A 57,671-nucleotide genomic window follows, 5' to 3' on the forward strand; every position below is an offset into this window, starting at 1 on the left:
CCCGGTAGGTGCCGAGCACGTTGACCTCGAAGATCTTTCGCATCTCGTCCTCGTCCACTTCCACCAGCGGACCGACGAACATCATCCCCGCGAAGGTCACCACCGCGTCGAGCCCGTCGGGCGCGTGCGCCTCGACGGTGGACAGCGCTTCGGTGACCGAGGCGGAGTCGGTGACGTCGAGCACGAGCGGAAGGATATTCGGCGCCACCTCGGGTGGGCGCAGGTCGGCGGCGAACACCAGCCAGCCGCGCCGGGCGAACAGCGTGGTGGTCGCGGCGCCGAGTCCGCCGCCCGCGCCGGTGATCAGCACTGTCTTCGTGGTCATCGTTCAACGGCCGGTTCGTCGGGGCGGGCAAGCACACAGCTGGTGCGACTGAAAATCGTCGGCATGCACCTGTTGCAGTGTGTACACAGCGATGGCGTGTCCTCGTTGTCCTGAATACGCCGCAGTAGATCCGGTTGGCGCAGCAGCGCTCTGGCCATCGCGACGAACTCGAATCCCTCGTCCATCGCCAATCGCATCGTTTCGGCGGTCGTGATGCCGCCGAGCAGGATCAGCGGCATCTTCAGTTCGTACCGGAACTGTCGTGCGAGGTCCAACATGTACGCCTCGCGATAGGGGTACTCGTGCAGGAAGAAGCGCCCACCGGCCCGCATCCCCCAGCGCAGCGCACCGCCGAAGGCCTCGGCGAAATCCTTGCGCGGTGCGTCACCGTGGAACAGGTACATCGGGTTGAGCAGGGAACTGCCGATGGTCAGCTCCAGTGCGTCGAGGGTGCCGTCCCGCTCGAGCCAGCGCCCGATCTGGAGGCTCTCCGCCAGCCGCAGCCCGCCGACCACGCCGTCGTCCATGCTGAGCTTCGCCAGCACCGCGATCCGGTCGCCCACTTCCTCGCGCACCGCCTGTGCCACCTCGCGCGCCAAACGGGCCCGGTGGGCCAAGCTGCCGCCGTAGGCGTCGTGGCGGCGGTTCAGCAATGGGCTGAAGAACGAACTGATCAGGTAGTTGTGGCCGAAGTGCAACTCGACGGCATCGAACCCCGACGCCTCCGCGATCGCGGCAGCGTCGGCGAAAGCCTTGATTACCCTGCGCAATTCGGCAACGTCGGGCCGGACGGTCCGCGCCATTCCCAGCGGGCTGAACAGCCGACCCGGTGCCAGGGCCTGCTGCCGGTTGGACGCGGCGTTGGCGACCGGCCCCGCATGCCCGAGCTGTGCGCTGGCCGCGGCACCCTCGGCATGGATGGCATCGGTGAGTCGGCGCAGGCCGGGTATCGCCTCGGGGCGCATCCAGATCTGGTGGCGATCGGTGCGCCCCTCCGGGGAGACCGCGCAGTAGGCGACCGTGCTCATCCCGACACCACCTGCGGCGGGCGCGCGGTGGTACTCGATCAAGTCGTCGGTGACGAGCGCGTCGGGGGTGCGTCCTTCGAAGGTCGCGGCCTTGATCACGCGGTTGCGCAGCGTGATCGGTCCGAGCCGGGCGGGGGAGAAGACCTTACTCATCGTGGCTCCATGGTGTGTGCGCCCGGGGTCACGAACTCCCACGGTCGCGTGGTTCGAAGGCGGGGCGTGGCGCTCGGGGAGCGTGAGTTCGGCCGACGATTCGATGACCGTCGGCGGCTGTATCCGGGAGTCGGGTTGCCATCGCCCATCTCCGAATTAGAACACGTTTCAATCAGTGATTCAATCGCCGTTCGAACCAACGGCGCGCTGCGCCGGTTCGCCGGTGTTTCTCGCCGATTCGGGCGTATGAGCACAGAAGTCTCGATATCGGCCTGTGCCGGCTGCCATTCGATGTGCCTGACCGCGAGCCGGAACCGGTCGGTGGCCGCGAGCACTACCTTCTGCCCGGCGATCTCCACGCGAATTCCGGTGAGCATCGGCAACGTATCGACTGAAATCTGTCGCCGTCGGGCGGTGCCGTGGCAGCCGGAACGCAGCGTGTGGTGGACGCCCGGCATCGCGGTGATCTCGATTCGCGGACGCGAGTCGGGAAGTCGATGAGGTGTTGGTCATCGAAATCAGCTGGGAATCAGGTGTTTACGGCCGAGCTTTGCGTGGGGCCAGTACGGTCGTCATGCCGTCGAGAAGGCGTTCCAGGCCGAAGGCGAACAGGGAATCAAGGGTCACCTCGGCAGCCGATCCGGTGATCTGGCTGACCAGCGGGCCATCGAGAGCGCGCTTGGCGGCACCCCACTGGCTGCTCGTCATTCCCGTGTCCAATTCGGCGCCGGTTTCGCTCTCGATATTGATCCCCGTCCCCCGCACGTAGTTCATCAGGGTGGCGTACACGTGCAGTCGCACCGACGGATCCAAGGCCATGCCGTCGAAGGCGCGCAACGTCCAGAGTCCATAGGCCATCATCCCCGGCGGCGTCGTCGGGCGAGTGATCGAAATGAGTCGAGGCAACCAAGGGTGGCGCTGGTAGAGGCCCCACTGCAACTGTGCGGCCGTGCGCAGATGCGCGCGCCATCCCTTGGGTGGTTCGGGGTACTCGATTTCGGTGAACACGAAATCCGCGATCAACTGGGGTAGTTCGGTTCTCGTCTCGAGATGTCGATGCAGCGATATCGTGGCGACACCGAGGTCCGCGGCCACCGCCCGCAGCGACAGGGCCGCGAGACCACCCGTATCGGCGATCCGAATCGCCACCCGCAGAATCCTGTCGCGCTCGAACCCGTCGACGGTTCGGGCGGGTAGGCGTCGGGTGGCGACCACGGCGCCGACCCGAGGTCTGGACTCGATCGAACCCGACTGTTTCAGTGCCGCAAGGGCTTTGGTTGCCGTCGCCATGGCAACACCCCACTCGTGCACGATCGCCCGAGTCGTGGGAACCGAGTCGCCCGGCCGCAATTCCCCCGTCTCGATCCGCCGCTCGATCTCGGCGACGATCCTGAGGTAAGGCGGTCGGGACTCGGTCACATCCTCATGCTGCCACGGGCGGATGCTCCGGTATCCAGTTGCCGTGCAGGCCGAGCGGCACACGAGCCGGGAGGTGGACGCGTGCGACCGGCTCGCCGGTGAAGTCCTGAGCGGCCAGCACGACCAGGTCGGCGGCGCCGCGTTCCGGATTGTGCACATAGGCGAGTAGATATCCCTCGTCCTCACCGGGGCCGACCGCCGCGAACGCCGCCTCGCCGACCGCTTCGTCGGGCCCGAACGCGTGGACTTCGCTGGTCGCGCGCCATATATCGTGCTTGACCAACGCGTTGGTGAATACGCCGTCCGAGGGGGTGCCCTCCGGCGCGAAGGGAATCCCGTACAGCGCCGTCGCCGAGGAGTAGCCGTAGCGGTGCGGATGCGCGGCGAAGGCATCGTTGACGCGCGGGAAGTCCTGCGGCCTGTCGTCGATGCGCTGCTGGTGCAGCTTGTCCCCGGTGACGGTCCACCGGTCCAGCGTCGGGTGGATCGCCCCGGGGTCGGCGGCATCGAAGGGGCCCTGCGCGGTCACCAGATCCACGACCACCGCATCACCGTCGTCATAGGCGTTGAGCGTGTGACTGACATGGACGGGATCGATCGCGTGCCACCGCACCGCACCGCCCGCCCGCGACATGACACCCACGCGCGTGGGGAGTTCCGGCTGCCAGCGCACGTCCATCCCGTCGAATCCCAACGGGGTATCCCAGAGCACCACCCGGGTGGCCGTGAGCGCGAAGTCGTGCAGGAACGGTGTCCTCGACATCGGAATCGTCACGGCGCTCGCGGTGGCACCCTGGGCGTCGGTCACGATGTATTGCACGAAATCGCGGCCGGGAACGTACGCCAGCGAGTGCAGCTCCCCGGTACGCGGATCGTGTTTGGCATGCGCGCCCGCGGTGAAACCCTCGGCGGTCGCGCCGAGTTCGGCGGGGCCCACCGTGTTCAGCTCGTGATCCAGCAGAGCGGGCGCCACCCCGCCCTCCGCCATGGCGAAGGTCTGTCGCCCGTGTTCGATGACGTGCACCATGGGCGCGAACCCTGGGCCGTGCACGAACCGATTGCGATACCACTCGGCCTTGCCGTCACGCAGCCGCACCCCGTGCACCATCCCGTTGCCCACGCCCCAGATGTGTGTCGCCGGGTCGGCCGGTTTCAGCGGGTTGGGTCCGTTACGCACGTATCGGCCGTCGAGCTCGGCGGGGATGCTGCCGGTGACCGGCAGGTCGTAAGCGGTGATTTCCGTGTCGACGGGAGCGAAAGGACCTTCCAAGTACTTCATCCGATCACCGTATGAACAGTGGAGCGGAAACTGTTCTCCGACAACAAGATTACTTCGCCGTGTACTAGTGCAGTCGAATCGAACCCATCGGGCGTGTTTCGTCGGCGATCCGATCCCGTGACGACTTCCGGCGGTCCCCACGTTCGGCCTCCACACCGACCCGGTGGTGCTCCGGCAACGTCGGTTCGTCGTGCGGGCCGCGGACGTCGGTTCGCCGGCGGCCCCGCCCGCCCCGACGCGACCGAGCGAGCAGTCAGTCCGGTTGAACGTGGACCACCGGTTCTTCGGTGATCGGGAAGTTCACCGAGCGGGCGATGAAGCACAGCGCGGCCACGTCGCCGTGCAGTGCGCGCGCTTTCTCCACCATCGAGGCGTCGGTGACCGTCACCTCCGGGCGCAGGACGACGGAGGTGATCTGGCCGCCGCCACCGCTGGCGTCCATGGTCATGACCGCCGTGGCGTTGTCCTGGTACTCGGTGACGACGACCCCGCCCTCCGCGCACAGGTGCAAGTACCAGAGCAGATGGCATTGCGACACCGAGGCGACGAGCAACTCCTCGGGATTCCAGCGGGTGGCGTCACCACGGAACGCGGGGTCCGAGGAGGCGGCGATGCCGGGCTTGCCCTCGGCGAGCACCTCGTGGTCGCGCGCGAACGAACGGTAGTTTTCGGTGCCCGAGCCGAGGTTGCCTGTCCACTCGACCGTGACGTCGTAAGAGTGCGTTGTCGTCATAGGGTCGAGCTTAAGGCGCGCTCAGAGCGCGTCGAAATATTCGATCTTCGGTGCGCCCGCCAGCAATGGCGCCATCAGCCGACCCGCCGCCCGGAAGTGTTCGGACTTGCCGTGGGCCTCGAGGGCGTCCTTGTCGACATACAGCTCGAAGAACCGGTAGTGCGTGGGGTCGTCCTGCGCGCGCACCAGCTGATAGGTCACATTGCCCGGCTCATTGGCCTTGACCTGCGCGATGAGGTCACCGACCACGGATTCGAACTCCGCGCTACGCCCCTCGGCCACGGTGATCTCGGCGATGACGGCAATCATTCGGTTCTCCTTCGTTATTCGTCGCCCCACCGTAGCGTGCAACTGTGCAAGGGGTGATGGCGCGAGGAAGGTCTCGTGCCGCTCGCCGCGTGACCTGGAATGAATCGGCCGACCACACAGCCCCGTGGGTCGCCAGACGTCGACGATTTCGGAGGAACACATGCGAGTCGCGCTGTTCGCCACCTGTATCGCGGACACGATGTTCCCCGACGCGGTCAAGGCGACCGCACTGCTGCTGACTCGGCTCGGACACGAGGTGGTGTTCCCGCCGGGCCAGACCTGCTGCGGTCAGATGCACGTCAACACCGGATATCAGCCCGACGCACTGCCGCTGGTGCGCAACTACGTCGACACCTTCGGTGACGGCGACATCGACGCGGTTGTCGTGCCGTCCGGGTCGTGCGTCGGGTCGGTGCGCCACCAACACGAGATCGTCGCCGAGCGTTACGGCACCGCCAGCTTGTCTCGGCAGGTGGCGGTCGTCAAGGCCAAAACCTATGAGCTGTCGGAGTTGTTGATCGACGTACTCGGCGTCACCGATGTCGGCGCGTATTACCCGCATCGCGTCACCTACCACCCGACGTGCCATTCGCTGCGCATGCTGCGGGTGGGCGACAAGCCGCTGCGGTTGCTGCGCGCGGTACACGAGATCGACCTCGTCGAACTGCCCGCCGCCGAGGTGTGCTGCGGGTTCGGCGGCACCTTCGCGATCAAGAACGCCGAAACCTCCACCGCCATGTTGGCCGACAAGATCCGCAATGTCGCCGACACCAACGCCGAATTCTGTTGCGCGAGTGATTCTTCGTGCCTCATGCATATCGGTGGCGGCATGACGCGCTTGCAGATGGGCACGCGGACAATACATCTCGCCGAGATACTGGCTTCGGTCCAGCAGCGCGTCGAGGTGACCGCATGAGCCTCGTAGCGCTGGGACTGCCAGCCCTACCTCCTCGCGCCCCGCACGGTGCGGGGCACCTGCGTGGCAGCGAGAAATTTCCCGCCGCCGCCCAGCACGAGCTCGCGGACGCGCAGCTGCGCCGCAACCTCGCCAAGGCCACCACCACCATTCGCGAGAAGCGGCTCGACGTCACCGCGGAACTGCCCGATTGGGAACGATTGCGCGACGCGGGCGCGGCGATCAAGACCGATGTGATGAACCGACTGCCCGAGCTGCTCGAACAATTCGAGGCTGCCGTCACCGCACGCGGTGGCATCGTGCATTGGGCGGCGGATGCGAACGAGGCCAACGACATCGTGACCAGGCTCGTCCGGGAAACCGGGTCGAAGGAGGTCATCAAGGTCAAGTCCATGGCGACGCAGGAAATCGGGCTCAACGAACATTTGGCGTCGGCGGGCATCCAGGCCTACGAGACCGATCTCGCCGAACTCATCGTACAACTCGGCGACGACACGCCCTCGCACATTCTCGTTCCCGCGATTCACCGCAATCGGGCCGAGATCAGGCAGATCTTCCTTCGCGAAATGGACGGCGTACGAGCGGATCTCGACGACGACCCGGCGCACCTCGCGGCGGAGGCGCGCAAGTTCTTGCGGCACAAATTCATGACAACGCCGGTGGCGATCTCCGGCGCCAACTTCGGCATCGCCGAGACCGGGACCCTCGGTGTCGTCGAGTCCGAGGGCAATGGGCGCATGTGCCTGACGTTGCCGCAAACCCTGATCACGGTGATGGGTATCGAGAAACTGATCCCCGAATACGCCGACCTCGAGGTTTTCCTCCAGTTGCTGCCCCGATCCTCGACCGGGGAACGGATGAATCCCTACACCTCGATGTGGACCGGCGTGACCCCCGACGACGGTCCCCGAAAATTTCATCTGGTTCTGCTCGACAACGGTCGCACCGCCGCGCTCGCCGACAAGATCGGCCGCGAGGCACTCAACTGCATCCGCTGCTCGGCGTGCCTCAATGTGTGCCCGGTGTACGAGCGCACCGGCGGCCACGCCTACGGCTCCACCTATCCCGGCCCGATCGGTGCGGTACTCACCCCGCAGCTGGCGGGCATGGACGGCAAGGACGATCCGAATTCGACGCTGCCGTTCGCGTCCAGTCTGTGCGGTGCGTGCTTCGACGCATGCCCGGTGAAGATCGACATTCCTGCGCTGTTGGTGGAGCTGCGCCACCAGAAGGTGCGGGAATCCAGCTTCGGTGTGGAGGCTGCCGCGATGCGGGCGGCGTCGGTCGCGATGGCGTCGTCGGGGCGATTCACCTTCGCGCAGAAGGCCGCGGGGTTGGGGCGTCTGATGGCGGGTAAGAAGGGCAAGATCTCGACCTTGCCGCCGCCGTTGCGCGGCTGGACCGCGGCTCGCGACATTCCGGCACCGCCGAAGCAGACCTTCCGGCAGTGGTGGAATTCCGCGGCGGGTCAGGCCGAGATCGCGCAGGCGCGTCGCGAGGGGCGGTCATGAGTTCTCGCGATGTGATCCTGGGCCGGATTCGCGACGCGCAGGCTTTGGCTCCCGCTGTGCGGCAGGAAATTCCGCGCGAATACCGGCGGGACAGAACCATGGACGACGGTGCGCGGCTCGCCCTGCTGATCGACCGGCTGCACGACTACAAGGCCAAGACCTACCCGTGCGGGTCCGCCGAGCTCGCGGCGACACTCGCGCGGGTGCTTCGCGATTCCGGCGCGCGGCGCGTGGGTGTCCCACCGGGGCTGGATGATTCGTGGCTGGCCGATTTCGACGGTGAGGTGGTCATCGATTCCGCCGACGTGCCCGCACCGCTGCTGCACGAACTCGACGGTGTGGTCACCGCGTCCAGGGTGACCTGTGCCGAGACCGGCACCATCTTCCTCGACGGCGGTCCCGACCAGGGCCGCCGGGCCCTCACCCTGGTACCCGACCTGCACGTGTGTGTCGTGCCGTTGTCGACGGTGGAAGTCGGTGTGCCGGAGGCGATGTCGAAGCTGATTCCGGAACGACCGACCACCATGATCAGCGGACCGTCGGCGACCTCGGACATCGAACTCGAACGCGTCGAAGGCGTGCACGGACCCCGAAACCTGCACGTCGTCATCGTGCGCTGAGCGCCGTCCAGGCGGTGGTGCAGTCGTGAAATGCGGTGGTAGGCGCACCGACCGCGATAGGCATGGGTGTCAGCGCGGGGTGCGAACCGGATCGACGGTCACTGCTTCGCGGGAGAGTCGGCCGCAGCTGGGGCGGCCCGCCACCGAGCCAGAAACATTGCGGTCGAGGATAATAGCGTCGTTCATCAGTCGACTACCTCGCTGCCGAGCCCCCGGACCACATCGGCGTCGACATAGCTCGGCCGCGCGGAGCGAATGGTCTCGCGTCCCGCGGTCCCCCGAGGTAGCTGGAGCGGTTGTACCGCATCGTCACTCGACTCGAACATACCGAAAGCTCATGTCGCGGTTGATGTTCGCCGGTCGACGGAGGGCGAAGGCCGGGGCGTGTGAAATGGATCGCGAAGTTCACGAGTGCGTCGAGAATATCGACGCGATGCTCGCTGCTCCGGTTCGCGACAGTCGCCTGACCAGCGCTGCGCGGTGTGTTCATGGTCGTATCGAGACCGTACCGCGGCCTACGTCGCCGGTTCGGCGAATACCCGCACATCCGCACAGATCAGCCGTAGCGTCGAGGCATGAGCATTCCCACCTTCACCTTGAACAACGGCATTGAGGTTCCGGTCGTGGGATTCGGCGTCTACCAGACGCCCGCGGACCAGACGATCGAGGCAGTCCGGAGCGCGCTGGAGACGGGCTATCGGCATATCGACACCGCCGCGGCATACGGCAACGAGCGGCAGGTCGGGGAGGCCATCGCGCGCTCGGGCTTGGACCGTGACGAGGTCTTCATCGAAACGAAGGTCTGGGTCAGCGACTACGGCTACGACGCCACGCTGCACGCCTTCGAGAAGGCGACGGCAAAGCTCGGAGTCGAACGGATCGACCTGCTGATCCTGCACCAGGCGCTGCCCGGCGAATTCGATCTCACCATCGCCGCGTACGAGGCATTGGAGCGGCTCTACGCCGACGGAAAGGTCCGTGCGATCGGCGTCTCGAATTTCATGCCGCAGCATCTCGAGCGCCTGCTCGCCGTGACCGGCGTGGTGCCCGCCGTGAATCAGATCGAGGTGCACCCCTACTTCCGGCAATCGGAGCTGCTGGCCGAAGACACCGAGCGCGGCATCCTCAATCAGGCGTGGTCGCCGATCGGCGGCGTCACGTTCTATCGCGACGGATCGCACGGCTCCACGCTCGAGGACCCGACGATCGGTGCGATCGCCACCGCGCACGGCAAGACACCCGCCCAGGTGATGCTGCGCTGGCATCTTCAGCAGGGCAGACAGGTGATCCCCAAGTCGGTGACGCCAGCGCGGATCGCGGAGAACTTCGACGTGTTCGGCTTCGAACTCACCGACGAGCAACTGGCCTCCATCGACGCGTTGGACACCGGCGTGCGCGGGGGACCGGAGCCCGATGACGTGACCCTGGAGAAGTTCGGTATCGAAATCCCGGAAGCCTGAGCGAGAACGAGCGCTCGCAGACGGCCTCGGTGACCGGCGTGCTGATCGGCTGAACCGGTGCGCGGTCCCCGAACGGGTGCGTTCAGTGGGCCCATTCGCGCAAGAGATCGAGGGCGGGGCCCGCCCCGTCGGCCGGTGCGATCTTGCGCGCGATGATCTTCCAGTCGTCGGCGATGCGCGACAGCGTCCACCGGTTCACGAGGACGCGGTGGATGCGGTAACCGGTGGACATTCCGTGGTTCGGCAGCTCCCGCTCCTCGCCGTCGCGGTCAGGCGTGACGAGCATCGAATAGGAGACGGCGCTGGCTTTGTCGCCGTCGAGTTCGATCAGCGGCGGGCTACCGAAGTGCGCGAGGCCGCCCGCGATCGCCTGCCGGTGCGGTTCGCACCACATCATGTCGATGATCGCGTTGCGGTCGGTGGCACCGGAAAGGCCGGGGCCACGGTCGAATACGGCGTCTTCAGCGTAGATTCGCTCGAGCAACGGCGGCGCACCGGTGTCGGCGCTCAGCGGATGTGTCGCGATCAGAGATTGGATGGCGAGGCGGTCCTCGATCGCCTGGATTCGTTCCAGCATCGAGGCGAATGTCGCTGTCATATCGTCCACTGGTTCGAGAGTCCTTGTCGGTGCGGTGCGGTGCGGTGCGGTGCGGTGCGGTGCGGTGCGGTGCGGGGAGATGTGGCCGAGGAGCGGGCCTATTCGCTCCTCGGCCGCGGGCTCAGCGGGTCGTTCAGGCGACGGTGGCGTCCACGGTGACGGGGATATTGCCCCTGGTCGCGTTGGAATACGGGCACACCGCGTGTGCCGCTTCGACCAGGGAATCGGCGTCGGCTTGCTCGATGCCGCCGAATTCCACGTGCAGCGCGGCCGAGAGGCTGAATCCGCCCTCGTCGGTGGGGTGCACGCTGACCTCCGCGACCACGGCGGAGTCGGTGAAGCTCACCTTCTTGCCCGCCGCGACGGCTTTCACCGCGGAGTGGAAGCAGGAGGCCCAGCCCGCGGCGAACAGCTGCTCGGGGTTCGTCGCGCCGCCAGGACCACCCATTTCGCGCGGGATGGCGAGGGTGAGGTCGATCAGACCGTCGTTGCTGGCGGCGCGGCCTCCCGCGCGGCCGTCTCCGGTGGAGGTGGCGACGGCGGTGTAGAGGGAATCGGACATGGTGATGTGCTCCTTGCTGGGTGGCCGGCCGACGGGCTCGGGTGCTGGTCAGTGCGCCGATGGGCTCGTCGGTGCACCGAAGGGGTCGGCGCGGAATGGTTCGGGGATCGGCTCGGTGCTGTGCGGTTTGCCGGTCGGTTCGGCACGGCCATCTCGCGGGCGTTCTTCACCGCGCACGCCACCCGACGCTGTTGCTGTGGCGTGAGTCCGGTGACCCCGCGGCCGCGAATCTTGCCCCGGTGGGAGATGAACGTGCGCAGCGGGTTGGCGTCTGGTTGGTTCGCCGGTCGGCTCAGTGGTCGCGGCCGTCGGCTTCGAGCAGGCGCAGCCAGATCTCGCTGATGGTCGGGTAGGCGGGGACCGCGTGCCAGAGGCGATCCAGCGGGACCTCGCCGACGACGGCGATCGTTGCCGCGTGCAGCAATTCGGCGACATCGGGTCCGACGGCGGTGAAGCCGACCAGGACATTGCGTTCCGCGTCGACGACCATCCGTGCGTGTCCTCGGTAGTTGTCGGCATGCAGTGCCGCACCCGCGACCGCACCGAGATCCTGGTCGACGACCCTGGTCTCGATCCCCGCGGCCGTGGCGGCCTCGGCGGTCAACCCGACGGCGGCGACTTCGGGGTCGGTGAAGATCACCTGCGTGACGGCGCGGTCGTCGGCGGTGGCCGCGTGCCGTCCCCACACCCCGAGGTCGAGTTTCGCGCCACCCGCGCGGGCGGCGATCGCGTCACCGAGGGCGCGGGCCTGGTATTTGCCGTGGTGGGTCAGCAGGGCGCGCTTGTTCACATCACCCGCGGCGAACAACCAGCCGCCGTCGACGGGTGTGCCGTCCGCGACGACGGTCAAAGCGTCGTCGACGGGCAGCCACTCGCCAGGAGTCAGGCCGACATGTTCGAGCCCGAGATCCTTGGTATTCGGCGTGCGGCCGGTGGCGACGAGAACTTCGTCGGCGGCGACGACCTGCCCGTCGGAAAGGGTGAGGTGCACGGTCCCCGCGCTGTCGCGCTCGGCCGCGGTGACGCCGGTGTCCAGGTAAACGGTGGCACCGGCCGCACGAAGCGCCTCGGTCAGGTGCTCACTGGCGAACGGCTCAACACTGGGCAGCAGCCGGGACCGGGAGATCAGCGTGACCTGTGCGCCGAAAGAGCTGTACGCGGTGGCCATTTCGGACCCGACGACGCCGCCGCCGATGATCGCCAAGCGGTCGGGGACCGATTGCGCGGAGGCGGCGTCTCGGCTCGTCCACGGGGTTACCTCGGCAAGGCCGGGGATAGGTGGCAGCTTGGCGCTGCTACCGGTGGCGATCACCACCGCGTGACGTGCGTGCAGCACGGTGGTCGCGCCGTCGTTGTCGGTGACAGTGACGGTTTTGGTCTCGGTGAGGCGGCCCTGTCCGCGAACCAGCGTCACTCCCGCGCCGTCGAGCCATTCGACCTGCCCGGCGTCGTCCCAGCCGGAGGTGAATCGGTCGCGGCGGGCGAGCACTGCCGCGACATCCAGGTCGCCGGTGAGCGCCCCTGCCGCGCCCGGCAGTGCGCGGGCGGCCCGCAGGGCGGTGGGGTCACGAAGGAGGGCCTTGGTCGGCATGCAGGCCCAGTAGGAGCATTCGCCACCGACGAGTTCGCGTTCGACGATGGTCGCGCTGAGCCCGCCCTGGACTACCCGGTCCGCCACATTCTCACCGACGGGACCCGCGCCGATGATTACCACGTCGACGGTGAAATCTTTGTTCGCGCTTGTCATTTCACTGCTCCTTACTCGAAAGGCGGTGCAGACGGATGGCCGAGATCAGGAAGAAGATGCCACCGAGGGTGGCGTATCCGGCGATGGTGGTGAGCGAGGCGTTCTCGCCACCTGATTGCAGGATGAAATTCGATCCTGCCAGGGTGGAGATCCCACCGCTGAGGATCATCGCCCATTGACCGCCGAGTCGGTAGCGCAGGATCGCGACGACCAACTGGACAATGCCGGCGGTGATCGCCCACGCGCCCCACAACTGGAGCACGCTGGGAATGCCCGCGCTGACGGCGAAGCCCAAACCGATGGCGGTGAGCAGGCTCAACGCTATGTTGATGTACAGCGGAACCTTCGGGCTGGCGGGACCGGAGGTGCGGAAGTCGACCACGGCCGCGGCGACGTCGAACAGCGGGTAGATCACCAGCAGGGCGATGCTGACCGGGGTGAGTGACGCCGCGGTGAGCATCACCAACACCGCCCAGATGATGGCGAAGCCGAAACGCGCGTAGTACAGGTTCCGCAGGCCGGTGGTGTTGCTGGCGGTGACGGTCACGGGGCCGGTGACACCGGCATCGATGGAACTGGACATCGAAACTCCTTCGAGGAGCGAGGCTGGAGGATCAGCCCCGGGGGAGGTAGAACGATCGGTATAGGGGAAAGTTTGATGTGCGCGCGGGCAATTGTCAAGACCGAACGTTCTACCTCTTTTGGTGTGGTGGTGATGGGGTTTGCCGGTGCTTGCGAATTCGGGGACTTGCGGGTGCGTCGAGGCTTGCCGGTTCGACGGCTGCTGGCTCGGTACTCGCCGCCCCGCAATGAGCGGCGCAAGTGGTGGGCGCGCGTCGACGATCCGAGCGTTCCGCGAGTAGTCGGATCGCTGCGGCGGTGGAGGTGCGTATGCGTGGTGGTGTCAGCACTTGCCGTGTCCCGTGATCAGGCGACCTGGTCCGCAGCGGAGCCGACGTCGCTCGGTCGGTTGCATTGGGGGACGGGCGGTTTCATCACGTCATGCGCTCGGAATCCGCTGTCCTGGCGGGCTCTGGCGGGCTCTGGCGGGCTCTGGCGGGCTCTGGCGGGCTCTGGCGGGCTCTGGCGGGCTCTGGCGGGCTCTGGCGGGCTCTGGCGGGCTCTGGCGGGGCATGAGCGGGTGTCGCGAGGGTGGCCGGAGGTGTCGGGTCGGTCGATTACGTGGATCTCGAACGGCTTTCGGGCGGCCAACGCGTCCGTCACCGCGACGGCGCACCCTCATATCGCTGGAGCTGTTGGTATCAACCGGTTTTGACCGCGGCCTGTTCGACGATGGAGGCATCGCGGTAGCGGAGAATTCCCTCGATCCCGAGCAGGAGTGTTTCGCAGATCGGCTCCGGGTCGGTGAGGCAACCGGCGGCCATCGCGCCATCGCGCAACATGACGAAATGCCTGGCAGCGGGCTCGGGTGCCGTCTCGCCGGTCTTCGCGAGCAGTTCGGTGACGGTGTCGAGAAACCATTGCCGGTGGTTCACCACGGTCTGGTGCACCGGGTGTGTGGGGGCGGGGTATTCGGCCGCGGCGTTGAGGAACGCGCACCCGCGAAATCCCTCGGAGCGGATGCTGTCGGCGATCGATTTGCCGACGGCTCGGACGATGTCGGGCGCGGATCTTCCCGAGTTACGCGCCTGCTCGACTTGGCCGCGTATCGCCTCGTCCGCCCCGCTCAGGTACGCGACGACGAGATCGTCCTTGCTCGGAAAATGCCGGTAGAGCGTGGCACGCGTGACCTTGGCCTCGGCGACGATCCGATCGATGCCCACCGAGTGCAGCCCCTCCGAATAGAACAGTCGGGTGGCCGTGCTGAGTAGCCGCGATCGTGCCTCGGACACTTGAATTACCTGCCTCCTGGTTGGGTCGCCCAGTGTACAGGTAGAACGTTCGGTCTTGAAGGAATGCTGTCGGCCGTGGCCTCCGTGCTGCCCACGAGCGGCTGGGGCACTGACGGCAAAGAGCCGACCCACCGTCGTGGGTCGGCTCCGTCGTGGGGGTTACTTCTCGTGCACGATGACGCCGCGAATATTCTTGCCGTCGCGCAGATCCTGGTACCCGTCGTTGACCTGATCGAGGGTGTAGTTCTTCGTGATCAACTCGTCGAGCTTCAGCTGACCGGTGTTGTAGAGCCGCAGCAGCCGCACAATGTCGTACTGCGGGTTCATCGAACCGAACAGTGTTCCCTTGATCGTCTTCTGGTTCAACGTCAGGTCGGTGCCCGAGACGTGCACGGTGAGCTTGGTCGGGTCGGCCAGGCCGGTGATGACGACCGTGCCGCCCTTGCCGATCGCCGCTGTCGCCGCGCTCACGACCTCCTCGTCGACGGTGCCGACCAGGATCAACGCCGCGTCCGCGCCCTGACCCCAGGTCAGCTCGTTCACCTTCTCGGCTGCCTCCTCGGCGTCGGCGAAGGCATGCGTCGCACCGAATTTCAGCGCGGTTTCGCGCTTCAACGCCACCGGATCGACCACAACGACGTATCGGCAACCGGCCGCGACCGCGCCCTGCACGGCATTGATGCCGAGCCCGCCGATGCCGTAGATGATCGCGGTGTCACCGGCGCGCAGGTTACCGGCGTTCACGGCGGTGCCCCATCCCGACGGCACACCGCAACCGACGAGGACAGCGGTTTCCAGCGGCAACCAGTCGTCGACCTTCACCACGGAGTGCTGCGAGATCGTCGCGCGCTCGGCGAAGGTGCCGAGCATGCACATGCCACCGAAGTCGAGGCCATTGCCGTGGAATCGGAACGATCCGTCGGGCATCGAGCCTTCGAGAATGGTGGCTCCCAGGTCGCACAGGTTCTGGCGACCGGTCGAACAGTAGCGGCAGGTGCCGCAGTTCGGGATGAAGCTGCACACGACGTGGTCACCCGGCTTCACCTTGGTGACGCCGGGCCCGACCTCCTCGATGATCCCGGAGCCTTCGTGGCCACCGACGATGGGATAGCGCGGCGGCAGATCGCCGTCGGTGAGGTGTAGGTCGGAGTGGCACAGTCCGGCAGCGGTGTACTTGATCAATACCTCGCCGGGGCCGGGGCGGTCGAGGTCGAGTTCCATGATCTGGAAGGGAGTGCCCGGTTCCAGCAGAACGGCGGCTTTGGTCTTCATCTTGGTACTCCTGGATTGAAAGAGGTTGTCAGAGCGCGACGTTGACGGCTTTGGTCTGGGTGTAGAGGTCGATCGCCGAAGCGCCGAGCTCCCGCCCCCACCCCGACTGCTTGTAGCCACCGAACGGCATCGCGGTATCGAAGCCGTTGTATTGGTTGACCCACACCGAGCCCGCCTTGAGTCGTTTCGCGGTGCGGTGGGCCTTCGAGATATCGCGCGTCCAGACACCGGCGGCGAGGCCGTAGATCGAGTCGTTGGCGGCGGCGATCGGGCCCTCCTCGGCGGAGAACGGCAGTGCCGCGACGACCGGGCCGAAGATCTCCTCCTGGACGATCGAGAAGCGCGGATCGGCGTCGACGAACACTGTCGGCTCGACGAAATATCCCTTGTCGCCGAAGCGTTTTCCGCCCGTGAGCGCGCGAGCACCGTCGGCGATGCCCGCGGCGAGGTAGCCGGTGACCTTGTCGAACTGCTCCTGGGAGATGAGCGGTCCCAGTTGGGTGGTTGGATCGAGGCCGGGCCCGATCTTGACCTGTGCCGCAGCGGCCGCGACGGCCTGGGTGAATTCCTCGAAAATCGAATCCTCTACGTACAGGCGGGTTCCCGCGACACAGCACTGTCCGTGGTTGAACAGCCACGCGTTCAGCGACCCTTCGACCGCCGCGTCGAAGTCGGCGTCGGCGAAAACGATGTTGGGGCTTTTGCCCCCCAGTTCGAGCGTCACCTTTTTCAGATTCCCCTTGGCCGCGTCGACGATCTTCTTGCCGACCTCGGTGGACCCGGTGAAGGCCACCTTGTCGACGTGGTCGTGTCCGGACAGTGCCGCACCCGCGTCGCCGAACCCCGGCACGACATTGACGACGCCGGGTGGGAACCCCGCCTCCTCGAAGACCTCGGCGAGCAACAACGCGGTCAACGGCGTCTGCTCGGCCGGTTTCAGGATCACGGTGTTACCGGCGGCCAGTGCGGGACCCAGTTTCCACGAGGCCATGAGGATCGGGAAGTTCCACGGAATGATCAACCCGCACACGCCGATCGCCTCGCGGAGCGTGTACGCGTGGAACTCGCCATCGGGTACGAACGGCATCGACACATTGACCGAGCTGCCTTCGATTTTGGTGACCCAGCCCGCGTAGTAGCGGAACACGTCCGCCGCCCACGCCACGTCGACGGCGGCGGCGATGGCGGCGGATTTGCCGTTGTCCAGTGCCTCCAGCTGCCCGAACTCTTCGGCCCGCGCGGTGAGAATGTCACCGACGCGCCAGATCAGGCGCTCGCGTTCGTTGGCCTTCATCCGTGACCACGGGCCGTCGTCGAACGCCCGGCGCGCGGCCGCGACCGCACGGTCGATGTCTTCGGCTTCGCCGTGCGCGACGTCGGTCAGCTTCTGGCCGTCGGCGGGGTTGTAGGTCGCGAAGGTTTTTCCGGACGCGGCGTCGACGAATTGTCCGTCGATGTACAGCTTCTTGGGGCCGGCAAGAAACTCGCGAACCTCGCTGTTCACGGTGTACTCGGCTACTGTCGTCATCGACTGCTCCTCGAGATGCTCGTCTGCGAATGTGATGCACGCCATATTCGCGCCGAAGAGGGTGTCGTAACTGTCCGAAGTTCGGACAGTCGAGTCAGCGAGTGATGTCGAGGGCGCGCATCCGCGTGTACAGGGTGCTGCGGCTGATGCCCAGCTGATGCGCGGCGTGGACCTTGTTGCCCGCACAGTCGGCCAATGCGGTGATGATGGCCTGGCGTTCGGCCTTCGCCATTCCCGTCAGCCGCGAAACCTTGCCCGTGGTGCGGTAATCCGGCGGCAGTGCCCCGATGTCGATCCGATTGGAATCGCGCCGATCCGCCGCGCCGACGAGCACCATCCGCAGCTCGACCAGGTTGCCCGGCCACTGCGCCGCCTCGAGCGCCTCGAGTGCGCTCACCGTCAACTGCACTCCGGGAGCGTGGTCTTCGAGAATGGCGCGAGCCAGTTCGGGGAGTTCGGCGATGCGCTCCCGCAGCGACGGGATCGAGATCCTCGCGGGACAACGGGAGAGCACTGCGGCGACCGCTGGTGGCAGGTCGTGCATCGGGCTCGATGTCAGGATCAGGCGCGGACCGGTCGCGCTGTGCTCGATGAGGTTCGCGACGACGGGCAGCGTTCGGTCCGACAACAATTGTGCGTGCTCGATCACTATCACCTCGGCGCGTTGCCGCACCGCCCGCGCGAGCTCGTCGAGCCAATGGGTGTGGCCGTCGAAAGGCATCCGGGTGGCGTCGAACCACTGTGTGGCGCAACTATGTACCACGTCCGCCGCCGCCGAGGTGCGCCCGCTGCCCGCCTCACCGGTGAGCAGGAGGGCGTCGTCGGACTCGCGAGCGAGGATCAGTTGCGCGCGCAACCGGTTCTCCGGCGGTTGCGTCGCCGATCGCGAGCGGGGGATCCGAGACTTGCTCTGGTGCAAGGGTTCTACGAGAAATACCGCACCGCCGTCCGCGCCTGCCACCCGGGACGCGTCGACGCGCGCCATCGCTCCCGAGGCCAGCTCCACGGTGATTCGCCGCCGCTGGTTCGGGCCGAGATCGCCGACGAGCGAGCGCAACGACGCGTGATCGGCGGTATCGAGGAGATCGAGCGCGGCGCGATTGCTGAGCAGGATATCGGCGCCGATGGCGGCCACCGCGAGGTGTCGTTGATGGGAGACACGGTGGAACGCGTCGACCAAACGTTGTTCGGAGGCGCGCGAACCCTCGAGCAGGCGCTGCTCGATATCGGCGACCGCGCGGGCGAGGAATGGAGCGAACAGCGGATTCGCGCTGCCCGCGGGGCCGGTGATGTCGAGAACGCCTTCGACTCGCCTGGTCACCGGGTGCACGATCGGGTGGCCGTAGCAGCTCAGCCCCTTGAGTACCTCGAGGTAATGCTCGTCCCCGTGCACGATGACGCTGCGACCCAACTCGATCGGCGTACCGAGGGCATTGGTGCCCGCGTCTTCCTCACCGAACCTCGACCCCACCACGATGTCGAGTCTTTCGAGCGCGCGGCGCATGGTCCGATCGGAGAAGACCGAGGCCAGCACCCGGCAGTCCCGATCGGCGAGAAAGACACAGACGCCGGTATCGACGATCTCCTTGGTGATCCCATCGAGGACCGGACCCGCCGCACGCAGCAAATGTCCGCCGACATCGGTGTCGGAATCGACGACAATCGGCGTCGAGGGATCAACACCGTTGAGTCGAGACCGCTTCCACGACAGAGCTATCTCCGGGCGGTCCGGTTCGCGTCCTTGGGCCATCGTGCCGTCCTCCAGCACCTCGGCCACTGTGCCGACGTGCGATGACTTGGTCTTCCGCCGTGCGAGCGGCGAATAAGTCAGAGGGTACGACAACCGGAGGGTACGGAACCGGAACTGCGTGAAACTTGCTAGGGCGCAACACTTCAGCAGCGGGGAGCTCGGGGTTCGCGACGACTCGCGTCAGGTCGACCGTGCCCGTCGGCGGACGACGACCCGATCACGGTCACCGTGCTCGTGCCAATACGCGGCGGGCCGACCGGGCGACCGCTTCATCGATGAGGCGCCCACGTGCGTCGACGCCGACACCAGAGGGAGCGGCCGACAACCGGTCCAGGATGTCCTTGGCGTCGCGCAATTCGTCCGCTGTCGGGGTGAAGACCGCGCGTACCGACGGGAGTTGCTTCGGATGGATGCACGCGCGTCCGGCGAAACCCAGGCGGCGCAGGCGTCGAGTGTCGGCCTCGAAGGCGGGCAGGTCCGTGAAGTTCACCGACACCGCCGCGACGGGCGGCGCGATACCCGCCGCCGCACTGGCGGTGACCATCTGGCCGCGTGCGAACAAGAGCTGTTCGGCGCTGTCGTCGACCTCGATCCCGAGGTCCGCGGCGAGGTCCACCTCCCCGATTTGCAGGTAATCGATGCGGGGTGCGTGCGCGATCCTCGGCAGTGCCAGCAGGCCGGTAGCCGTCTCGACGAGGGCGGAGATCCGTGCGTGGTCGGCTCGGCATTCGGTGAGGACCCGGTCGGCCGCGGTGACCTGCTCGGCCGATTCGACCTTCGGTAGCCAGATCCCGGTGAGGTTTCGGCTGACGACCGCGCGAATATCGCGCTCCTGGATCGCGCCGGGATTCACGCGAACCCAGAGCTCGACTCCGGACGGTTCGCACTGCGAAACCCACTGTGCGACAAGGGTTCGGGCCGCATCCTTCCGGTCAAGTGCGACCGCGTCCTCCAGATCGAGGACCACCGCGTCGGTGCCCGAGCGCAGTGCCTTGTCGAATCGTTCGGGGGCGTCACCCGGTACGTAGAGGTAGGTGGTCGCCGTCATCCGATCACCCCGTGTCCTGCGACGAGCGATTTCGCGATGACCGTGCGCATGATGTCGTTGGTGCCTTCGCCGATCGCCATCAGCGGGGCATCCCGGTAGAGCCTTTCCACGACGAATTCGGTGGAGTACCCATACCCGCCGTGGACACGCATGGATTCCAGGCTCGCCATGATCGCCGTCTCGGAGGCGAAGGTCTTGGCCATCCCGGCCTCCATGTCGACCCGTTTGCCGCCGTCGGCGCGCGAGGCGGCCCAGTAGGTCATCAGGCGTGCTGCCTGCAATTGGGTGGCGATATCGGCGATCTTGAGTTGAATCGCCTGGAATTCCGCGATCGGACGACCGAAGGCCTCGCGTTCGCGCGCGTAAACGAGCGCGGCGTCGTAGGCCGCCTGCGCGATGCCGACGCTGCGGCCCGCGATATTGAGCCGCCCGATCTCCAGTCCGGACAGCGCCTGTTGCAGACCGCGTCCCTCGACACCGCCGAGCAGCGCGCTCTCGGGGACGCGCACATCGGTCATGACGATCTCGCACGACTCGGTGCCCTTGTACCCGAGTTTCCCCAGATCCCGCTGGACGTCGAACCCCTCGGTCGTGGTGTCGATCAACAGGATGCTCATGCCCTTGTGCGCCGGGCTCACCGTGGTATCCGTCTTCACCAGGACCGGAAGCACATTCGCGTGCCTGGCATTCGTGATCCAGGTCTTCGTCCCGTTCACGACATAGTGGTCGCCGTCCTTGCGCGCCGTCGTCCGAATGCCCTGGAGGTCGGTGCCCGCGCCCGGCTCGGTCAGACCGACGCCGGTCCGGTAGGCCCCGGAGGCCAGTTTCGGCAGGAGTTCCCGCTTCTGCGCCGCGGTCGCGTGCCTGGCGATCATCCAGCAAGACAGGTTGTGGCTGCCGAGAATTCCCGCTATCCCCATCCACCCGCGCGCCAGTTCTTCATAGACCAGGGTGAACGACACTTTGTCGAGGTCGAGACCCCCGTACTCCTCGGGGGTGGTGATCCCGAACAGTCCCATCTGCTTCATCTTCGCGACGATCTCGGTCGGGTATCGCCCGGATCGTTCGTATTCGTTGGCGACCGGCACGATCTCCTTGTCCACGAAGGCGCGCAGGGTAGAGCGGAAGTCTCGCTGTTGTTCGTCGAAGGTGAAATCCATTGCTGCTTCCTCAGTTCGCGGTGTCACGCGGGTCGCTCGCGATGCGGTACGCGAGGTCGTGCACGCTGGTCAGGTCGGTTTCGGCGGTCAGGTCCATGACGCGGTGTGCGAGCTCGTGCGCGCGCGGATGTCCCGCACAGTTGCCGATGAACTTGGCGAGCACCTCGGCGTCGGTCATGGGGAAACCCGCCGTGCCCTTGCTGCCCGCGACCTCCCCGGTGAGCACGCGACCGTCACGCAGCGTGAGTACCGCTCGCCCGGATGCCGCGGCCGCGGGCCGTTGGCTCGGTGCGGCGACGACGTGGACCAACCCGGCCGTGGCGGCGACGGCCGTGCGCGCGATCGACTCCTCGGTATAGGTATCGACGGTCACCGCGCCGTCGTGCAGCAGGGCCGCCACGCTCCACGGGAGGTCGAACTTCGCGTCGTAGGTGCTGCGCGGCGCGGCCGTACCGGTGTGCTCGCCGCAGACGAACGGGCTGGAATCGGGATGCACGTGCGTTTCGATGGCCACGATGTCGGCGGGGTCGATGGCGACATCGCCGACAGCGGCAGTGACGGCATCGAGCGTCACGTGCATGAGCTGACAGTTCGGGTACGGCTTGATGCCGATTCGCGTGACTTCCCAACGGGTTCCGAGTTCGGTGGTGAGAACGTCGAGATCCGCCGCTCGGTCCGACAGCGTCGCGTAGACACCGCGCGTTCCCTCGAGCACCGAGGGCGGGCCGGTAGCACCCGCCGCCGCCAACCGTGCCGCCAGGATGCCCGCGAACGACGCGGAACCCGGATGCAGCGATTTCGTATCGGCGGCCGAGTCGAGGAACTCGAGCAGTCCGCCGGAGGAGGAACCGGCGATCCCGAGTGCGTCGACGAGGCGGGCCGCGGGCAGGCCCATCAGCCGTCCCGCGGTAGTCGCCGCCGCGAGCGGTCCGACGACTGCGGTGGCGTGCAGGCCCCTGGCATGGAACCCGTGCGGACTCACGGCACCGAGGCGGCAGGCCGTTTCCAGCCCGAGGGCCGCCGACACCAACACCTGCGCGCCCGATGCCGACCGCTCCTGGCCGACCGCGAACGCGGCGGGAAGTACCGTCACCGTCGGATGGACGAGTCCACCGGCGTGGGTGTCGTCGAAGTCGAGCGCATGCTCGCGCACCGCGGTGCCCATGGCTGCCGCGGGCGCGGACATTCGGTCGCGACCGGTCAACGACCGTGCCTGTGGCGGACCCGAAAGTTCGTGCGCGACAGCCCATCCTGGGCCACCGACACCGAGACGTGCCGCCGCGATCGTGACGCCGACACCGTCGAGCAGATGCCTGCCGACCGCGTGCTTCACTTCGTCGGGCAGATCGTGCGGCTGTGCGTCGCACACCCAGTCGGCGAGCACCTGTGCCGCGGTCACGAGATGCCCTCGGCGGGGTTCGTGCCGAAGGCACCGGCCGCGGCCAATTCCGCGATCCGTTCGTCGTCGTAGCCGAGGGATCGCGCTACGTCCTCGGAATGCTCTCCTCGACTGGGTGCGCGCCGGTATTCGGGTCGCTGGGTGCCGAACCGGACCGGGGAGGCGACCTGGCGAACCGTGCCGAAGCGCGGGTGGTCGGTGTCGACGATCAGCCCTCGTGCCAGCGTGTGCTCCTCGGTGAGCGCTTGGCCGATGTCATTGATCGGGCCCGTCGGCACCCCTGCCGGACGCAGCTTCGACAGCCAGTGGTCGACCGAGGCGGTCGCGAACACCGCTTCGAGGATCGGCAGGAGTTCGGCGGCATGGCGGCCGCGGTTCGCGAAGTCGACGAATCGCGGGTCCTGTGCCAATTCGGGCCGGTCGATCGCGACCACCAGTCGCTGCCAGAACTTCTCCTTGGCGCAGCCGACCACGAGCCAGCCGTCGGTCGCTTCGAACGCCTGGAACGGAACCAGCGAGGGGTGCGCGGAATTTCGAGTGCGGACGGGTTCGAAACCGCCATTGAGATGCCAGGTCGCGGGGTAGGTGAGCAGTCCCATCGCGGTGTCGTACAGCGAAAGGTCGCAGTCACCGCCGACACCGTCGCGCCTGGCAGCGTGCAGCCCGGCCAAAATGCTGATGGCGGCGACGAATCCGCCGGAGTAGTCCACCAGCGACAGGCCCGACTTGGTGGGTGGGCCGTCGGGGTCGCCGGTGACGCTCATCCAACCGGCCAGGCCCTGCAAGATGTAGTCGTACCCGGGTTCTTTCGCGCGGGGGCCGGTCATCCCGAACCCGGTCAGGCTGCAACAGACGATGGCGGGGTTGAGATGCTTCAGCTGCTCGTAGGTGATGCCGATCTTTTCCGGCACGTCGCCGCGCAGGTTGGAATACACCACATCGGATTCGCGGACGAGGTCTTCGAAGACCTTGCGGCCGTGGGGATTCGACAGGTCCAGCGAGATGCTGCGCTTATTGCGGTTGAAGGTCTCGAAGAACAGTGAGTCCTCGCCCTCGGCGAACGGCGGCACGTATCGGCCGACATCGCCGCCGACGCCGGGGTCTTCCACCTTGAGCACGTCGGCGCCCAGATCCGCGAGATGCAGGCTGCCGAACGGCCCGGCGCCGTACTGCTCGAGCGACAGGATGCGGACGTCCTCGAGTGGTCTCATGCTGTCGTTCCGTTCGTGGTGGCGGTGGGCTCGGTGGTGGTGTGCGTCGCCTCGGGTAGAGCCAGCGGTCCGCTCTTCGCCGTGGGGAAATAGTTCTGGCCGATTCCGCTTTCCCTGGTCGCGACCATGACCGAGCGCTTCCAGGAGATAACCTCGTCGCCGTCCTGGTTCAGCCCGCGGGTGATCATCGAGACGATGCCCGCGTAGGGGCGGGACTCCGATCGGCGCAGGCCGGTGCAGATGCTCTCGGCGTAGAGCGTGTCGCCGACATAGACCGGGTGGCTCATCTTGATGTCGGTGAACGCGAGGTTGGAGATCGCGTTCTGACTCATATCCAGTACCGAAATGCCCAGTACCAGCGAAACGGTGAATCCGGAGTTCACGATGATACGACCGTCGGTGATCGGATTCTGTTGCGCCAGATGGGCATTGAAGTGGTTCTGGTTGGTGTTCATCGACAACAGGGTTACCCAGGTGTTGTCGGCCTCGGAGATGGTGCGCCCCATGGGGTGTTGGTACACATCGCCTACGGCGTAGTCCTCGAAGAACCTTCCCAAGATCGCGGGATGGGTCGCCACGGTGCCTCCTCGGGCTGATTGGGCTGTCGAGACGAACTGTAAACATCTGATGTTTGTCGCGTCAATACCGAATATGCGCAAACCAAGTGCAAGAAGTTCTGTGAATGTTAGATCCGCTGACCTCAAAGGTCAGATGTATTAGGTCAGATTGACCGTAGTCGATCCATCTGACGGTACGAATCCCGGAGGCTGTCGAGGTGGCGACGCATGAGGTCCATGGCGGCCATCGAATCGCCGTCCTTCACCACCGCCAGGATCGCCCGGTGATCGTGATCGACGCACTCCCAGAACCCGTCCGGGGTGTGATCGCGGCCGAAGCGCCCGGACAGCACCCGGAACACCGGCGCGGTGATCAGCTCCAGCAGTGGATTGCTCGCCGCGCGCAGCAGGATCAAATGGAACTCTTGATTCGCCGCGTAGGTCTCCGGGCCCTGGGTGCCGTCGGGCTCGAACATGACCGACTCCAGTTGCTCGACATGTTCGGTGGTCCGCCGAAACGCCGCCATCCCGGCCGCGGGGACCTCCATCAGGTTGCGGACCTCCATCAACTGGTCCACGCTCACCGTCTGCGCCGCGGCCATGAGCGCGACGCCCGTCTCCAGGTGTGCGCTGATATGTCCGATGCTCGGCGCCGTCACGAAACTGCCGCCGGTGACACCCCTGGTGGTGTGGATCAGGTTCTGCGTGGCCAGTGAGCGCAGTGCCTCGCGGATGGTGCTGCGCCCGACGCCGAATTCGTCGCTCAGTTCCGGTTCCGTGGGCAGCCGCGTCCCAGGCGGGAGTTCACCGGACAGAATCCGCGCCCGAATCGTCTCCACCAGGACCTCGTAGGCCAGGGGTGGTCGCGACGACGGTGCCTTCGTTCGATGGTTCGTGTGGTCGGCTACCACCGGCGGCCCTCCTCTGCTGGTCTGCGGCCCAACGGCGTTGTGCGCGCGGTCAAATCATTGAAACATCTGCTGTTTTGACAATATATCGAGCGATATCCCCGGTTGTCTTCGAGAAACTCCAACCTTGACGGCCAAAGCATCATATGTTTACAGTCACCAACTGTAACCCAGGTCTCATGAGAGAGATCCCGGCGAGCCGTCACTCCCACGTGCCGCTCTCCACCACCGCGGCGGCGGCCTTCGTCACCACCGACCCGCACGATATGTCGAGGGATCATGTTCACATTTTCGTCCGCGCGGCCACGAGTTGTGGCCGTGCGCTTGCTGGCCGGTGCGGCGGCATCGGCCCTCGCGCTGTCGGGATGTTCCGGCGGTCCAGGCCCCGACGCCGATCCGAACGCGCCGGTGACCATCGACGTCACCGTCTCGGCGGCCGCCGAGATCTACAGCATCCCCTGGCTGGTCGCCCAGAAGCAGGGGCTGTTCGAGAAGTACGGCGTCATTGTCGAGAACATCGTGCCGGGCAAAGGCGGAAGCGCCACCATGCGCACCCTGCTCGACGGGGATATCCCCATCGGCGAGGTCAGCTATCCCTCGATCGTGCAGGCCGACCCCACCGGTGCCGAACTGCGAGTGGTCGGCGGTGGCACGCAGGGGCCCTACCCCATGAACTTCTACGCGCTCGCCTCGAACCCGAAGATCAACTCGATCCAGGATGTGCGGCGATGGGCCTATACGCGACCCAACTCCGCGACAGACGCGCTCTCCCAACTGATTCCGAAGCTGGCGGGCATCGAGGCCGGCCGCATCGAACGCATCTCCTCCGGCGGGATCGGTGAGGGGCTCGCGCTGCTGGAGGCGGGCTCGGTCGATGTGGCGATGCTGCCCTCCATCGTCGCCGAGCAACAACCGGACGATTTCAAGCTGATCGCGAGCAGCCCCGAATACCTCGACCGGTTTCTGCAATCCACCATCACCACAACCAAGGACTACGCCGCATCGAATCCCGGTGTGGTGCGCGCCATCAACGCCGGATACACCGACGCGGTCGCGTCCATCGACGCGAATCCGCTGGCCGCCGCGCAGTTGTACGCCGAGTACTCGGGATTCGATGTCGACGCCGCGTTGAAAGTGGTCCGGCGGGCCGCGACGGCACACACGTGGGGTGGGGGATTCGACCAGGAGTCCGTGGCTTCGGCCCAGGCGGGCGTCGAATTGTCGGGCAGCGACCGCGAACCCGACCTGTGCACACTGTTCGATCCACGATTCCTCCCGGCCGAGGTGGACCAATCCCTGCCCGCCGGCTGCCTCGACGCTCCGTCCTCGTGAGGGACAACTTCCGACCGCGAAGGGTCTGTCCATGAACGCTCCCAACACCTCCGATCCGATCGTCGACGCGCGCGCGGTCGTGCGCCGCTTCGGCGCCGTCACCGCGCTGGACGGTGTCGATCTGCGTATCGACCGCGGCGAATTCGTCTCCATCGTCGGCCCGAGTGGCTGTGGCAAATCCACCATGCTGGAGATCGTCGCGGGCCTCCAGGACCACGACGGCGGGACGGTCTCCGTCGCGGGCCAGCCGCTGCGTGGTCCTCGGGAACGCACCGCCGTGATCTTCCAGGAGTCCGCGACCCTGCCGTGGCGCACCGTCCGCGACAACGTGGCGTTCGCGCTCGAGGTGCAGGGCGTCGCCAAACGCGACCGCAGGGAACGCGCCGACGAACTCCTGGCCACCGTGGGGCTGGCCGCCTTCGGCGACCACTTCCCGGGTCAGCTGTCGGGCGGGATGCGACAACGCGTCGCGATCGCCCGGTGCCTGTCGATGCAACCGGATCTGATCCTGGCCGACGAACCCTTCGGCGCCCTCGACGAGCAGACCCGCCTTGTCATGTCCTATGAACTGCTCGAGATCGTGGAGAAGCTGACCTGTGGAGTCCTGTTCATTACCCACAGCATTCAGGAATCGATCCTGCTGTCCGACCGGGTCCTGGTGATGAGTGCCCGTCCGGGCCGGTTCATCGACGAGATCGCGATCGACCTCGAACGGCCGCGTTCGGAGGATGTGCTGACCTCCACGACCGCCACCGCACTGCACGAGCGGATCTGGTCGTCGTTGCGCGCGGAAGCCAAGAAGACGATGAGCGTGACCCGGTGAGCAGCCGTTCCGCGGTCCCAGGATATCTGCGCCCACCACCTTCGCGTGTGCTGCGGCTGCCCAGTGCGGGGTGGACCACCGTCGTCATCCTCGTCGCGCTCGCGTTGGTCGAGCTGTACGCGCGCTCGTCTTACGCGTCGCCGCTCGACATCGTTCCGGTCTCGGACATGCTGGCCGAGACCGCGCGCCTGCTCGGAACCCGCGAATTCCTGGTCGATGCGCTCGGGCGCACCCTCGGCATCATCGTCATCAGCTTCGTGGCCAGCGCCGTGCTCGGGATCGGGGCGGCGTACCTGCTGTGGCGGTTCGAGGTGTGCAAGCGTGCGTTCCGTCCCTACCTCAACGTGTACTACGCGGTGCCGACCTTCGCGCTGTACCCCATCATGGTGGTGCTGTTCGGTAGTGGCATCACGCCCATCGCCGTGCTTTCCACCGTTTTCGCCTTCGGCATCGTCACGGTGAACGCGCAGACCGGCTTCGAGTCGACGACCCCGATCATCGACAAGCTGGGGCGGGTCCTGCGGATGACGCGGTGGCAGTACTTTCGATCGATTTTGCTGCCCTACGCGCTGCCCAACATCATCACCGGCCTGAAACTGGGCCTGTCCTATGCCATCATCTCGGTGCTCGCGAGCGAATTCATCCTCTCGACCGATGGTTTGGGCCACTACATCTCGATCGCCTACGACAGCTTCGATATCGCCGAGATGTACGCGGGCATCCTCGTGGTGACCGCCCTCGCGCTCCTGGCGACCCTGCTCATCTCCGCAGTGCTCAACCGATTCGATTGGAGACGTCGGCGATGACATCGATAGCGTCGCAGCAGCTTTCATCCCGTGCCGCCGTCGCGCGGGTGGGTATTTCGCGGATCGGCGCTGCGGGGCGGTTGGTTCCCGCTCTCCTCGTCGCGGTCGTCGGGGTGCTGGCCTGGTGGGTTGCCGCTGTCCTGCTCGACAGTCAGATCTTTCCCACGCCCGCCGCCTCGATGAGTTCGTTGTTCGCCGATCTGGCCACGGAGTCGTTCCGCGCGAACGTGCTCGATTCCCTGCGGTTGCTGGTCTTCGCGTTCGTCGCGAGTGTGGTGCTCGGTGCGGTACTGGGTCTTGCGCTCGGCATCAGCGCCTTCTGGTCGCGCGCCATCCTGCCGATTGTCTACGCGGTCAACAGCATTCCGAAAATCGTGCTGTACCCGTTGTTCCTGTCCTTCCTCGGCATCGGCCAACTCAGCCGGGGTGGATTCGCGTTCTACGCCGCCTTCGTGCCGATGTTCATCATGGCGGTCGAGAGCACGTCCGCGGTGCATCCACTGCACCTGAAAATGGCCGCTTCGCTGCGCATGGGTTGGCCCCGGCTCATTCGCCAGATCATCGTCCCCGCAACGCTTCCCGCGCTCGCCACCGCCACACGAACAACCTTCGGACTCGCGTTCCTCGGACTACTGCTTGCCGAGATGTTCTCCTCCTCCAGCGGCATCGGCTACGAGATGCTGCGCAATGTGAGTCTCATCCGCATGGAGAACATCATGGGTACCGTCGTGCTGATCGTTGTGATCGCCTTGCCGCCGACGATCGCCCTGCAGGCCATCGAACACCGTGTCGCCGCACGGTTCGGTGGATCGCGTCGCTGAGAAAACTGCTGGAGCAGCGGTTTCGGAAGCCCCCGGACGGTGGGCCACCTTCACTCCACACACAATAAGCGGCGAATACGGGCGCTGACGTGTCAGCATTGACGACCGCCGACCACATCGTCGGTCGGCTCGACGACTTCGCCGCCAGGTCGGGCCACGTGGTGTCGCCGTTCGTCGCGTGGGTCGCCGATGGGGCGGCGGCACTACGCCCCGAACCCCGACGAGGTCGCCCTGCGCGGCCGCCACACTCGGGTAGCCGACTTCGGCCGCCGGTGTTCGCCTGGCGGTGATCGGCACACCGGTGCCAGCGCAGCGATCGGTACGCCGTGGGCCGACGCGAAGTGTGAGTGCGATCACTTTTTCCGGAGGCTGTCACAACATCCGGCACAGCGGTGTCTTGTGTCCGAACTCCTCATCGAACGAAGGGAAGACACCATGCACGCCATGAATGAAGTTGTCGTGATCGGTGGCGGATACGCCGGTGTCATGGCGGCCAACCGGATGACCAAGCGCGCCGACGTGCGGGTGACCCTGATCAATCCGCGCGAGGTCTTCGTGCCGAGGTTGCGCATGCACCAGGTGGTCGGCGGCACGCACGAAGGGGTGGTGGATTATCGGGATGTGCTGGCCGAGGGAGTCCGGCTGGTGGTCGGCAGCGTCACACGCATCGACGCGGCCGATCGCAGAGTGCTGCTGGCCGAAGGTGATTCGATCGCCTACGACTACCTGATCTACGCGGTGGGTAGCGGTAATGCCGCGCCGCCGGTGCCGGGCGTATCCGAATTCGCCTACCCGGTCGCGACATTGGAGGCGGCGCGGCGGCTGCGGTCGGTCCTGTTCGACACGCCCAGCGCAGCCGCGGTGACGGTAGTCGGCGGTGGTCCGGCCGGGGTCGAGACCGCCGCCGAGCTTGCCGGACAGGGACGTGCGGTCACCTTGGTCTGCGGCGATGCGCTCGTTGCGTACCTGCATCCCAAGGCACGGCGCACGGCCCACAGGTACCTCGCCAAGCTCGGGGTGACCGTCATCGAAGGCCGCGCCGCCGCCGTCACAAAGGTCACCGCCGAGGCCGTGGAACTGGCCGACGGGCGGACGCTGGCCAGCGCCGTCACGATCTGGTCGGCGGGCTTCGGGGTGCCTGACCTGGCGACCCAGAGCGGGCTGAGCACCGACGCGGCCGGGCGGCTGCTCACCGACGAGACGTTGACCAGCGTCGATGACGAGCGCATCGTCGCGGCGGGTGATTCGTCGGCACCGTCGGATCTGCCGTTCCGTATGAGCGCTTATTCCGCGTACTGCCTGGGTGCGCACGCCGCCGACACCCTGCTGCACCGGATCGCGGGCGAACAGCCCGAGCCGATCGACATGTCGTTCCCCGCTATGTGTCTCAGCTTCGGCCGGGACGCCGGGATCTACCAGCTCGGTCATAAGAATGAGACCGGTATGCGGCTGTATTTCAGCGGATCGGTGGGTAAGAAGCTCAAGGAGGTCGCCTGCTCGGCGGGCATCAAGCACCTGGCGACCGAAGCCGAAAAGCCGGGCTCGCATCACTGGTTCTCCGATGGCAAGCACCGACCGACGCTGCTGGCCCAGCGCGGGAGCGCTGCGACACCCGTCGCTTAGCACACCGAAAAGTGTTGTCGCCCAGTAGTTGTGACTCGATCACCGAAGGCGGTGGTGTTCGCCCTTCCGGATACCACCGCAGCGGCCGACGCGCGAGGGGGTGCGCACGACCTTTACGCTTCCCGGCCTCGCCACAGAACTCGTCGGGAGCGGGCTGGTCGCCACACCGCTGATCGCGGTGACGCTTCGCCGCCCTCGCGGGTGGTGAGATCTGTACCACCGTTCCCATTTCGGATTGCAACTATACCCTCACGGGAGGGTAAGTTTACGGCCGCTGAGCGATCGACAAGCCTGGATGAGGCCGGCATGGGTCTCCTCTCGCTCGCTGTGCTGCCCCGCGCTTGTGTGCGCGGTGATCAACGAACATGGAGTGTGAATGGTGTCGATTGATCGACCGGGAAGAGCCGACGGATCGGTGCTGTCGGCGCTGAGTAGCCCGAAGCGGTTGCGGATCGAAATCCTGGCCGGACTGGTCGTCGCACTGGCGTTGATTCCCGAGGCGATCTCGTTCTCGATTATCGCCGGTGTCGATCCGAGGGTGGGATTGTTCGCGTCTTTCACCATGGCGGTCACGATCGCGATCACCGGTGGTCGTCGCGCGATGATCTCCGCCGCCACGGGTGCGGTTGCTCTCGTCGTCGCGCCGCTCGTCCGGGCGCACGGTCTGGACTACCTGATCGCCACGGTGATTCTGGCCGGTGTGTTCCAGATCGTTCTGAGCGCTGCCGGGGTGGCGAAATTGATGCGGTTCGTGCCGCGCAGCGTCATGGTCGGCTTCGTCAACGCGTTGGCGATTCTGATCTTCACCGCGCAACTACCGCACCTGATCGGGGTGCCGTGGCTGGTGTATCCGATGCTTGCCGCCGGATTGTTGGTCATGATCTATCTGCCGAAACTGACCACGATCTTGCCCGCACCGTTGATCGCGATCCTCGTGCTCACCGTGCTCACGGTGTTGTTCGCCCTCGATGTCCCCAATGTCGGCGACGAGGGCGCGCTGCCGTCGAGCCTGCCCTCGCCGCTGGTGCCGCACATTCCGTGGACCTTCGAAACCCTGCGCACCATCGCGCCTTTCGCGTTGGCGATGGCGCTGGTCGGGTTGATGGAGTCGCTGATGACGGCGAAACTGGTCGATGACATCACCGACACCCATTCCGACAAGACCCGTGAGGGTTGGGGGCAGGGCATCGCGAATATCGTCACCGGGTTCTTCGGCGGCATGGGGGGTTGCGCGATGATCGGTCAGACCATGATCAATGTGAAGGTCTCCGGCGCCCGCACCCGTATCTCGACCTTCCTGGCCGGGGTGTTCCTGCTCATTCTTGTCGTCGGCCTCGGCGGAGCTGTCGCGAAGATTCCGATGGCGGCCTTGGTGGCTGTGATGATCATGGTGTCGGTCGGGACGATGGACTGGCATTCGATCGCGCCGAGGACATTGCGGCGCATGCCGATAGCCGAAACCACCGTCATGCTTGTCACGGTCGCGGTGACTGTCGCCACCAACAATCTCGCCATCGGGGTCGTTGTCGGTGTGCTCACCGCCACGGTCGCCTTCGTGCATCGCGTTGCCCACTTCACCGAGGTCACCCCGATCTCGGAATCCGTTGGCGCCGATGGGCAACCGGAGTCGGGTACGCGGGTGTACAAGGTGCGCGGCGAGTTGTTCTTCGCCTCGAGCAACGACTTGGTCTACCAATTCGACTACGGAGACGACCCGGCTCATATCGTGGTCGATATGACCGACACCCACATCTGGGACGCTTCCACCGTCGCCGCGTTGGATGCCATCACCACCAAATACGCCGCCAAAGGCAAGACCGTAGAGATCATCGGCCTCAACCCGGCCTCCGAGGCGCGTCATGACCTGCTCTCGGGTCATCTCACCGGCGCGCAGTGACATGGTCACCGATCGGTATGCCCAGATCGGGCAGGTGGCGGAGCGAACCGAACTGTCGCTCAAGACGATTCGTCACTATGACGAAGTGGGACTGGTGCAGCCTTCGGCGCGGTCGGCTGGCGGCTTCCGTCTTTACACGGACGCCGATATCGAACGGCTGTTGGTGATCCGGCGGATGAAACCGTTGGGTTTCACCCTCGCTGAGATGAAGCACTTACTCGATTCGCTCGATGTTCTGGACGACTCGCACTCGAGTGGCGAACAGCGTGCGAGTGCCAAGGCGTATCTTCTCGAATGTCGTGCCAAGACCTTCGAGAGCGCCGATCGGCTGCGGCGTCATCTTGCCTATGCCGAGGAGTTCGGTGCCTTGCTGACCACTTCTGCTACCACACGGTCCGACTAGTGCTGTGCTTCCAAAGGTGATGGGCGGTACGTGATCTGGTTGGCACGGTGCGTGTGAGCTGTCCTCTCGGTGTTGCGTGACGGTGACCGGGAGATCCTGCGCATGGATTCGGTCGACGACGATGACGTCTGGACTTGTCTTGCGGGCCCGGATCGTCACCCTGGCTGCTGATGGGTGTGATCGCCCGCAGGTTCGATATCTCGCGCCAGCCCGTGATCAACTGGCGGTCCCGCTACCTTGCACACGGGATCAACGGGCTACCCGACGAGCACCGTTCAGGACGCCCGAGGCCCCTGGACCGCGACAAAATGATCACCATCACCGTGGCCACGCCGCCGCGTAAATATGTTGTCACGCACTGGAGTTCGCGTCTGTTGGCCGATCGTTCGGGTGTCGCGCACGGGGCCGTGTCGAATGATCAGCCCTGCGAGGCAGCGGGTCTGATTTCGCTCGGTGCGGTGTTCGGTGAGGTGTCGCTCTCTCCGGGTACCGAGTGACTCAACCGCGAGAACGGGGGTCCTGGCCGATGGCGGAGGCCAGGGCGAACGTCACCGTGGTTGCTGGCGATAGTGACGCTTGACGTGCCGTCCGGCGTTTGTCCCTGTCACAGAGGCTATCGCGCAGGTGCCGCGGGCCATGGCAGCGCCACTGTCGATGCGGGAGCGTAGAGCACCGCGTCGAACGCCGCGGCCGCGGCCGTGAGCGGATGGTCTGTCTCGGCCGTCGGTGTGCGCCAAGGGCGCAGGTCGATGATTCCCGTGCCGTCGGGAGCCTCGATGAGATCGCCGGGGTGGTTCATCAGCCAGCGGCTGAGCTCCCGATAACGCCCGAGCGGATAGGTGACGGTGGGGTCGCCATCGCGCCAGACGGCGCCGACGGTCCTGCTTGTGCCGAGTTCGCCGCGGGCCAGGTGCGCACCGAGGCTGCCCGGTGCGCGTGGGTCGAGGTGTTCGGTCTGTTCGAACAGGAACAGGCGGCTCGACGGATGCCGGTGGGCGATGGTTTTCAGCGACAGATACTGGGCGGCGTCGCGTACCGCGATAGCGCGGTGGTCCCCGCCGGTCATGAGATGTGCGGTGAGTCGGGCATTCAAGGTCGCGGCCAGGTGTTTGTCCTCGGGATCGGTGAGCGCCGCGCCGGAATCGGTGGGAGCGTGCCGGTCGTAGCCGAACATGTCGAGGCCGTAGAACCGCACCCGGTCTCGGTCGGGAAGCTCAGCGTTGTGTAGACGGAGCCAACAGAGCAGCTCGAGGTTTGCGCGCAGGGCGGCGCGACCCCATGACCACATGCCCCGCACGACCTCCTCGTTCGGGGTATCCGAGCCCGCGCCTCGGATATAAGCGTCGGCGGGACGCGAGAGCGCGAAGTTGGTCTCGGCGGCGACCACCCGGATCGCCTGCCGTTCGACCAGATGGCGGAGGACGGCATTGCGCACCGTGAGATATTCGGCGCGTTGGTGGATACCCTCCGACCACGCCACAATTCGCGCGTCCTCGACGAGCTCGTCGACCAGGGTCGCCAACATGGCCGGCAGTACGGTCGTCGGCGCAGACGCCGAATAGCCTCTGCCGTTGTCGCTTCCGCTTGTCATCGCTGGATTTTCCCTTCCGGGTGCCGTTTTCGTGTAATACTCTGCCCCGTGCGTATCTGACAAGTGTTCATGTCAGATTTGCGCTGGCACGAAAGGTGTTATGAGTATTCGAGCGGATCGACCGGACCGGTTCGATGGGGCGAGCGCGCGAGGGCGGATAGCCCACGGTACGGGCCGCTCGTGGTGCGCCTTTGTGGTCGCCGCGGTTGCGGGCGCGGCGCTGACATTGCCGGTGATGCCTTCTGCTGGCGCGGGCACTGACTGTGTGCCCTGGACTAAACAGCAAGTGGCGCAGGGTTTCGGGCCGCTGGAGAACCTCGCCTTCGATGGCCGCGGCGGTGTGTTGCTCTCGCAGCAATCTGTCGCCGGTGGCGGTGGGTCGTTGCAGCGCTTGGGTGCCGACGGGTCGCGTTCGGTCGCGGCGGCCGATGTCGACGGGCCGGGCGCGGTGGTAATCGGTGGTGCCACCGCGTATTTCACCACCGGTAACAGCGTGGCGGGACTCCTGTCCGACACCGGCACGATCAGCGCCCTCGATCTCGACACCGGCGCTGTGCGCACCGTGGCGTCGGGGCTCACCATGCCCAACGGGCTGGCGCGACTTCCGGGCGGCGATTTCGTGGTGAGCCGTGACCTAGGTCCGCGGGCCGTGCTGACTCGGGTTACCGCCGACGGCACCCGCACCCCGTTCGCCACGTCGATCACCTCGACCAACGGCCTGGTGTACTCGCCTCGGCACGACCGCCTGTTCGTGTCCACCAGCTTCGATCCGACGACCACCGTTGCCGCCGTGGATATTTCCGACCCCTCCGCGCCGCCTGCGCGTCTCGAGGTGCCCGGGTACGGGCCGGCGAATTCCGCTGACGACCTGACCATCGGCCCCGACGGTCGGATCTACCTGGCGCTCAACGCGGCCGGCGCGATCGACCGCATCGACCAGGACACCGGGGCCGTCTGCACCATCGCCGACGGCTTGCCGTTGACCTCTTCGGTCCGGTTCGGCGCAGGTCGAGGCTGGGACGTGGACGCGATATATGCGACCAGTTTCCTCGGCACGGTCACCCGAATCGCTCGCGCCTGATCGACCTCTCAGCGCCGGTGCCATACGGCTCGTGCTGAATTCAACTGAATAAGAACGATAAAAAGCCGCAATGAGGCGGCAGGGAGGACCCGAAAGTGATGTTCGGTCTACGCGCGTGCGCGACGATGGTAATGGGGGTTGCGCTCGCGGTGGGCGTGGCAGCTGGGCCCGCGGCGGGTCAGCCGCAAGCGGGGGCGCCCGGTCCGCTCCCGGTACCCTTCGATCTCGGCGCAGGGATACTGCCCGCCGGCCTGTTTCCCGAGCAGGCACCGCCTGGCGCCAACGATTGGGACTGCAAACCCACTGCCGCACATCCGAACCCGGTGATCCTCGTGAACCCGACCGCAACCTCGCAAGCGATCGCGTGGCAAGCGGGCGCGCCGTATTTGAAGAACAACGGCTACTGCGTCTTCACCTTCAACTATGGCAACATGGCGTGGCTACCCGGCGAAATCCCGACGCAGGCACTGGGTGATATCCGTACTTCGGCCCAGCAGTTGGCGGAGGTGGTCCAGCGCGTGCGCGCGGCTACCGGCGTCGACAAGGTAGACCTCGTCGGCCACTCGCAGGGCGGCGGGATCCTTGCCTTCTACTACCTCAATGTGCTCGGTGGATTCGACAAAGTCGACAAGATGGTCGGTATCTCGCCGAGCAATCACGGCACCACGCTCAACGAAATCGCCTATCTGCGTAGCTTTATTCCGCCGGTGGGTCGATGGATATACGACCGCATCGGTGACATCGCGCCGGCCCTGATCCAGCAGGCGATAGGGGAGGGGATCGCCGAGCAGGTATACGGCGGCGGCGACACTCGCCCCGGCGTCACCTACACCACCCTCGTGAGCAAATACGACGAGGTGGTTACGCCGTTCGATCAGCAGTATCTCAGCGGGCCGAATGTCACCAATATTCTGCTGCAAGACGGATGCGCCGACGATCGTTCCGAGCATCTGTCCACCATGTACAGCGAACGGGTATGGCGATTCGTGCTGAACGCGCTCTCGCCTGCCACGGCGACACCGGTGCCGTGTTTCCCGGTGAGTCCGTTCTTCCCCGGCGTTCGCTAGCTGAACGGGGGCCGTCGTGGCCCTCGGATTGTTTGACCGGGAGGTGCGGCGCCGAGTGATGGTGGCGTCGCTGGGACGCGGCTTCGGCGGCAAGGCACCACCGGTGCGCGAGATGTGGATGTCGTGGCCGGAAAACCTGGCCGATGCGGTGTTCGGCGAGGTGTCGTGGCCCCGTTGCGGTGCCGAGTCGGTCACCGAGCGGCGCGCGGACGATCGCCTGAGCTTCGCGCTTCCCTACGGTGGCAATGTCGGCCGAACCCAGGTCCGCGATCATGTGCGGATCCGGGTGGAAAACCGGCAGCGAGTGGGCGGCCGGGTGTGTGGACGCGGGGCGAGGAGGACGGGTATGACAGACGGGCCCAACGGCTTGACGGTAGATCACCCCCTTGCCCGTGCGTTGGCGGCACACGCGCCGGTGGGCTGGCAGCGAGTGGACGCGGTGTTCGCGATGACCGTGGCCGACGAGGTCGCCAACATTATGTATTCCGTTGGCGACCAATTGTTTCCGGCGGATCCGCCGGAAGTTGTGCTCAGTCTGGCTCGTGAACAGCGCACGCGAAGTTCGGCATCGGAGGCGGGGCCGTGGTGGCGCATGATGGTGACGCTGGCCAGTGGTGGCGAGATCGAGGTCGACTACGACTACGGTGCGGCCCCGTTCCCCGAGGAGCATCTGTTCGACCCGGAGGCCTATCTCGCCGACTTGCAGGCATATCCGCGCGACAAGGTCCCGGTATGGCTTGCCGCCTACATCGCCAACGACGATCGGCAGCGACGTACCCCGCAATCCGCCGCGAGCCGAGCTCGTAGCGACCGGGACGGCCAGGTGTGGGCCGTACTTGCGGTGAACGAGTTTCCGTCATTCCCGCTGATGTGGGCGCGGTGGGCGACCATCGCCGCCGCATTCGTGGCCGCGGAATCGGAGTGGGGCCCGCGGATGCTGCCGTGGATCGGCATATTCGAGGGCGCGGCGCGCGGCGGGTCGACCCTGCACGCGCTCCCGTCCGGACGCGCGGTGCTCTCCGGTGGCGTGTGGGACGCGCCCAGCTTGGACGCGGCATACAACCGGGGTGCGCCCATGCCGGATCTCTATGCGGGGGCGCCTGATTGGGTAACCGACCTGGCGCTGAATCCGCGCGCTGGCTCCGGCTTATTGTCTTTTTGTTACTGGTGGGAGTCGGGGCACTGGTACCGAGGGGACTCCCCGTCGGCGCGGGAGTGTGCGGCGGCCGTCCCAGCCATGTGGACCCACGACGCCGTTACCCAGGTCGTCGCGGACCTCGCTGGCGACGAGGGTGCACGCGATGCGGCCGCCGTGCTGGTGTCGGCTGCCGAATCGGGCGCGGCAACTCGCGAAATGGTGACCGCCGTGTTCGGTGAGCACGGGCGATGCGATATCGACGGCGCTCTTTATCAACTGACACTGGCCGGACTGGCCTCGACGCGGCCCCGGCCGATGCCGGAACAGCAGGCCATCGCCCGGGTGCGCGACTACATCACCGGGCACAACTTGGATACCACCGGATATCCGTTGTCGGAGTTGGTCGCCCATCGGTTGAGTATCGGATGGGTCGTGTATGTCCCTGTGCCCCAGGGGGTTACGGCTACCGACCGGGCGATCTTCTATCTCGCCGACGATGGTGTCTTCGAACATTCGACCTCCGCGATCGCGCCGACCACGTATATCGCCGAATTCGAACGACGATTCTCGCAGCGGCACGGTTCGACGGCGTGAGACAGCTCAGCGAACCCGCGCGCAGGGCGGCTTCTGCGGATCGGAGCGCGCAGCGGGTGTGATCGCTGGGGCCACCCCATTCCCAGTAGCGGGAGCAATGCGGTGCGCCGAAGCCCACCCTGCTGCGGCAGGATGTCTTATACCGTTGCGCTCACGCAGGATTGAGGGATCGCGGGGTATGAACCAACCGCTGCGGGTCGACCTGGACCAGCTCCGAGCACAAGCTCCGGAGCTCGGCTCGATCGCCGATTCCGTGCAACACGAGCTGGCGACCCTGAAGTCCGTGCTCGCTCGGGAGGGTGAGTGCTGGGGCGGCGACGAGCCGGGACGGGCATTCGCCGAGAATTACGCACCCGCGGCGGAGACCGGGCTCGTGGGGTTTCAGAATCTGGCCGATCGCCTGCATCAGATGAGCGACGCGTTGGCCAGCACGGCGGACAACTTCGCGAACCGAGACCAAGAAAACGCCATCCAGCTCCGAGATCCCATGCAGAGCACATCCACACTTGGCCCGACCAGCTACCGCCAGGATCGGTCAACGTCGATTCCCTCGGTACCAGACCAGCCGAATTCATCGAGCTGGAGCGTGCCCCCTGTCACGTCGTCTCCCTCCGGGTCGGACTCGCCCGTGGATGTCGGCGCCGAGGTTCCCGAAGCCTCCGTCTCGCCCGTGCGGTCGGACTATCAACCGACACAACCGCCGTATCTGCCCGGATCGTCGGCCAGACCGAGGTCCGTCCAAGATCAGGTATATCGCGCCCCACCTCCCGAAACGCGGTCGCCACCCCCGTCGCGGACACCGCCGAACACTTCGAGCGCGCCACCACCGTCAACGGCACAACCGTCGGTTGCCACTGCGAAGCCCGCCTCCGGCCCACGCACGTCGCGCGCCGTCGCGGGAAAGCCGCCGGGCACGCCGTGGTCGAAGCCGCCCACCGGCAGTATTCCGTGGCGGCAATCCCCGACCGGACAGCCGTTGCCCCGCAACGCGATAGGGAATCGTCCGCCCGGACAGGTCTTCCCACCGCATCGCACCGGCGGCACGCCCGGCACGGCGAAACCCGAACCAGCGCGTGGTTCGGCGAAGCCTCGCCGGGAGAAATCTCGCTCCGCGCCGCCGAAACGAGCACCCGTGCGCACCGATTCGGCGGCGTTGGCGGCTGCACGTGCGCTCGCGGCCCGGCACGGCATCCGGATAGTCGGGTTCGAGACCTCCGGCATCGGCGCGGAGACCGTTGCCGACATCGCCGCCGCCATCGATGACTTGCTGGGCAGGTATCCGTTCGTCCCATTGCACGGCATCGAGATCGCCGAGCTCGGCGACGAGGTGATATCACAGGTGCGAGGGGACGATCCCGACGACGACGTGGGCACGGCGGCATGGATCCTGCTCGACCGTCCCACCGTCGCCGACCACGCGCGACTGTCCGAAAAGTTCGGCACGGCAACGCGATCGGGACAGCTGGCGGACGGGCTCGAGGATCGGCCGATGTATTCGATCATCGTCGGTGACGTCGGCAAGATCCTGACAGCGATGGCACCTCGGGCACGAGGGTTGGCGCAGCGGGCCCTGGTCACCGAGTATCACCGGATCAGTGGGCCGTGGGATCGCGGTGTGACCCTGGCCGTTGCCGTGACCGGTTACCGGAAGTGGCGCGACGAGCTGTCCTCGAACTGCTACACGGCTGGTCGCTGGGACCCGTGCGCCGGGCTGTCAACGGGGTTCATCGAGACCCAGATGCGTGGCACGGCCGCGTGTGGGCCTGCGAAAGTGCTGTCTCGACTGCTGGTGGAGATGGCACGGGGGCAGGCCGAAGCCCGTGCGGGCGCTGCGGGGTGAGGTGCTCGATTCGGGATTGACGGATGTGCTGCTCGGCCACATTCCGGAGGCGCATCTGGATGCGATGCAGCGGGCCGCGGATGCGTGGTCGGATGCGGCGAATGCGCTGGAGCGAGCGAGGGGGCGGCTGGAGGAGACCGCACGAGGGGTAGGGATCGAGAGTGAGTTCACGGGGACAGCGATCGCGAAGAACTATTCCGCGCTGCTCGACGCGACTCGTGCGCAGATCGAGTACAACAATGAGCGGGCGCGTCAGTTGTATGAGGCGCGTAATGCGTTCGAGTTGGAGATCTACGTGGTGCGCGGCATCCTTGCGCTGTTGGCCGCGCAGCTCGCATGGGATTTGTTGTTGCCGCCACCGGTCGGGGTCGCGAAGTCCGCCGCGGATCGGGCTGACGCCGAAGTCGCCATGGGCGTGGCTCGGGCTGGCACGCTGCGGTTGGTGGCAGCCCAAGGGGCGCGGTTCGGTGCCAGACATCCGATGTTGGCGTTGGCGGCCAAGGGAATTGGGTTCGGTGTTGCCGCCGGTGGTGGCGTGCCTTATGTGGCGATGCGGGTGCAGATGGCACAGACCGCCCGCGGACATCGGGAGTCGGTGGACTGGAAACAGGTCGGGGTCGGTGCCGCCGCGGGGGCGGTGGGTGGCCTGTTCGGTGTCGGAGCCGGGCATCTCGTCGGATCCAGGATGGCCGGGCTCGGTGTCAATTCCGTGTCGAAGTTCAATCGGGTCCTCGGACGGGTAACCGCCACCGCGACGGCAGGCGCCGTCGGCGGCGGTGTCGGCGGGTTGGCAGGTGGCCTGACCGCTGTCGCGCTGACCGGCGGGCAACTGCGGGGGAAGGATCTCGCGCATATGGTGTGGGCGGGAGTCGCGATGGGTGCGGCCGGCGGCATCGGCTCGACGATCCGTGCGGGACGCGCCGCCGCCGTGGCGGCACGGACCAACACTGCGACGGCACTGCTTCCGCGCGTCAATGTCCAGGAACCGGTGCGCCCGCAGGTCCGCGCCGATGCCGATCCTCGGCCGCCAGCCGCTGGCGACGGTCGATCTGCCAAGCCCGACGGCTCGCCGAAGGCTAGGGGGGTCAAGGAACAGATCGACGACCTCGGCCGTGAACTGCAAGGGACATTGCGTCCCGAGGATTTTCCGGGGAGGTCCTCGCAGGAGGCGCTCGGCGATTTCGTGAAAAAGACCGTGGACCCACCGCCGCGGCCCCACGAAGCGCCGCCACCCAAGGAGGTACTGACACGTGCCCACGAGGCTCGTTCGGCGGACGCCGACAAGCCGCGACCCGCCGAATCGCGCACGCCCGAGCCCGAACCGCCGCTGCGGCCTGAGGAACCCCTTTCTACAGAAGAGGCGTTTGTCCGCATTCTCAGGGAGAACGGGATGTTGCCACCGGACAGTGGTTCGGGTTCCGGAACACCCTTGGCCACGACACCGGCTGGCCCACAGCCTGGTTCACCGCATCAGCCGAACTCGGGAGGACCGATGTCACCCCGGTGGGCGACGGGGGAGTCGCCCACGTCCGGTGCCTCGGCAGGACGTGGGGGCACGGCGCTGCAAGTCGCGCAACCACCCGCGTTGCGGGGCACCATCACGCAGTCGCTGGCGCCGGAGGGCAACGCGGCGGTCTCCGTCAAACCACTCGACCCTGTCGCGCAGGCACCTTCCGCGCAGGCACCCTCCGGTCACGCCAAGGCTGTCGACGTCGGAAAACTGCGGGAAATCTCTATTCGCGAGCTACAAGATATGGCCGATGCCGACGCCATAGGCGCACTCACGGGAGTCGAGCAGACGCCGACGGCGACCACACATCCCACCGTCGACCTTCCACCACCCACCGCGAAGCCGGGTACCCATGCCGCCGCACCCCGGAGCCCCGCACACACAGACTCTTCCGTCACCGATCCGGAGCCGACGCCAGCCCATCCCGCACCGAAGACCGCGACTTCCGAGCCAACCGAGCACATCGCGGCCCGGCTCGATACCGCAACCACTCTCGCGCAGTCACAGCCAACCAAGCCCGTCCCCGACGCCGCGACAACCCCTCCCGTCGATACCGCCCCACCGGCATCCCAGAAACCACGCGCAGTCACCACCGAGCAGGTCCCTTCGGTGCAACAGTCCAACTCGTCCCACGCCACGCCGGGCACCGCGAGTCCTTCTGAATGGACATCGCCACGACCGAATACTGAAACCTCTGTCGCACAGGAAACCTCGATAAAATCAGTGCCCGAGTTCGCTCCGGCCGCCTACGACGCCACCTCCCCGCCGGTAGCTCCTCAGCCCGGTCAGCAGGCTATTGCGGCCGCAGTGGAAGACCTCGGCGCCGCCCAATCCGCATCGCCGCATGCCAAGCCCGACTCGCTGTCCTCGCCCGGGCCGACCACAACGGCGAAGAATATGGATAGCCCTGCTGCACATGGAGATTCGAGCGAATCACGGCCCGAAGTCACGCCGTGGGCCCACCCGGGCCGCACGTCCGGCGGCGGCTTGGCGGAGCCGTCACCAAAGCCGCCCCCTACGACTACTACGGCGGCCGTACCCGATGCGAACAGTCCGACCGGCCAGCCGGGACCATCGAGCGCAACCCTGTCGTCGGTGCCGCACCCAGCGCCCTCCATCTCCGCAGCCTCGCAGTCGGCGACTATCGCCAAGGGCTCAGGCAATCGTTCTGATAATGCTGCCGCACAGGGTTTTTCGCTGCAATCCCACGCTTGGTCTCCAGCTGCTGGCTCGACTGGGCATTCCGACACCACCGCAGCAGCCTCGCAAAGCTCACCGCGCGCCGCGACCACCAGCCGACCGGACGTCGACGAAGCCACCGTTGATCCGGAGGAATTCCCCACCCCGCCGGGCACCACAGTGCCCGACCCACGCGAACACAACACCCAGGGGGACCCGCGCGACCACAACGTGTGGCAGGACCCCCGCGACCACAGCATTCAGAAAACCCCGGCACGGGATTACATCGTCATACCCGGTGTCGACTACCCCCTGGACAACGAGCCACCCGCCGACGCCATACCCGTTGTCCCACGCCTGGCGTCGCTCACCCCGATTGATCTACCCGCCGACTCCGCACGCTTCACACCGGCCCCGCAAAACAACCCCGGCGTCGCCGATCCCACTCCGACACGCCCTCCCGACGTCACACCGTTGCCACGCGATTCCGCGCCGAGTCCACCCCGTGACGACGCAGTTCCGGAAAAATCCGACACACCGATACTGCCGAGCGAGTACGCCCTCGAATCGAACCCCGACGCCCCCGGAGCCCCTCGCAAACCGACTGCCCCGCAGCTGAATCCGCACAGTGTCGAATATGACCACCGAGACAACGGCGTACCCGTCACCACCGGGCCTCCACCCTTGCAGCCCGCCGCACCACGTGAAAGCCGCCGGGACTACAAGCGCCTGAGCACGCAAATGGGCGGGAAAAAGGAGCCCGAGAAGAAGCGTCGACCCCCACCGAAGTCGCCGATACCGCCGCCGCTGCCGGAAAAGCGCCCACCGCCGTCCGCACCGGCCCCTATCGGTCCGCTCGTGATGCGCCCGGAGCCCGCTGCGTCCGAGCGCTCGAAGCGAGGGAAACACGGCGGGCCAGCGCAAGAGCGTGCGAAAATTAGCGAAAGGCTCACTGCCGCAGCGGATATCGCCGCAGCGGAGATGATGCTCGACGCACTGGTTCGCACCGCGCAGGGCATGGTCGCGGTTCGGGTGCGCCCGGACGGGCCGGAACGCGTTCTTGTCGAGGTGGTCGACCAGAGCGGGACCCTACCGGTGCGTGATAAACCGGACAAGACCACCGGAGAAGTGGCGGCGACCGAGTCGGGCCGAGTCACTGAGCTGTTGGACCAGTCGGGACGATGGGGTTTCCTGCTGAACGCCGACGGGACGCGCACACGGTGGTTTGTCGCCGGGCGGGGCGATCCTCCTTCCGCCGCGGCCGAACCCGCTTGGCGAATGACGTTCCAGCAGGGGCAGGTTCAACGAGGTGTGGCGAGGGCGCGCGGTGAGGTCCGTCGATTCCTCTCGCACCACACACGCCTATCTCAGCCGACGACCGATGCCGCGGTGCTCGCCATGTCGGAATTACTCGGCAACGCGGCACAATACGCCAGACAGGGCGGGGCAGAGCTCACCGTCGAGGCGACCGACGCCCGCGTGCGGATCAGTATCGCCGACACCTCGCTCGGATTGCCGGAGTGGCGCGTGGAGAGCAACGTCGACGCGGCCGACGAAGTCGCGCCTTCCTCCACGGTGAACCCCGCCGACGTCGATGCGCTCCTGGCCGGAATCGACTTGGCAGCACTGGATTCCAGCGGCAGTAACCCGAGCGAACCCGGGGACCGTGCGGACGGTGAACACGGGCGTGGTGCGCGGATCGTCACGGAGAACGCCATCGCGATCGGCACCGATGTGACGCCGAACGGAAAGACGGTGTGGGTCGAATACCGGACTCCCCCCAAGAGTTACCCGGTCTCTCCTGGCAGCGCACTCGACCTCCCCGAGGACCGCGCGCGCCGGGGTGACGGCGCTGAGGTCATCGCCGCACCGAGGTCGAAGCGCGGTTTGTTGGTGGAGGGGCCTCTGGTCTTCCACCAGGCGCCGGAGGGCCCGTCGGGTGCGGGCCCGCACCCGTCGCTTCCCGCACCGGCCGTGCCGCAAGCAGACTCATCCGCCCCGTCATCTCCGCCGAACCCCGGCGTCGCTGCCGAATCGGTTCCTGTCGAGATACAGGAACTCCTGGCCCAACTCGAACATACCGACGGCGCAGCGGATCCCGTGCAGATCGCGACCCTCGTGCGGCGATACCAGGAGTACTCGCAGGAGCGAGCGAGCTCTATCCACCGGGAGTTCCTGAATAACAAGAAGGCCGATCTGGTGGCCAAAGGAACCTCGGAGGCGGCCGCTGAATCGCTCGCCCGGCAGGCGGCGGACGATTTCATCCACACCGACCGTGGGCGCGATCGAATCGCTCGCGACGCCGTGCGGAGTACTCAGCAGTGGGCGCGGAACTCGCAGATTCCGATGCGAGTCGACGGCGCGGCGGCGCCGAGCACGGACGTGCGACAGCCTCCTGTGGTGACCGGCGAGCGGCCGACCACCCATCCGCTGCCCAAGGTTCTGCTCGCGGTCATCGCCGAAATCAAGAGCGCCGGTGTCGATCCGGCCGTGATCGAGCAGGCCGAGCGCCTGATTGTCGAGCGCTATCGACAGTATCTGCGGGTACCGCAAGAGAGCGTTCACCGCGATTCCGTAGCGAAGCGCTGGGCCGATCTCGTGCACCAGGGTGTTCCGGCCGCGGAGGCCGAACTTCGCGCCCGTCAAGACGCCGATGTGTTCATGCAGACGCCGAAAGCACGCCGAATGGTCGAGAGCGTTGCCGCCAACAACACCAGGCAGTGGGTCGACAAGATCAAGTCGCGCGCCGGGCAAGCGAACTTCAACTTCGTCGACTGGCTTGCTCGGACCTATCGCGAAGAGCACGCAATCCCCTCCGAGCCGACGGCTGGGCTGACCGCAGCGCAACGCGCCGTCAGTGACTATGTGGATGCGGTGCGTGTCAAGCTCTCAGCTGCGCGGGGCCGGGCTGCCGCATTGCTGCGGCGTCATCCGGAACTCGAAGTCAACGGCGGCCATCACTGGCTGACGGCATTCGATGCCCACCACAGGGCACTGGGCGCGCTATCCCATCACTATTCCGAAGGCAAGACCGCTACTGGGAATCCGGTTACTCGCAAGACCGACATCGCCGATGTCGAAGCACACGAAATTTCGATTCGAGGGTTGCTCGGTGAGATTCAGTTGGCTGAGCAGTTCGATCAGGTCGATGCCGTGTGTCTGCGGGCCGAGGTCGAAATGCCGATGGGCGCGCGGATCGACGCCGAGATCGATGTTGTCACCGATGGCAAACGGGTGTGGCGGGAGGTAAAAACCAGTGGTACCAAAGGGCAGGCAACGAAAGCGGCAGAATTCGAGGCCCAGGCTCGCCGACAACTCCACATCACGCACCTGAATCATGAGTACTGGGTGGATGGTGCTCCGCCACAGGTCAAGTGGCACTTCCTGAATGGCGTCCGCCCGGGCGTCAAGGCGAGGTTGGAGGCGATTCGGATCGAAGACGAGTCCGGGCGAATCATCCACGATCACCGCGTCGAGGTTGTGGACGATTCCACCAGGCGCTCCGGCCGGACGAGTCGCCGTCGCCGACCGGGCAACGAGCCCACCGCTGCCTCGGGCACCCCACAGTCCCAACCTGGTTCGGAAACGACGTCGCAGCGACCAGGGCAGCGAGGGCAGTTGTCGACGTCCACGCCGCCCTATAGGCCAGACAACTCGTCGCCGATGATGACCCATGCCGAGTTCGATGCGCGGCTCGCTACTGCCGAACGTTCTGGTGAACCGGTCCGGACATACCCACCGAGCGTGAACAGCACGAGCACTCTCCTCCATGTCGCCGAATACCCCGACGGTTTCGTGACGGTCGAGAAATCTGGTCTCACCCGCGAACAACAGATCGCCGAAGTGGTGGTGTCATTCATCGGCCGAATTCTCGAGGTTCCTGTCGCACCTGTGCTCGAAGTCGGTCCTGGCCTCGTGGTCATGCCGTGGTTATCGGGGACCCCGTCCAGAGGTTCGAGCGACGACCCCGGCGGGCAGGCTGACATGCTGGCTGTGCTCGACCATCCAGACGCGCGGAGTCTAGGGATGTTGGACGTGGTGGTCGGCAATTGGGATCGTGCGAACAACTGGATGCGGGGGGACCGTTTGACCGGTTTCGACCACGCGTTATCGCTCGGAACCGCGTCGGTAGATCCCGCGTCCAGCCCCTGGTCTCGGCACTTTGTACGGGCCGTGAATCCCCGTGCGGAAGGGGATCCCTACGAGTGGATTCCCAACGATCTCAGCCGCGCCAAGGTGGCCGAATATATCGAACGATTCCACCTGATGCGTTGGTATTCCGAGTATTACGAGCCGTTCCTGCCCGGCTGGTATGAAAGGTCGTTGTACAACCTGAGCAAGATTCATGACTATGCGAGGCGCACCGACGGAATCCCGGAGATTCACGCAACGGATCCAGCCCCTCGGGCAACCGCGACAACACCAGTACCCGGCAGCGCCCCGGTCGAGCCACGAAACAGCAGACACGTCCACGCCGTCGAATCATCTCGGTACGACGAACAGAATCCCCTCGCCCCCAAGCGGTTTCGTCTCGCCGGCCCCAATCGCCCAGAGCAGCTGGAGCGAGCCCGTTGGTCGCACCACGACGACCGGTCGCACGACAACGACGATGTCGGGGTCGACCCGCAACTCTGGGACAAGCCCGAACCATTCCCGACGAACAGCCCAACCGACCGCCCACAACAGTCGTTGGCAGCACAAGAGCCCGAGCGACCGGCTCCGCCACCAGTGCAACCACCAATATTCCCAACGCCCGCTGGGGAGTTCGCTTCCGCCAACCTCGATGCGGCCGCGAACACGCAACAGCACATCTGGCCAGAATCACAATCTACGCCCGAGTCGCCCGCACAGCTCCAAGCGTGGCCGGATCCACCGGTGAACGAAGAGACGGAACAGGCGGTTCCGACGCAAACGGACCTGAGGGCGAGGCTGTCGACGGCCGTACGAAGCCGTCAAGCTGTGGACTGGGCCACCATGGTGGCGAATTCGCAAATTCTGCTGCTTGGTGAGGACCACAGCAATATATCTGGTCGCGTATTTCTCAGCCGGCAGGTCGTCGCGCTGAAAGCAGCTGGTATCACCCATTTCGCCATCGAGGCAGGATCACATCCAGCATTCGATGCACTCAACAACGGCAGCTCGGCGAACCTGTTTAACGTTGAAGCCGGGCCGGGATGGGGTGGATACTCCGACGCGGTCTATGCGATGGTTTTCGAAGGAATAAAAATTGTCCCCTTCGACGTGAGAAGTCCCGGCTCGAAGTTCGGCTCGCCCCTTCGTGATATTCGTGAGTCGTATATGGCGAAAACGATCGCCAGCGTTGTGCATGGTAACCCGGATGCGAAGGTCGCCGTCCTGGTAGGAATGGATCATCTAGCCACGGATCAAGAGGTGTGGGAGCGAAAGACCGGTGCATTTGCGGCATCACTGAACACTCGGCTTCGAGACGCCGGATACAAGACTATTTCAGTTTCGATATGGGGTGGCAAAACAATGCAACCCGGGCTGATAAACTCGGTTTCCGAGGAGCTCGATGTACAAGACGAGACATTCGTTGTCGATTTGCGCGAATTCTATTCTACCGGTGGAGGTTTCCCGGACTGGGAGTCCGACGTGTTGCTGCACCTCGGCAGCACGGACAGCTTCCGGCTTCCCGGCGCCGACGCGAACATTGCCGGGTGGGGCCCGCTGCCAGGCGCGCCGGAGCTTGACCCGTACCCGCCGTCATCCAACCGCCTCACAAGGCACCCGATGCCGCGACAGATCCCCGCGGAAACTGTCGACCGGCTGCATCTGTCCCAATCTCGCGACGATGGTCTGATCCTTTATGACGACGCGCTGGCCGCACTGGGTCACGATTTCCGTGTACTGGTCAGCGACTGGTCGAATGACGACCACGCCCGGTCAACCGTCAGTTTGGGTGCCGAACTGGTGTCGATGTTTACGAACGCGGCCGGTGACGCCGAGGTGGAGGCCACGAAGACGGGCGAACTCGGTCACCGTGTCCTACGGGTCGAAGTGTCCGCCGCTGGGGGCGGAGCCGAATCGCAGTTTCCGGAATTCCTCGAAACGTATCTCACGGGCAAACTCGATCTGTTGACCCACCGGTATGGGCGCGGCCGAGTCGAAGGCGGCGCCAACAGCCTCTGGTTCGAATTCGATGAATCGGGACTGGATTTCGGCCCGTCGGGCCTGGCCGCGGTGCATGGAGTAGTTCCCGAGCCCGACCGAGAGCGCCCAGAAAGCCGTGGTTCGGTCCGTTCGTCTCCGCCGCCGAGTGAACCGGTGGGGCTTCCCGCGGGATCGGACACACCACCGGCTCAGCGGTCGGCTCCCGCACGCACTGAGAGCGGTTCTACCACGGTTGATCCGGAATCGAGGACATCGACTCCATGGGAAAAGGCTCGTGACGCCGCCGATGCCACGACGCTACCGCAGGCGTCCGGCAAGCCGGCCACACCATGGAGCGACCGGCCAGAGAGAACCTGATCATCGAGTCCTGGTCCGCGGAAGAGTTTTTCGCGAAGGTTGGGTTGGTTTGTGTCTGAACGCGCCTCCCGGGGCGGCAACGCCGTAGTAGATGACAGCCCCGGCGCGGCGGCATAGGTTTTCCCCATGACGAGCAACCCGTTCTTCACCCGGAGCCCACTTCCGTACGAACTTCCCGAGTTCGCGAAGATCGGTGACGAGGATTACCTGCCCGCGTTCGAACGGGGGATGGCCGAGCAACTGGCCGAGATCGCGGCCATCACCTCGGAGGTCGAGGCGCCCACCTTCGGCAACGTCATTGTGGCGTTGGAGTGTTCGGGTGCGTTGCTGAAGCGGGTGTCGAATGTTTTCGACAATATCGCGGGCGCGGATTCCAGTGCGCGGTCCGACGCCATCGCGGCGGAGGTCTCGCCGAAGCTCGCCGCACACACGGATGCCATCCACCTCGATCCGAAGCTTTTCGACCGGATCGAAACGCTGTACGCGCGGCGTGATGAACTCGATATCGACGCCGAGGAACGGCGGCTGCTCGAGCAGTATCGGCTCCGGTTCCGCCGCGCCGGTGCTGGCCTCGACGCCGAGAAGCAAGGTCGTTTGCGTGCGATCAATGCCGAACTCGCCGCAGCGGGAACGGAATTCGGGCAGGCCAACTTGGCGGCCAGCAACGCGGCGACGCTGATCCTCGACGATGTTTCGGAGCTGGCAGGGCTGGATGCGAGCACGCTGTCCTCGGCGGCGCAGAACGCCGAGTCGCTCGGGCACCCCGGGAAGTGGGCGCTGCGTTTGCAGAACACCTCGAATCAGCCTGTCCTTGCCGGATTGTCCGATCGAGAGGTGCGGCGCCGAGTGATGGTGGCGTCGCTGGGACGCGGCTTCGGCACCGAGGGCATCACCGGCGCCCTCGCCACACGAATCGCCGCGCTGCGCGCCGAGCGCGCCGCGTTGCTCGGCTACCCCGACCACGCGGCGTACGCGGTGGAGGATCAGACTGCCGGGACCGTCTCGGCGGTCGAGGACCTGCTTGCCCGGTTGGTACCCCCAGCTGTGGCCAATGCGCGCGGCGAGGCGGCCGAACTCGCGGCCGCGATGCGGGAAGGCACAGGGCAGGAGGTCGAACTCCGCTCGTGGGACTGGCAGTTCTGGTCGGAAAAGCTACGGGTCGAACGGTTTTCGTTCGACGCGGCGGCGTTGCGTCCCTATCTCGAGCTGGAACAGGTGTTGCGCGACGGGGTGTTCTACGCGGCCGAGCAGGTCTACGGAATTACCGTCCGGGAACGCGGCGATCTGATCGGCTATCACCCGGAGGTTCGCGTTTTCGAGGTATTCGATGCTGACGGCGAGCCCCTGGGGCTTTTCCTCGGCGACTTCTTCACCCGGCCGTCGAAACGTGGCGGCGCCTGGATGAACGAATTGGTCGGTCAATCAAAGCTTTTGGGCCAGAAGCCGGTGGTGGTCAACAACCTCAACATCGTGAAACCACCCGAAGGTGAAGCCGCCCTTTTGACCTGGGGCAACGTCAGGACCCTGTTCCACGAGTTCGGGCACGCGTTGCACGGGCTGTTCTCGAATGTGGGCTACCCGTTCTTCTCCGGTACCGAGGTGCCCCGCGATTTCGTCGAATTCCCCTCACAGGTGAACGAGATGTGGATGTCGCGGCCGGAAATCCTGGCCAACTACGCCAAGCACTTCGAGACCGGCGCACCGATGCCCGCCGAACTCGTCGAGCGCATGGCCGCGACCGAACGATTCGGCGAGGGCTTCCGCACCGTCGAATACCTTGCCGCGGCGCTGCTGGACTGGGCGTGGCACCGTATCTCCGCCGCCGATGTGCGGTCCGGCGTCTTCGACCCCGGCGTCGGCGCCGAGGCCTTCGAGGACGCGGCGCTGCGTAAAGCAGGCATCGCCCTCGCCGCGATTCCGCCTCGGTACCGCACCGGATATTTCGCACACATCTTCTCCGGTGGTTATGCGGCGAGCTATTACTCGTATATCTGGAGCGAGGTGCTCGATGCGGACACCACGCGATGGTTCACCGACGGCGACGCGTCGATTCGCGAGAAGGGTGAGCGCTTCCGCCGCGAACTGCTGTCCCGAGGCGGTTCGGTGGACCCGCTCGGAGCATTCGAGGCCATCCGGGGGCGGGCACCGGAGATCGAGCCGCTACTGATCAGGCGGGGCCTGACCGTCTGATCCTGTTCTGCGACACGCACTACGGGAGCCCGGCAGTCAGCGTCGTGGTCAAGCGTCCTCGCGCAGGCGCGAGTGGTGACGACCGTAGGCGAAGTAGATCACCATGCCGAGTGCGAGCCAGACCACGAACCTGATCCAGGTGAGCACGTCCAGGTTCAGCATCAGATACAGGCAGGCCAGCGCGGCCACGATCGGCAGTACCGGCGAGAGCGGAACGGTGAACGGTCGCGGCAGGTCCGGCCGTTTACGGCGCAGTACCGGCACCGCGACAGCCACGATGATCATCGCGGACAGCGCGCCGATGCTCACCATGTCGGACAGTTCGGTGATCGGCACGAACGCCGCGAGTAGCGCGACCACTACCGCGCCGATGATGGTCACCCGGTGCGGTGTGCCCCAGCGAGGGTGCACCGTGCCAAGCTTTTTCGGCAGCAGACCGTCGCGGCCCATGGCGAAACCGATTCGGCCGATGGTCACCAGCTCCACGGTCATCACCGAGGTCAGCCCGGTCACCGCGCCCACCGAGATCAGCGCGCTGATCCAGTGCATACCCACCGAGTCGAAGGCGGCGGCCAGCGGCGCGCCCTCATCGATGTCGGTGAATGGCACCATGCCGGTCAGCACCAGTGACACCGCGATGTAGAGCACCGCGCAGATGGCGAGCGCGCCGAGAATGCCCACCCGCAGGTCCTTGCTCGGGTTCTTGGTTTCCTCGCCGAGGTTGGCCAGCGCCTCGAAACCGGTGTAGGAGAAGAAGACAATGGCCGCGGCGGTGAGGACTCCGGCGAGGCCGAAAGCCGATTGCTCCAGCCCGAGCCCGGCCTCCACCACCGGCTGGTGCAGCACGTCCGCGCCGTCGCCGGTGGGTCGAGCCGACGGGATGAACGGCGTGAGATTCGCCCCCTTGACGAAGAACACCCCGACCGCGACGATCAGCAAGCACACCGCGACCTTGACGATCACCAGCACGTTGGTGACCAACGCGGACTGCTTGATTCCGGCCACCGCGACTGCCGTCAGCACGGCAATGATCAGCACCGCGCCGACGTTGATCGTGGCGTCTTCACCGAACCACTGCGTTGGCAGGCCGAGCAGGTTCGCCAGATAGCCGGACCAACCGCGCGAAACCACCGCCGCGCCGAGTGCGAATTCCAGTAGCAGGTCCCAGCCGATGATCCAGGCGAATACTTCGCCGAGCGTGGCCAGCGCGTAGGTGTAGGCACTGCCCGCGGTCGGCACGCTCGACGCCAGTTCGGCGTAGCAGAGCGCGGCCAAGCCCGCGACCACGGCGCCGATCACGAACGACAACGTCACCGCGGGTCCGGCATGCGTCTTTGCCTCGACCCCGGCGAGGGTGAATATTCCGGTGCCGATAATGATGCCGACCCCGAAACCGACCAGGTCACGGCCACGCAGGCGACGTTTGAGTCCGTCGGTGTCCTGCCGCTGCAACACCGTATCGACATTCATGGTGCGGGTGATTCCCATTCAGGCACAGTAGAAGTTCCAGCGGTTTCCCGCAGCGCTACCCCGGGATAACCGGAATGTTCGCCCCGTGTCATCGGCGCGCGCGTCTTCGACCGCGCATATCGGCCACAACACCACGGAGGCTCGTGCTCAGCAGGTTTCCGATTCTCGATCGTCGCGGAGGTAGTGTCCGTTGCAGCACCGGAGCACGCGTATCGACCACGTGCCGCCACACATTCAGCGCTCAAGGTCGTGTCGCCGACCGATTCGACGGATGCGGTTCGAGAACCGCTGTGCGGGAATCGGGTCCGTGCACCGGGGGGCAAATGCGGGGGACCAATGAGATCCGCCTGCCCGAGATCCGTACGCGTACTCGGGTGGTGCGCAGGAGGATAACGCCGACCAGTGCCGCGGTTGTCGCGGAGACCGCCCCGCAGGCGAACAGGCCGAGGCGGGGGCCAAATCGTTCGGTTAGCCAACCAACGAGGGGGCCGCCGAGGGGTGTGCCGCCGGTGAAAACCATCATGTACAGCGACATCACCCGTCCCCGCATGGCGGGGTCGGTTTCCAGTTGCACCATGGAGTTGCCCGAAGTGTTGAAGGTGAGTCCGAGTAGGCCCACCACCGCGAGTAGGGCGGTGAAAAGCCAATAGTTCGGCGCGAAAGCGGTGACCGCCTCCAGCACGCCGAAGCCGATCGCGGTGGCGACCAGCATGCGCATGCGTACTTGTCCACGACGGCTCGCCAACAGCGCGCCCGCGAGCGATCCCGCTGCCAGTGCGGTGTTGAGCAGTCCGTACTTCCCGGCGTCGACCTCGAAGACGTGGTAGGCGAAGCCGGACAGCACGGTCGGGAAGTTGTAGCCGAAGGTGCCGACGAAAGCCACCAACACGATCGGCCAGAGCAGCTGTGGGTGCGTGCTCACGTAGTGCAGCCCCTCGCGCAGTTGTCCTTTGCGTCGTGCGAGACGGGGGACCGGTGTCAGCTCCGACTCCCGCATGGCCAGGAGAGCGCCGATGACGGCGATGAAGGAGCAGCCGTTGATCGCGAAGGCCCAGCCGGAGCCGACCGCGGCGATCAACGCGCCGGCGACCGCCGGTCCAACCAGCCGCGCGGCCTGGAAGTTCGCGGAGTTCAGGCTCACGGCGTTGCGTAGCCGCTGCCGTCCGACGATTTCCGGGACGAAGGACTGACGGCTCGGATTGTCGATGACGGTGACCATGCCGAGCAGTAGCGCCATCAGATAGACGTGCCAGACCTCGACGGAGCCGGTCAGCGTCAGTACGGCGAGGATGGCGGCGAGCAGGCCCATTGTCGCCTGTGTGATGACCAGCAAACCCCGTTTGGGGAAGCGATCGGCGATGACGCCGCCGTAGAGACCGAACAACAGCATCGGGAGAAACTGCATGGCCGTGGTGATACCAACGGCGAAGGAACTGCCGGTGAGGCCGAGCACCAACCAGTCCTGCGCGATCCGCTGCATCCAGGTTCCGGTGTTCGAAACCACCTGACCCGCGAAGTAGTAGCGGTAGTTGCGGACGGCGAGCGAGGCGAACATACCGCTCGTCTCGGCAGGCTGCTCCGCTGCCGGTGGGTCAGGTCGGAGTGTATCGGTGGTTGTGGTGTTTTCGTCGTCGGTGCGGGGCGCGGTCAAGACTGCCTTTCCTTGTTGAGCTCCTCGTTTCGGGGGAAAATGCAACGATCGGTGGCTCCTGCGTCGGGCAGGCGGGAGTGCGTCTGGACGCCCGACCAGGCCCGGTGAGCCTGGTGGCAGGCCCGGCGCAACCCATTGATTAGCTTACCTAATTAACTGTGGGTGCAGCGCGCCCGTTGTCGGTGGCCGCTGGTCGAGCGCTGTCTTCATCGCACTGTGGACCCGCGCCTGCACTGTTGACCGTGGCGTGGCGACGCACCTCTGGTGGCGGACCACCGAACCGGCCCGGGTTTCGACCGTCGGTCAGCAGTTCGGCTCGAGTGGGAAGCACGGCTTCGGTGGCGGCGCCGGTTGCGTGGGCGCCGCGGGTGGCGGCACTTCCGTGTTGTCGGAGTATTCGTCGCTAGGTCCCAAATGGGTGACTGTCAGGATGGCCAGCACGAGCACCGCGCCGCCGAAGAGTGCTCCGAAGACCCACAGGATCGGCCAGGGTGAGGTGCCGCGCGAGCCACGAAAATGCACAGATCTGCTGCGCCGCGGTGACAGTGCGCGTCTATCCCCGGCCCCGTGCGTGTGGTTACTCACCTGTCTGCCCTCCGCGGGAAAGTGACTGGATCGCTACGTATTCCATCGAATCATGTCTCATAGCTATGAGTATGGCGTGGCGGTCTGACATATTCAGGCCAAGCGATCGCGCAGGTGTGCTGTGACACCGCTGGGTAGGGCAGCGGGGTGCGGCTGTGGGTAATTGATTTCGGCCTCGAATGCGGTGCCCGGCGGGTGTTCGCAGCGCCTCGGTTCCGAGATGGCTGAGTCGCGGCCGTGAGTCGGTCGATGTGTCGGCAGTTTCGATCAGCTCGTTGCATCCGCACGCCGTCTCGTAAGCTCAACTCCTGTTGGACTGTTCGTTTCGCGGGCAGGTGGTCGGTGAGGAGTGTTCGTGGGTTCGGATTCAGACGAGACGACCGTGTTCGTGTTTCGGATGTGGCGGCGCGACTCCTTCGAATGGGAACAGCAACCGCCATTGCGGGTGTACCTGTCGGCCGATGCCGGTGCGGAACCGGAGCAGCTGTCCTGGGTCGCACACGACGGCACGGAGTGCTCGGTGGGGTTCGCCGCGGATCTGAGTACCTGTTACGGCCACCGTCGGTCGCCCAGTCTGCGCACCATGGATATCCGCGGGGAACTGGACCGGCGAGAAACCGTGCGCGAGTCGGAGTTTCGCGGATACGAGTTCGATACGGAGACGCTGGACAAAGGGCGGCATCCGAAGGGGCGGCTGCGTCTGCCCGTCGACGCCGGGGATGCGGCACCGCCCCGTTGGGTGGCCTGGCGTGACCGATCCGCCACCGCGTACTCGATCGCACTGTGGTCGCCCGCCTGGTCGGATGAATCGGGCGACCTGGTGGTTGCCGGGTTGCGGATCAAGCTGGCCAGCCTGACCTTTCACGGTTACCGGCAGCCCGCCGGCCAGGAACCGATCGCCTACCGTGGTGTCTGGGCGAACGCCGGGAGCGACGATGTGCGAGAGTTGACGCCAGCGGAACCCGAACCCGTTGCGCTCCAGCCAGTTCCGGCGGGAACGCCGTGCCTGCCCAGCCTGTTGTCGGTGCCACTGGTGCGTACCGACTTCACCGACGACGATGCGTGGACCGCGACCAGCACATCCGTGACCGCGCAGCGGCACCTGCAAGGCGGCGACGTGTTCTGCGCGGATGTGGAGCCGGTCGACGACACCGCCTTCGAAGCGCTGACCGCGACTCAGCTCTGTCAGCTCGTCCCACCGGGCGTGGACTGGTCGCTGCTGCTCATCGCGGACCGGACCACCATGACCTCCGCCGAACACCACGTCCTGGTCGTTGATCTCGACGAAGACAACCTGGGCCGCACATTCCGCGCCACTCCACCGGCAATCCAGGAGATCGAGAACAACCTCTCCCTGGCGAACATGGACTGGGAGGATTTCGCCCCTGACGACGACAGCATCGTCGGCCCCATGCTCCTGTGATCCGCTACTTCATCCGAATGTCCGCCAGGTGCATCGGCACCCGACGGGCCAAGCGATGCGGGACATCGCTCACCATGGGCTGTCGGAGGTGCCGGCAACACCTTCGGCAAGGTTCCCCCGTCCCCGACACGCTTGGCTGACTTGGTGAAATCTTCGCCCTGAAGAGCTATGTCGACGACGACGCGACCCCACCGCTGACGTGGGGAGGGGCGCACTCAGGACATGCGGAATGCTCTGGTCGAAGCCTACGGGTGCGGGATTTGTCCACGCGGGCAGTCGATTCGACGTTTCGCTCGGTATCGGCGAGCTGTCAAGCGGCAAGGTCGAATCCGCGAATCTGTCGATGTGGCGCTGCTGCGCCCGTGTCCGACCTCAACTCGCTAAAGACATTGCCCGCCAGGGCTTTTTGGAACGCGCGCGGGCTCGCGGGGCGGCGTATTCGATTCGCTGACGCGCCGCGGAGGTGCTGATCCGCAGCAGGTCGCTCAGTAGGTCCACGGTGTCTCGGTAGCCGGTGTCGGCGGCGAGGCCGCGCCGCTCGGCCTCGGCGACGGCCGCGATCATGGCCGCGCCGAGGCGACGCCGGTGGCGTTCGGTTTCGATGAGGGTGCGGAGCAAGTCGACATCGGCCAGTTCGGACCATTGCCGCGCCGGAGCATCCGGTGCCAGTGCAGTCGAATGTGTGTTCACCCGACGTACTGTACCTCAATCTCGAACATGTGTTCGACTACTGTCGGGTGCGTCGTGTACGGGCAATGTGACGGTGGGGGTCGGAAGGGCTGGTGCCGAGATTAGCCGAATCCGGCCCCGCC

At 65.9% G+C, this 57,671-nt stretch carries 44 protein-coding genes and 3 pseudogenes (1 of these 47 cut by a window edge); 20 read left to right on the top strand and 27 right to left on the bottom strand.

Going from position 1 to position 57,671, the window contains the following annotated elements; genetic code table 11:
- The 7 genes and pseudogenes from ABEA50_RS25485 to ABEA50_RS25515 form a co-directional block, all read right to left on the bottom strand.
- Nucleotides 1–325, bottom strand: partial view of an SDR family NAD(P)-dependent oxidoreductase gene (locus ABEA50_RS25485; protein ID WP_345498529.1) — the 5' end (the start) only. 485 nt of this gene lie to the left of the window's left edge; the window shows 325 of its 810 coding nt (coding positions 1–325); it begins with the start codon at nt 323–325; the stop codon falls past the left edge of the window.
- Entirely contained in the window at nt 322–1,506 is a 1,185-nt protein-coding gene (locus tag ABEA50_RS25490; RefSeq protein ID WP_345498530.1) for an NADH:flavin oxidoreductase, read from the bottom strand. The genes ABEA50_RS25485 and ABEA50_RS25490 overlap by 4 nt, the downstream gene beginning before the upstream one ends.
- A gap of 245 nt (nt 1,507–1,751) precedes the next feature.
- Nucleotides 1,752–1,895 (bottom strand): annotated as a pseudogene (locus tag ABEA50_RS25495) (DNA polymerase III subunit beta family protein); the annotation flags it as partial.
- Between the two features lie 148 nt (nt 1,896–2,043).
- Nucleotides 2,044–2,925, bottom strand: coding sequence for a GntR family transcriptional regulator (locus ABEA50_RS25500; protein ID WP_345498532.1), 882 nt, complete (start codon nt 2,923–2,925; stop codon nt 2,044–2,046).
- 4 nt (nt 2,926–2,929) lie between these two features.
- Nucleotides 2,930–4,204, bottom strand: a complete 1,275-nt coding sequence (locus ABEA50_RS25505) for a carotenoid oxygenase family protein (RefSeq protein WP_345498534.1) — start codon at nt 4,202–4,204, stop codon at nt 2,930–2,932.
- Nucleotides 4,205–4,457: 253 nt separating this feature from the next.
- Complete coding sequence (locus ABEA50_RS25510) at nt 4,458–4,937, bottom strand: OsmC family protein (protein ID WP_345498536.1); 480 nt, start codon at nt 4,935–4,937, stop codon at nt 4,458–4,460.
- A 21-nt stretch (nt 4,938–4,958) separates the two neighbouring features.
- A complete protein-coding gene (locus ABEA50_RS25515; RefSeq protein ID WP_345498538.1) occupies nt 4,959–5,246 on the bottom strand; it encodes a putative quinol monooxygenase in 288 nt (95 codons plus the stop codon).
- 160 nt (nt 5,247–5,406) lie between these two features.
- On the opposite strand from ABEA50_RS25515, the gene ABEA50_RS25520 reads away from it, so the two are divergent.
- The 3 genes from ABEA50_RS25520 to ABEA50_RS25530 are packed head-to-tail and all read left to right on the top strand — an operon-like array spanning nt 5,407 to nt 8,293.
- Nucleotides 5,407–6,162 (top strand): (Fe-S)-binding protein, encoded by a 756-nt coding sequence (locus ABEA50_RS25520; RefSeq protein ID WP_345498539.1) that lies wholly within the window; start codon nt 5,407–5,409, stop codon nt 6,160–6,162.
- On the top strand, nt 6,159–7,673 hold the full coding sequence (locus ABEA50_RS25525; protein ID WP_345498541.1) for a LutB/LldF family L-lactate oxidation iron-sulfur protein: 1,515 nt from the start codon (nt 6,159–6,161) through the stop codon (nt 7,671–7,673). The genes ABEA50_RS25520 and ABEA50_RS25525 overlap by 4 nt, the downstream gene beginning before the upstream one ends.
- A complete protein-coding gene (locus tag ABEA50_RS25530) occupies nt 7,670–8,293 on the top strand; it encodes a LutC/YkgG family protein (protein WP_345498542.1) in 624 nt (207 codons plus the stop codon). The genes ABEA50_RS25525 and ABEA50_RS25530 overlap by 4 nt, the downstream gene beginning before the upstream one ends.
- 185 nt (nt 8,294–8,478) lie before the next feature.
- Here ABEA50_RS25530 and ABEA50_RS25535 read toward each other — a convergent pair whose 3' ends face one another.
- Entirely contained in the window at nt 8,479–8,619 is a 141-nt protein-coding gene (locus tag ABEA50_RS25535) for a hypothetical protein (RefSeq protein WP_345498544.1), read from the bottom strand.
- A 249-nt stretch (nt 8,620–8,868) separates the two neighbouring features.
- On the opposite strand from ABEA50_RS25535, the gene ABEA50_RS25540 reads away from it, so the two are divergent.
- Nucleotides 8,869–9,753 (top strand): aldo/keto reductase, encoded by an 885-nt coding sequence (locus ABEA50_RS25540; protein WP_345498545.1) that lies wholly within the window; start codon nt 8,869–8,871, stop codon nt 9,751–9,753.
- A gap of 82 nt (nt 9,754–9,835) precedes the next feature.
- Here ABEA50_RS25540 and ABEA50_RS25545 read toward each other — a convergent pair whose 3' ends face one another.
- The 15 genes and pseudogenes from ABEA50_RS25545 to ABEA50_RS25615 all read right to left on the bottom strand — a co-directional run bounded on the left by ABEA50_RS25545 (nt 9,836) and on the right by ABEA50_RS25615 (nt 25,349).
- On the bottom strand, nt 9,836–10,351 hold the full coding sequence (locus ABEA50_RS25545; RefSeq protein ID WP_345498546.1) for a nuclear transport factor 2 family protein: 516 nt from the start codon (nt 10,349–10,351) through the stop codon (nt 9,836–9,838).
- 133 nt (nt 10,352–10,484) lie between these two features.
- A complete protein-coding gene (locus tag ABEA50_RS25550; protein WP_345498547.1) occupies nt 10,485–10,913 on the bottom strand; it encodes an organic hydroperoxide resistance protein in 429 nt (142 codons plus the stop codon).
- Between the two features lie 143 nt (nt 10,914–11,056).
- Nucleotides 11,057–11,245: pseudogene (gene rpsR, locus ABEA50_RS25555) on the bottom strand (30S ribosomal protein S18); the annotation flags it as partial.
- Complete coding sequence (locus tag ABEA50_RS25560) at nt 11,206–12,660, bottom strand: dihydrolipoyl dehydrogenase family protein (protein WP_345498548.1); 1,455 nt, start codon at nt 12,658–12,660, stop codon at nt 11,206–11,208. The gene ABEA50_RS25560 and the pseudogene rpsR, both read right to left, overlap by 40 nt.
- Before the next feature lies 1 nt (nt 12,661).
- Nucleotides 12,662–13,243 carry a hypothetical protein gene (locus ABEA50_RS25565; protein WP_345498549.1) on the bottom strand — a complete coding sequence of 194 codons (582 nt, stop codon included), beginning with the start codon at nt 13,241–13,243 and terminating at the stop codon, nt 12,662–12,664.
- Between the two features lie 679 nt (nt 13,244–13,922).
- Nucleotides 13,923–14,513, bottom strand: a complete 591-nt coding sequence (locus ABEA50_RS25570; RefSeq protein WP_345498550.1) for a TetR/AcrR family transcriptional regulator — start codon at nt 14,511–14,513, stop codon at nt 13,923–13,925.
- A 159-nt stretch (nt 14,514–14,672) separates the two neighbouring features.
- Complete coding sequence (locus ABEA50_RS25575) at nt 14,673–15,785, bottom strand: NDMA-dependent alcohol dehydrogenase (protein WP_345498551.1); 1,113 nt, start codon at nt 15,783–15,785, stop codon at nt 14,673–14,675.
- A gap of 28 nt (nt 15,786–15,813) precedes the next feature.
- Nucleotides 15,814–17,313, bottom strand: a complete 1,500-nt coding sequence (locus ABEA50_RS25580) for an aldehyde dehydrogenase family protein (protein ID WP_345498553.1) — start codon at nt 17,311–17,313, stop codon at nt 15,814–15,816.
- Nucleotides 17,314–17,407: 94 nt separating this feature from the next.
- Nucleotides 17,408–19,081, bottom strand: coding sequence for a sigma-54-dependent Fis family transcriptional regulator (locus ABEA50_RS25585; RefSeq protein WP_345498554.1), 1,674 nt, complete (start codon nt 19,079–19,081; stop codon nt 17,408–17,410).
- A 205-nt stretch (nt 19,082–19,286) separates the two neighbouring features.
- A complete protein-coding gene (locus ABEA50_RS25590) occupies nt 19,287–20,111 on the bottom strand; it encodes an HpcH/HpaI aldolase/citrate lyase family protein (protein ID WP_345498555.1) in 825 nt (274 codons plus the stop codon).
- Complete coding sequence (locus ABEA50_RS25595) at nt 20,108–21,271, bottom strand: acyl-CoA dehydrogenase family protein (protein WP_345498556.1); 1,164 nt, start codon at nt 21,269–21,271, stop codon at nt 20,108–20,110. The genes ABEA50_RS25590 and ABEA50_RS25595 overlap by 4 nt, the downstream gene beginning before the upstream one ends.
- Nucleotides 21,272–21,281: 10 nt before the next feature.
- Nucleotides 21,282–22,670 (bottom strand): MmgE/PrpD family protein, encoded by a 1,389-nt coding sequence (locus tag ABEA50_RS25600; protein ID WP_345498557.1) that lies wholly within the window; start codon nt 22,668–22,670, stop codon nt 21,282–21,284.
- Nucleotides 22,667–23,881, bottom strand: a complete 1,215-nt coding sequence (locus ABEA50_RS25605) for a CaiB/BaiF CoA transferase family protein (RefSeq protein WP_345498558.1) — start codon at nt 23,879–23,881, stop codon at nt 22,667–22,669. The genes ABEA50_RS25600 and ABEA50_RS25605 overlap by 4 nt, the downstream gene beginning before the upstream one ends.
- Entirely contained in the window at nt 23,878–24,459 is a 582-nt protein-coding gene (locus ABEA50_RS25610) for a MaoC family dehydratase (RefSeq protein ID WP_345498559.1), read from the bottom strand. Before ABEA50_RS25610 ends, ABEA50_RS25605 begins: the two co-directional genes overlap by 4 nt.
- Before the next feature lie 143 nt (nt 24,460–24,602).
- Nucleotides 24,603–25,349 (bottom strand): FadR/GntR family transcriptional regulator, encoded by a 747-nt coding sequence (locus ABEA50_RS25615; RefSeq protein WP_345498560.1) that lies wholly within the window; start codon nt 25,347–25,349, stop codon nt 24,603–24,605.
- A gap of 276 nt (nt 25,350–25,625) precedes the next feature.
- Between ABEA50_RS25615 and ABEA50_RS25620 the strand changes: the two genes are divergently transcribed.
- The 8 genes from ABEA50_RS25620 (at nt 25,626) to ABEA50_RS25655 (ending at nt 33,548) form a co-directional block, all read left to right on the top strand.
- Nucleotides 25,626–26,678 (top strand): ABC transporter substrate-binding protein, encoded by a 1,053-nt coding sequence (locus ABEA50_RS25620; RefSeq protein ID WP_345498561.1) that lies wholly within the window; start codon nt 25,626–25,628, stop codon nt 26,676–26,678.
- A 31-nt stretch (nt 26,679–26,709) separates the two neighbouring features.
- Complete coding sequence (locus ABEA50_RS25625; RefSeq protein WP_345498562.1) at nt 26,710–27,501, top strand: ABC transporter ATP-binding protein; 792 nt, start codon at nt 26,710–26,712, stop codon at nt 27,499–27,501.
- Nucleotides 27,498–28,307: an ABC transporter permease gene (locus tag ABEA50_RS25630; protein ID WP_345498563.1), complete on the top strand. Its 810-nt coding sequence runs from the start codon at nt 27,498–27,500 to the stop codon at nt 28,305–28,307. The genes ABEA50_RS25625 and ABEA50_RS25630 overlap by 4 nt, the downstream gene beginning before the upstream one ends.
- The gene (locus ABEA50_RS25635) at nt 28,304–29,128 is read left to right on the top strand and encodes an ABC transporter permease (RefSeq protein WP_345498565.1); all 825 of its coding nucleotides are present in this window, start codon (nt 28,304–28,306) and stop codon (nt 29,126–29,128) included. Before ABEA50_RS25630 ends, ABEA50_RS25635 begins: the two co-directional genes overlap by 4 nt.
- A 435-nt stretch (nt 29,129–29,563) precedes the next feature.
- On the top strand, nt 29,564–30,751 hold the full coding sequence (locus ABEA50_RS25640) for an NAD(P)/FAD-dependent oxidoreductase (protein WP_425577712.1): 1,188 nt from the start codon (nt 29,564–29,566) through the stop codon (nt 30,749–30,751).
- Between the two features lie 376 nt (nt 30,752–31,127).
- Complete coding sequence (locus ABEA50_RS25645; protein WP_345498567.1) at nt 31,128–32,648, top strand: SulP family inorganic anion transporter; 1,521 nt, start codon at nt 31,128–31,130, stop codon at nt 32,646–32,648.
- Nucleotides 32,611–33,051: a MerR family transcriptional regulator gene (locus ABEA50_RS25650; RefSeq protein ID WP_345498568.1), complete on the top strand. Its 441-nt coding sequence runs from the start codon at nt 32,611–32,613 to the stop codon at nt 33,049–33,051. The genes ABEA50_RS25645 and ABEA50_RS25650 overlap by 38 nt, the downstream gene beginning before the upstream one ends.
- 170 nt (nt 33,052–33,221) lie before the next feature.
- Nucleotides 33,222–33,548, top strand: a complete 327-nt coding sequence (locus tag ABEA50_RS25655; protein ID WP_345498570.1) for a helix-turn-helix domain-containing protein — start codon at nt 33,222–33,224, stop codon at nt 33,546–33,548.
- A gap of 116 nt (nt 33,549–33,664) precedes the next feature.
- Here ABEA50_RS25655 and ABEA50_RS25660 read toward each other — a convergent pair whose 3' ends face one another.
- Nucleotides 33,665–34,642 carry an erythromycin esterase family protein gene (locus ABEA50_RS25660; RefSeq protein WP_345498571.1) on the bottom strand — a complete coding sequence of 326 codons (978 nt, stop codon included), beginning with the start codon at nt 34,640–34,642 and terminating at the stop codon, nt 33,665–33,667.
- A gap of 286 nt (nt 34,643–34,928) precedes the next feature.
- On the opposite strand from ABEA50_RS25660, the gene ABEA50_RS25665 reads away from it, so the two are divergent.
- The 7 genes and pseudogenes from ABEA50_RS25665 (at nt 34,929) to ABEA50_RS25690 (ending at nt 51,730) form a co-directional block, all read left to right on the top strand.
- Nucleotides 34,929–35,723, top strand: coding sequence for an SMP-30/gluconolactonase/LRE family protein (locus ABEA50_RS25665; RefSeq protein ID WP_345498573.1), 795 nt, complete (start codon nt 34,929–34,931; stop codon nt 35,721–35,723).
- Nucleotides 35,724–35,878: 155 nt separating this feature from the next.
- Nucleotides 35,879–36,790 carry an alpha/beta fold hydrolase gene (locus ABEA50_RS25670; RefSeq protein ID WP_345498574.1) on the top strand — a complete coding sequence of 304 codons (912 nt, stop codon included), beginning with the start codon at nt 35,879–35,881 and terminating at the stop codon, nt 36,788–36,790.
- A gap of 58 nt (nt 36,791–36,848) precedes the next feature.
- A complete protein-coding gene (locus ABEA50_RS25675; RefSeq protein ID WP_345498790.1) occupies nt 36,849–38,522 on the top strand; it encodes a hypothetical protein in 1,674 nt (557 codons plus the stop codon).
- A 178-nt stretch (nt 38,523–38,700) separates the two neighbouring features.
- A pseudogene (locus tag ABEA50_RS31055) lies at nt 38,701–38,970 on the top strand (WXG100 family type VII secretion target); the annotation flags it as partial.
- Nucleotides 38,971–39,654: 684 nt separating this feature from the next.
- Nucleotides 39,655–40,362 carry a hypothetical protein gene (locus ABEA50_RS25680; RefSeq protein WP_345498576.1) on the top strand — a complete coding sequence of 236 codons (708 nt, stop codon included), beginning with the start codon at nt 39,655–39,657 and terminating at the stop codon, nt 40,360–40,362.
- 3,967 nt (nt 40,363–44,329) lie between these two features.
- A complete protein-coding gene (locus ABEA50_RS25685; RefSeq protein WP_345498578.1) occupies nt 44,330–49,540 on the top strand; it encodes a hypothetical protein in 5,211 nt (1,736 codons plus the stop codon).
- A gap of 126 nt (nt 49,541–49,666) precedes the next feature.
- Nucleotides 49,667–51,730 carry a M3 family metallopeptidase gene (locus ABEA50_RS25690; protein ID WP_345498580.1) on the top strand — a complete coding sequence of 688 codons (2,064 nt, stop codon included), beginning with the start codon at nt 49,667–49,669 and terminating at the stop codon, nt 51,728–51,730.
- Between the two features lie 48 nt (nt 51,731–51,778).
- Here ABEA50_RS25690 and ABEA50_RS25695 read toward each other — a convergent pair whose 3' ends face one another.
- Together ABEA50_RS25695 and ABEA50_RS25700 are read right to left on the bottom strand one after the other, a co-directional pair.
- Nucleotides 51,779–53,218, bottom strand: a complete 1,440-nt coding sequence (locus tag ABEA50_RS25695; RefSeq protein WP_345498582.1) for an amino acid permease — start codon at nt 53,216–53,218, stop codon at nt 51,779–51,781.
- Between the two features lie 223 nt (nt 53,219–53,441).
- Nucleotides 53,442–54,851, bottom strand: coding sequence for an MFS transporter (locus tag ABEA50_RS25700; RefSeq protein WP_345498584.1), 1,410 nt, complete (start codon nt 54,849–54,851; stop codon nt 53,442–53,444).
- A 940-nt stretch (nt 54,852–55,791) separates the two neighbouring features.
- Between ABEA50_RS25700 and ABEA50_RS25705 the strand changes: the two genes are divergently transcribed.
- Nucleotides 55,792–56,859, top strand: coding sequence for a DUF6924 domain-containing protein (locus ABEA50_RS25705; RefSeq protein ID WP_345498587.1), 1,068 nt, complete (start codon nt 55,792–55,794; stop codon nt 56,857–56,859).
- 372 nt (nt 56,860–57,231) lie between these two features.
- On the opposite strand, the gene ABEA50_RS25710 is transcribed toward ABEA50_RS25705, so the two are convergent.
- Entirely contained in the window at nt 57,232–57,549 is a 318-nt protein-coding gene (locus tag ABEA50_RS25710; RefSeq protein WP_345498589.1) for a DUF222 domain-containing protein, read from the bottom strand.
- Between the last annotated feature and the right edge of the window lie 122 nt (nt 57,550–57,671).

Origin of the sequence: Nocardia callitridis, assembly GCF_039543305.1 — a bacterium.
In the GTDB taxonomy this organism is placed as follows: Bacteria; Actinomycetota; Actinomycetes; order Mycobacteriales; family Mycobacteriaceae; genus Nocardia; species Nocardia callitridis.

What these genes read in the sequence shown, in the direction of transcription:
- ABEA50_RS25490 (WP_345498530.1), bottom strand. Translation starts at nt 1,506, where the DNA reads ATGAGTAAGGTCTTCTCCCCCGCCCGGCTCGGACCGATCACGCTGCGC.
- ABEA50_RS25505 (WP_345498534.1), bottom strand. Translation starts at nt 4,204, where the DNA reads ATGAAGTACTTGGAAGGTCCTTTCGCTCCCGTCGACACGGAAATCACC.
- ABEA50_RS25510 (WP_345498536.1), bottom strand. Translation starts at nt 4,937, where the DNA reads ATGACGACAACGCACTCTTACGACGTCACGGTCGAGTGGACAGGCAAC.
- ABEA50_RS25515 (WP_345498538.1), bottom strand. Translation starts at nt 5,246, where the DNA reads ATGATTGCCGTCATCGCCGAGATCACCGTGGCCGAGGGGCGTAGCGCG.
- ABEA50_RS25520 (WP_345498539.1), top strand. Translation starts at nt 5,407, where the DNA reads ATGCGAGTCGCGCTGTTCGCCACCTGTATCGCGGACACGATGTTCCCC.
- ABEA50_RS25525 (WP_345498541.1), top strand. Translation starts at nt 6,159, where the DNA reads ATGAGCCTCGTAGCGCTGGGACTGCCAGCCCTACCTCCTCGCGCCCCG.
- ABEA50_RS25530 (WP_345498542.1), top strand. Translation starts at nt 7,670, where the DNA reads ATGAGTTCTCGCGATGTGATCCTGGGCCGGATTCGCGACGCGCAGGCT.
- ABEA50_RS25535 (WP_345498544.1), bottom strand. Translation starts at nt 8,619, where the DNA reads ATGTTCGAGTCGAGTGACGATGCGGTACAACCGCTCCAGCTACCTCGG.
- ABEA50_RS25540 (WP_345498545.1), top strand. Translation starts at nt 8,869, where the DNA reads ATGAGCATTCCCACCTTCACCTTGAACAACGGCATTGAGGTTCCGGTC.
- ABEA50_RS25545 (WP_345498546.1), bottom strand. Translation starts at nt 10,351, where the DNA reads ATGACAGCGACATTCGCCTCGATGCTGGAACGAATCCAGGCGATCGAG.
- ABEA50_RS25550 (WP_345498547.1), bottom strand. Translation starts at nt 10,913, where the DNA reads ATGTCCGATTCCCTCTACACCGCCGTCGCCACCTCCACCGGAGACGGC.
- ABEA50_RS25560 (WP_345498548.1), bottom strand. Translation starts at nt 12,660, where the DNA reads ATGACAAGCGCGAACAAAGATTTCACCGTCGACGTGGTAATCATCGGC.
- ABEA50_RS25565 (WP_345498549.1), bottom strand. Translation starts at nt 13,243, where the DNA reads ATGTCCAGTTCCATCGATGCCGGTGTCACCGGCCCCGTGACCGTCACC.
- ABEA50_RS25575 (WP_345498551.1), bottom strand. Translation starts at nt 15,785, where the DNA reads ATGAAGACCAAAGCCGCCGTTCTGCTGGAACCGGGCACTCCCTTCCAG.
- ABEA50_RS25580 (WP_345498553.1), bottom strand. Translation starts at nt 17,313, where the DNA reads ATGACGACAGTAGCCGAGTACACCGTGAACAGCGAGGTTCGCGAGTTT.
- ABEA50_RS25590 (WP_345498555.1), bottom strand. Translation starts at nt 20,111, where the DNA reads ATGACGGCGACCACCTACCTCTACGTACCGGGTGACGCCCCCGAACGA.
- ABEA50_RS25595 (WP_345498556.1), bottom strand. Translation starts at nt 21,271, where the DNA reads ATGGATTTCACCTTCGACGAACAACAGCGAGACTTCCGCTCTACCCTG.
- ABEA50_RS25605 (WP_345498558.1), bottom strand. Translation starts at nt 23,881, where the DNA reads ATGAGACCACTCGAGGACGTCCGCATCCTGTCGCTCGAGCAGTACGGC.
- ABEA50_RS25620 (WP_345498561.1), top strand. Translation starts at nt 25,626, where the DNA reads ATGTTCACATTTTCGTCCGCGCGGCCACGAGTTGTGGCCGTGCGCTTG.
- ABEA50_RS25625 (WP_345498562.1), top strand. Translation starts at nt 26,710, where the DNA reads ATGAACGCTCCCAACACCTCCGATCCGATCGTCGACGCGCGCGCGGTC.
- ABEA50_RS25635 (WP_345498565.1), top strand. Translation starts at nt 28,304, where the DNA reads ATGACATCGATAGCGTCGCAGCAGCTTTCATCCCGTGCCGCCGTCGCG.
- ABEA50_RS25640 (WP_425577712.1), top strand. Translation starts at nt 29,564, where the DNA reads ATGCACGCCATGAATGAAGTTGTCGTGATCGGTGGCGGATACGCCGGT.
- ABEA50_RS25645 (WP_345498567.1), top strand. Translation starts at nt 31,128, where the DNA reads ATGGTGTCGATTGATCGACCGGGAAGAGCCGACGGATCGGTGCTGTCG.
- ABEA50_RS25650 (WP_345498568.1), top strand. Translation starts at nt 32,611, where the DNA reads ATGACCTGCTCTCGGGTCATCTCACCGGCGCGCAGTGACATGGTCACC.
- ABEA50_RS25655 (WP_345498570.1), top strand. Translation starts at nt 33,222, where the DNA reads ATGGGTGTGATCGCCCGCAGGTTCGATATCTCGCGCCAGCCCGTGATC.
- ABEA50_RS25660 (WP_345498571.1), bottom strand. Translation starts at nt 34,642, where the DNA reads ATGACAAGCGGAAGCGACAACGGCAGAGGCTATTCGGCGTCTGCGCCG.
- ABEA50_RS25675 (WP_345498790.1), top strand. Translation starts at nt 36,849, where the DNA reads ATGGTGGCGTCGCTGGGACGCGGCTTCGGCGGCAAGGCACCACCGGTG.
- ABEA50_RS25685 (WP_345498578.1), top strand. Translation starts at nt 44,330, where the DNA reads ATGACGTTCCAGCAGGGGCAGGTTCAACGAGGTGTGGCGAGGGCGCGC.
- ABEA50_RS25690 (WP_345498580.1), top strand. Translation starts at nt 49,667, where the DNA reads ATGACGAGCAACCCGTTCTTCACCCGGAGCCCACTTCCGTACGAACTT.
- ABEA50_RS25695 (WP_345498582.1), bottom strand. Translation starts at nt 53,218, where the DNA reads ATGGGAATCACCCGCACCATGAATGTCGATACGGTGTTGCAGCGGCAG.